A 53,019-nucleotide genomic window follows, 5' to 3' on the forward strand; every position below is an offset into this window, starting at 1 on the left:
TCTCGTCATAGGTCACGTATTTATCGACGATTTCGCGAAGTCTGTTACGGCTAATGGACGTTCCACCGCCGTTTGCGTAGGCATGCAGGTCATGAATTGCAGCGAGTATGTCGTCAGTGAGCAATGCGGCTGCGAAAACCATTTCAAAGTCCATTTCTCAATCTCCACGGGAAAATGCCAACGAATGACGCTACCAAAAATTCACGAGCTGCAATATTTGTATCAGAACCTAAGTTTTTCATGCAATTGGCAGGCGAGCACAAGGCGACGGATCGTGGCGCGTCTGTGGACTCGCACCGCCAGACACGATTCAGTTTTTGGGACCGTTTCGACGGGCGGTGGCTCGCAGCGAAAGTCTATCTATCAAGAATCGGCCGAAGGCTTGCCGGCGCTTCGTGGGCCGATTGATATAGATCGGTTTGGACGACGCCTGATGAAGAGATAAGTTAGTTTGTGAATGAGCGAACGATTACGCCAGTGTCGTGATTTTCTTGTAGGCATGATTGCTCGCATCGCAATGGGGATCCAGCAGAACTTCGTCCTTGCGCCGGCTCATGCCCACCTCAACCTAGTCGGCGGCGTCCTGCTGTTTCTGTTCGGCCTCTGCTACAGGATGATCCGGCCGCAGACAGAACAACGCTGGCCCGGATTCAGGGCTGGCTTCACATTTTCGGCGGCATTCTGCTTCCAGCCGGAATAGCCCTCGTGATTGTGGGGGGCACAGCCTATCAAGCGGCGCCCATCGTTGGTTCGCTTATCATGGTTGCCTGATCGATCATCGTTCCCATGAGCCGATTGCTTCTGGCCACCCTGGCCTTGGCGCGATCGAAAGCCGAGTTCGAGGGTGTTTAGAAAGCGCCCCCCTCTTCAGATACGGCTTCTGAAACGATGCCGCTTACCAAGAGTACCTTAGCACCGCTTTTCCGGCATAACTCTCGACCGTGTTGGCGAACTCGCCTTCAAAGGTGCCGGCGACCGCGAAGCCGTTGGCCCAGCTCATTTCAGCGGCAGCCGTTACCAGTGCAACGTTGGCGGGTTGCGCCGCGCCGTTGACGACAAACGACGCGCCGGGCAGCGACTGGAACGTCGCTGAGATCGAGGGATTGGTGCCGAAATTATGAGCCCAGGCCGCGCGGCCACGCAATGTGAAGATAGCATCGGTGAGCGCGAACAGATTGCCGCCGCCGCCCTGCTCGGCATAGGCCGGCAGATCGTAGCTGGTGAACTGCCCCGCGGCATAGGGCGTGATGCCCGCCAATGGGGTGGCAATGCGGTAGCCGCCTTCGAGGCGCCCTGAGAAAGCATTGGCGTTAAAATTCGCACGCAGCCGCTCGATGCCATTCGCCATCACGATGCGATCCGTGGTGACGTTCTGCCAACCATAGGCCAGCGCGCCGCTGAAATAGGCATTTCCGATACGGTGACGCGCATCGACACCGACCTGGAATAGATCGGAGCGCCCCGTGCCGAACCCGTTGTCGACGCGGAATTGGGTTCCGCCGCCGGCCATTGCAAAGCCAAACATCGTATCCGGCGATACTCGGTAATCGGCGCCGACGACGCCACCATAAACACTGCTGGTCGCGGTGTTAGAGCCGACAACGCTGTTGCCGTCGGTGGTCTGCGAACCTCCAAAGCCCGCCGCCCAAACGCTCCAGCGTTGACCGAAGGTCGGCGCCAACGGAGGCGCCTTGCGGTAAATCGCGGCATAGGCATCGCGCTCCGAAGCGCTGCGCGTCTTCCCGTTGGCGGCATAGCCGAGTGCGGTGGTATCGTCCGCATAGGCCGTCGGAATGAATGATGCGCCATCGCCGCCACGTCCGGCCATGAACGGGTCGGTCATCACGCCCATGAACAGGTTCATCGCGTTGAATGTCGCCTGCTGAGTGCCGGTACCCAGTTCGCCGGAAACCTGCGTCAACCCCTGCGGCGACAGCGCGCCGAACGCCAACGGAGTCTCGCCGGTGCTGTTGAAGAAGTTGGTCAGCGTGGTCGCAACCGCTTGTTGATTGCGATTGAGACCGCTGGGCAGGACAAAATCCAAAGTCAGATCGAGATAGGCATTGTTGCCGTCATGAGCCAGCGAGCTCTTGAAGTTGGTCGGCAGGTTGGTGTTCACCGGGCCTGAAAACGTGCCGCTGACGCCGCCATCGGCGGTGAGAATGGTGTAGCGTTTCGCGACGTATGCGCCGGGAGCGAACTGCGCCGCCACGGTCGCTCCACCCAGCGTCGCCGAACCGGTCACATGAGTGAAGTCTGACGCGGTTGGCGACACTTCGACCATGTAGGTCGACGCCGCAGTCAGCACGAGATTACCAGCTACCGTCAGCGTGCCGATCGAATTGCCCGGCGACAGCGTGCCGCCATTGATTGTGGTGTTGCCGACGATGCCGTTGCCGCCCAGCGTGCCGCCTGCATTCACCGTCGTCAGCGACGACGATACGATCGAACCGTTCACCGAGAGTGTGCCGGCGTTCACTGTCGTCGTGCCGGTATAGGTGTTACTCCCCGACAGGGTTAGCGTATCGGCGTTGTTTTGGATCAATCCGCCATTACTCGTGATAGCATTCGCGACCGTTGTGCCTGCATTGTCTTGTGCATTCAGATCGTCAGGTCTCGCCGAGTACGCTCAATTCTTCGTCTTCATACGAGGTTTCCCGCATTTTCGATCGCTCACTGCACACGGAGCGCACACGTCGTAACCGCCGGGAGAGAGACGGCCGGGCACATCTCTCTCCCTATATATGCGCGTTCGGCGCAGCCGATCGTCCGCGGCCCGCGCGTTAACGCATCAGCCTCGCCGCCTCCACCATGTTGACAAGCGCCGGCCTGACCTCTTCCCACTTGCGGGTCTTCAACCCGCAATCCGGATTGATCCAGATCTGCCTGTCGGAAAGGCGCTGGCGTGCAAGTTTGAGCAGGCCGGTCATCTCATCAACCGCAGGCACCCGCGGTGAGTGAATGTCGTAGACGCCGGGACCGATCTCGTTCGGGTATTTGTAGGTCTTGAAGGCGTCGAGCAGCTCCATCTTGGAGCGCGACGTCTCGATCGAGATGACATCAGCATCCATCGCCGCGATCGCGTCGATGATGTCGTTGAACTCCGAGTAGCACATGTGCGTGTGAACCTGCGTTGCGTCGGCGACGCCGCTCGCACACAGACGGAAACATTCGACAGCCCAGTCGAGATATATCTTCCATTCGGACCGGCGCAGCGGCAGCCCTTCGCGCAGCGCGGCCTCGTCGATCTGGATCATCGACGCTCCGGCTGCCTCCAGGTCCGCGACCTCGTCGCGGATAGCAAGTGCAATCTGCCGGCAGGCGAGACGACGCGGCACGTCATCGCGTACGAACGACCAGTTGAGAATAGTGACGGGACCGGTGAGCATGCCCTTCATCGGCTTCGGCGTCAGGGATTGCGCGTATTTCCACCAGCCGACGGTCATCGGTTTGGGCCGGGACACGTCGCCGAACAGGATCGGCGGACGAACGCAGCGCGAGCCGTAGCTCTGCACCCAGCCATACCTGGTGAAAGCGAATCCGGACAGCTGCTCGCCGAAATACTGCACCATGTCGTTGCGTTCGAACTCGCCGTGCACGAGCACGTCGAGGCCGATGTCTTCCTGCCAGCGGATGGTTCGTGCCGTCTCCTCCCGCAGGAACGTCTCGTAGTCGGCGTCGCTCAATGCCCCCTTGGCGTGCGCCGAACGCGCCTTTCGAACCTCGGCGGTCTGCGGGAACGAACCGATCGTGGTGGTCGGGAACGACGGCAGGCCGAAGCGTTCGCGCTGCAATTTCGCGCGATCTGCAAACACGCGCTTGCGCCGTGCCATGTCCGAGGTGACGGCTGCGATCCGCGCCGCAACTTTCGCGTCGTGAACCTTCGGCGACATTTTGCGGGCCATCGCGGCCTTCGCGGATGCATCCACCGCATCGGCAACCGACGCGCGGCCGCTGGCCAGGGCTTCACCCAGCGTCGCCAGTTCAGCCATCTTTTGCACCGAAAACGCGAGCCAGCTCTTCAACTCGGCATCGAGATCGGCTTCCAGCGCCACGTCGATCGGCACATGCAGGAGCGAGCAGGACGGCGCGATCTGCACGCAATCGATGCCACGTTTGGCGACCATGAATTCCAGACGATCGAGCAATACGGGGAGATTAGCGCGCCAGATATTGCGGCCGTCGATCACGCCGAGGGACAAGACCAGATCCTGCCTCGCCTTTGCCACCACAATGTCGAGTTGTTCCGGAGCGCGAACGAGGTCGAGGTGGAGGCCCGCGACCGGCAGCGACAACGCAGTATCGAGATTATCGCCCAGACCGCCGAAATAGGTCGTCAGCATGATCTTCAGCTTCGGCAGCGCGCTCGCGAGCTGTTCGTATGTCACGCGCAACGCCTTGCGGGTCGCATCGTCGAGATCGAGAACAAGACAGGGTTCGTCGAGTTGCACCCATGCGGCGCCCTCTGCGGCAAGGCGCTTGAGCAGATCGATATAGACCGGCAGCAGGCCGGAGAGCAGCGACAGCGGATCGAAATTCGCGTCCTTGCTCTTGCCGAGCTTCAGATAAGTGACGGGACCGAGCAGCACCGGCCTTGTCTGATAGCCGAGTGCCTTGGCCTCGCGATATTCGTCGACGGCCTTGAGCGACGAGAGTTCAAACCGTTGGCCGCTGGTGAATTCAGGGACCATGTAGTGGTAATTGGTGTCGAACCACTTGGTCATCTCCTGCGCCGGCGCACCATGCGCGTGACCGTCGCCATGATGACCATGCGTGCAGCTCGAATCGTGATCTTCGCCTTGCGCGCCCCGCGCCATCGCGAAGTAGGTTGCAAGCGGCACCGGCCCGCTTTTCCATCCGTAGATGTCCGGGATCGCGCCAACCATCACGCTGGTGTCGAGCACATGATCGTAGAGCGTGAAATCGTTCGACGGGATGACAGTGACGCCGAGCGACTTCTGTCGCGCCCAGTTCGCGGCCCGCAATCCGGCTGCCGCTTCAAGTAACGCGGATTCGTCGGACTTGCCCGACCAGTAGCTTTCAAGCGCGATCTTCAGTTCACGGCGCGGACCGATGCGCGGCGTGCCGAGCGTAGCAACAGGAAGAGAGGAAACTGACACGGCTTACCCCATATGTTGGGGGCTGGGCCTTAGCGACGCGGCATGGGATTCATGGGGTGCTCGCCATGAAAACCGCAAGCGCACCACCGGGACACCCCGCCCGAGGACGACTATGTTGTCGGGGCAGGTCTCCTGGCTCGCGGGTCTCAGCTTTGGTCCGGCCTTCCCGGGATTGCTCCCAGTGACACTGATGGACCACGGCTCACCGCTTACAGTTGCGGGGGCAGCGCCGGCATTACCCAGATCCATGGACGAAGACCCATGGACCAGAGCGCACCGGCTTCCCTCTTAGCTCCGGGCTTGAATTGTCCCGGAGAACCTCGACGCCAACCCTATGGGCCACCGTCCACGGGCCGTCAACCGGCACCGCGCATCTTATGTCGGGTCCGAATCCTCGCCGTGCCGGTAGAATTGCGTCCCGATCACGATCGGCGGACGACCCTGATCCCGGCGGTGCTGATTGGTATCGCGCAGCGAATAGACGCAGCCGCAATACTCCTGTTGATAGAATTGCTCGCGCTTGCTGATATCGATCATTCGCTGCGAGCCGCCGCCCTTGCGCCAGTTGAAATCCCAATACGAGAGACCGTCATAACGTCCGGCCGCGCGATGGCCGCAGTCGTTGATCTGCGCCATGTTCTTCCAGCGGGAGATACCGAGCGACGAGGTCATCACCGGGAAACCATGCTCATGCGCATGGAGCGCGGTGCGCTCGAAGCGCATGTCGAAGCACATGGTGCAGCGCGCCCCGCGTTCAGGTTCCCACTCCATCCCCTTGGCACGGGCAAACCAATTGTCCTTATCGTAATCGGCATCGACGAACGGCACGCCGTGCTTCTCCGCGAAGCGGACGTTTTCGTCCTTGCGCAGCAGGTATTCCTTCAGGGGATGGATGTTCGGATTGTAAAAAAAGATCGTGTAATCGATCCCCGATGCGAGCATCGCTTCCATCACTTCGCCCGAGCAGGGCGCGCAACAGGAATGCAGCAACACCTTTTTTTGCCCGTTCGGGGGCGTCAGGTTCGGTCGGACGAATTCGGTCACGGCGGACTCGGCGGTTGAGCGGCGAAACAAACGCCGCGGCAAATCTGCGCAGATAATGGTCTGTATGATCGAAGCGTCAAGAGTTGGACAGAGCGATGGTTGCACAGCGTTTTTCGCCGAACTGTGAATTACGAGAATTGTGAAGCCGGAGTCGAAACGATCTGTTGACTCGGAATTTGGTGCGGCTACTAGATATGGTGGTCACGGTCTCTCGAGTCGCAACACCGAGAGCTAAAGAGGGAAGCCGGTAGTGCCGGCGCTGCCCCCGCAACTGTTAAGCGGCGAGCCGAAGTCCATTGAGTGTCACTGGGATCGCAAGGCCCTGGGAAGACCGGACGGACGCTGAGACCCCGCAAGCCAGGAAACCTGCCGTGACAGCCGAAACGTTCCCTGGGCGGGGTGTCCCAGCGGGCCGCTTGACGGGAATCGCGGCGTCCGCCGTGGGATTTCCTGCGCGCGTCTCCCGCCTGACCCCGGCTCGCAACAAAACTGGGGTCTTGAGCCGATGTCTCTCGCAACCGAAGCTGCGCGTGCTGTGCGTCCGTCTTTGCCTGCTGCGGCTGCGATGCCGCCCAGCGAACCCGCGTATCAGGTCATTCGGCGCAACGGTTCGGTCTCGCCGTTCGATTCATCGAAGATCGCCGTCGCGCTGACCAAGGCGTTTCTTGCGGTCGAGGGAACCAGCGCCGCCGCCTCGCGCAGGGTCCATGACACCGTCACTGAGTTGACCGGCCAGATCGTCGCCAGCCTGTCGCGGCGGTCCGACGCCGGCCGCACCTTCCACATCGAGGACATCCAGGATCAGGTCGAACTCGCGCTGATGCGGAGCGAGCATCACAAGGTCGCGCGCGCCTATGTGCTCTATCGCGAGGAGCGCGCTCGCGAACGGGCGAAGGCGCAAGGGTCGAAGGCAAAGAAGGGCATCCAGGCAGTGGTGACGCCAGTGCTGCGGATGAAGTTGGCTGACGGATCGATGGTACCTATCGATACCAAACGCCTCGCCGCCGTGGTGGAGGAGGCCTGCGCGGGGCTCGCGGATGTCTCTTCCTCCGCGATTCTGACTGAAACCCATCGCAACCTTTATGACGGCATCAGCGTGGACGAACTGGCGCTGGCGACGATCCTTGCCGCCCGCACGCTGGTCGAAACCGATCCCGATTACGCCAAGGCCAGCGCCCGGCTGCTGCTCGACAAGCTACGCCGCGAGGCTTTGAGCTTTGTCTCGGGACGGTCCGAGCAAGCCACGCAAGCCGAGATGGCAGAGCGCCACGCGGATTACTTCCGCGCTTATGTGCGAACGGGCATCGACAACGAACTGCTCGATCCGGAGATCGGCCGTTTCGACCTCGACCGGCTTGCGGCTGCGATGAAGCCGGAACGCGACCTGCGATTCGACTATCTCGGACTCCAGACGCTCTACGATCGCTACTTCCTGCACGTCCGCGGTGTGCGTTTCGAGCTGCCGCAAGCATTTTTCATGCGCGTCGCCTGCGGCCTCGCGCTGCGCGAGATCGATCGTGAGGAGAAGGCGATCGCGTTCTACGACCTGCTCTCATCGTTCGACTTCATGGCCTCGACGCCGACGCTGTTCAACGCCGGCACGCTGCGCCCGCAGCTCTCGTCCTGCTTTCTCACGACTGTCGCCGACGACCTCGACGGCATCTTCAAGGCGATCAAGGACAATGCGTTGCTTTCCAAGTATGCGGGCGGGCTCGGCAACGACTGGACGCGCGTGCGTGGGCTCGGCGCACATATCAAGGGCACCAACGGCGAAAGCCAGGGCGTGGTGCCGTTCCTGAAAGTCGCGAACGATACCGCGATCGCCGTCAACCAGGGCGGCAAGCGCAAGGGCGCGGTGTGCGCATATCTCGAAACCTGGCACATCGACATCGAGGAATTTCTCGACCTGCGAAAGAACACCGGCGACGACCGTCGCCGCACCCATGACATGAATACGGCGAACTGGGTGCCGGACCTCTTCATGCAGCGCGTCGAAGAAGATGGCGTCTGGACGCTGTTCTCACCCGACGAGACGCCGGACCTGCACGATCTCGCCGGCAAGGCCTTCGCTGAACGCTACGCTCACTATGAAAAGAAGGCTGCGGGCGGCGAGCTACGGGTGACGAAGCAGGTCCGAGCTGTCGACCTGTGGCGGCGTATGCTGACCATGCTGTTCGAGACCGGGCATCCCTGGATCACCTTCAAAGACCCCTGCAACCTGCGCTCACCTCAGCAGCATTGCGGCGTCGTGCATTCCTCAAATCTCTGCACCGAGATCACGCTCAACACCTCAAAAACGGAGATCGCGGTCTGCAATCTCGGCTCCGTCAACCTGATGAACCACCTCAAGGACGGTAAGCTCGACCACGAGCACCTCGCGCGCACGGTCAAGATTGCGATGCGCATGCTCGACAACGTGCTAGACGTGAATTTCTACACCATTCCGGAGGCGCGGACCTCGAACCTGCGGCACAGGCCGGTTGGGCTCGGCGTCATGGGCTTTCAGGATACGCTCAACATCCTGCGCCTGCCTTATGCGTCGGACGACGCCGTGGCCTTCGCAGACGAGAGCATGGAAGCGATCGCCTATTACGCGATTTCCGGGTCGGTCGATCTCGCGGCCGAGCGCGGCCGCTATCCCTCCTATCAAGGATCGCTGTGGTCGAAGGGTATCCTGCCGCTCGATTCCCTCACGCTGGTCGATGAGGCGCGCGGCGTAGCAGTCGAGATCGACCGTTCCAGCCGTCTCGACTGGGCCTCGCTGCGCGAGAGCGTCATGACCATCGGGATGCGCAATTCGAACTGCATGGCGATCGCGCCGACCGCGACGATCTCCAACATCTGCGGGGTGTCGCAGTCGATCGAGCCCGCCTATCAGAACCTCTACGTCAAATCCAACATGTCCGGCGACTTCACGGTAGTGAACGCGCATCTCGTGCGCGATCTCAAGGCACGCGGCCTATGGGACGAGGTGATGATCTCGGATCTCAAGTATTTCGACGGCAGCGTCGGTCAGATCGACCGCGTTCCCGATGATCTCAAGGCACTCTATGCCACCGCCTTCGAGATTGACTCAGGCTGGCTGATCGACGCCGCGTCGCGCCGGCAGAAGTGGATCGACCAGGCGCAGTCGCTCAATCTCTACATTGCCAATCCGAGCGGCAAAAAGCTCGACGCGCTCTATCGCCATGCCTGGAAACGCGGCCTGAAGACGACCTATTACCTGCGCTCGCGGTCGGCGACGCATGTCGAGAAATCCACGCTCAAAGGCACCGACGGCAAGCTCAACGCTGTGTCCGCGGCCGTTTCCGCCGCAGCGCAGGACGGCCATGCGAATGGACACAATCGCTCCGACAACACTGAAGGCTGGAAAGCCTGCCGCATCGAGGATCCCACCTGCGAGGCGTGTCAGTAGCCTCATTTCGTGCTCGCGCGTCGCTTGCACAAAGAAGAAACAATCAGGAACACCCCATGCTCGATTGGTCCGACACCTCTTCTCCCGCACTGGCACGATCCGCTCCGCCGCAGACGCTCGCGCATAACGACGTGACGTCTGATCCATCGCCTTGCGTGACAATGACCGACACCTCTGTCGATGCCACCGGCCTCGGCGAAATCGATCGCGGCGCTGCGCGGGTGCGCGTCGACGACAAGCGGATGATCAACGCCCGCGCCGACGTCAACCAGCTCCTGCCGCTCAAGTACCGATGGGCCTGGGAGAAGTATCTCTCCGGCTGCAATAATCACTGGATGCCGACCGAAGTGTCGATGCAGGCCGACATCGCATTGTGGAAATCGAAGGACGGCCTCACCGATGACGAGCGGCGCATGATCAAGCGCAATCTCGGCTTCTTCGCGGCGTCTGAGTCGCTGGTCGCCAATAACATCGTTCTGGCGATCTACCGCCACCTCACCAATCCCGAATGCCGGCAATATCTGCTTCGCCAGGCCTTCGAGGAAGCCGTCCACACCCACACCTTCCAGTACATCGTCGAAAGTCTTGGTCTCGACGAGGGCGAATTGTTCAACATGTATCGCGAGGTGCCCTCTATCACCGACAAGGCGGCCTGGGCGCTCAAACACACGCAGCATCTCGACGACCCCGGCTTCAAGACCGGCACGCCGGAAGCGGATCAGGCGTTCCTGCGCGACCTCGTCGCGTTCTACGTCGTGTTCGAAGGGATGTGGTTCTATACGGGCTTCGTGCAGATCCTCTCGCTCGGCCGGCGCAACAAGATGGTGGGCATCGCCGAGCAGTATCAATACATCCTGCGCGACGAGTCGATCCACCTGAACTTCGGCATCGACATCATCAACCAGATCAAAATCGAGAACCCGCATCTCTGGAGCAAGCATTTCCAGGAAGAGGTGCGCGCCATGCTGAAGAATGCCGCCGAGCTCGAAGCCGCGTATGGGCGGGACACCATGCCACGCGGGTTCCTTGGCCTGAATGCCGCGCTGTGCGAGACCTACATGCACGTCATCGCCAACCGGCGATGCGCTCAGCTCGGGCTCGCGCCGGTGTTTCCCGAGGCCGACAATCCCTTTCCGTGGATGAGCGAGGCGATGGATCTCAAGAAGGAGAAAAACTTTTTTGAGACCCGCGTCATCGAATACCAGAATGGCGGCGCACTTGCGTGGGATTAACAGGACCGCAGAATGCCGACCGAATAAATCGGAAGCACCACACCTAACTTAAGCCGCCGCCATAGCCTCCCTCCTAGGGAAGAACGGCCGAAAGCTCATCAGGATCAGCATAGCCATCAGGCCCATGCCCCACGAACCGACATACATCAGCGCGTAGCTGCCGAAATGGTCGTAGATCAGCCCGCCCAGCAGCGGGCCGGTCGACATGCCAAGGCTGCCGGCCATCGCGGTGCCGCCGATGATCGTGCCCATCATCTTCAACGGGAAATTCTCCCGGATGATCACGGCATAGAGCGGCATCGTTCCGGCGTAAAGGAAGCCGACCACCACCGCCACGGCGTAGAAACCGCCGAGCTGGTTGACGAAAGCATAGGCGAGTACGCCGAAGGCCTGCGCCATCAGTCCGATCACCAGAACGCGTTGCGCACCGAACCGATCTCCCGCAAGGCCGAACCCGATGCGACCGAACATGCCGGCCAACCCCTCGATGCTGTAGATCGACACCGCAGCAATCATCGGTATGCCGCACGTCACCGCATAGCTCACCGTATGAAAGATCGGGCCTGAGTGAGTGGCGCAGCAGAAGAAGTTCGCCAGCATCAAAATGATGAACTGCGGTGAACTCACCGCTTGCCGGACGGTCATGTTCGATTGCGTCTCACTCATTGTCATCCCGGCCGGTCCGCCCTCCAACGCCGGCGGCCGACGCACGAGCAGTGCGGCGGGAATCATCAGAACCGCGGTGAGAGCAGCGATGATCAGCATCGATGTCCGCCAGTCATGGATCGTGACCAGCCAGGCTGCAAGCGGCGCCATGGTCATCGGCGCCATGCCCATGCCTGCGGAGACCAGCGAGACGGCAAGACCGCGCTGCGTATCGAACCAACCGGTCACGCAAGCCATCATCGGCGCAAGGATGGCGGCGGTTGACGCACCGATCAAAAGACCAAATTGAAATTGAAACGCGATTAGCGATTCCGCCCGGCTGGCGAGCGCCAAGCTCGCCGCCAGCGCGACCGACCCCGTGAGCACCACCGGGCGTGGGCCGAACCTGTCGGAGAGGTTGCCCCACACCATGCTGGCCGCCGCCATGGCGAGGAAACCGATCGTCATCGCCGTGGATATGCCGGTGACGGACCAGCCGGTGTCCTGCGACATCGGCCGCAGGAAGATAGGCAACGAAAACATGGCGCCGATCGCGACGCAGCCCAAGAGGCCGCCCGCCGCAACGATCACCCAGCGATAGTAATGATTCATGGTCCTTGCCCGACGCTCCTGCTCCATCGGGCGGCCTGCCCGCCCGATGTCCCAAGGACGCATCAGCACGGTCGGTGCCGACAGCCGCCTGCTTTTTATTCCTGGTGTTTAGAACCCCGCGCCTGATGGAATCAGACGCGAGGTTCTATAATTTGTTTGACGCGTTTCTTTACGCGAACCGTTATCTGTCCTCGGGGTCAAGCCCGAGAGCATGCTTCGCTCGAAACGCTATAGACATGCGATCAGCCTTGCGGCGGTTTCCAGTCAGCCGATGGAATGACGTTGATCATCCAGGGGATGCCGAACTTGTCGGTCAGCGTGCCGAAGCCGGGCGACCAGAAGGTTTCGGCGAACGGCATGCCTGCTTTGCCGCCTTCGGAGAGCTGATCGAACCAGCGCCGGGCCTCGGCCATGTCATTCGTGTGCAGGGTAACGTCGAAGCCATTCTTGGGTTTGTCGATGTTAGATGCCCATCCGACGTCCATGTCGGCGCCCATCAGCGCCTGATCGCCAACATCGAGCCAGCAATGCATCAGCCAGGTTTTGTACTTCTCGTCCGTGATCGGCATGCCCGGAGGCGCATCGCCGTAGGGCATGGCTGCCTTGATCGTCCCGCCGAGGACTTTGGCGTAGAACTCGAATGCCTCGCGGCACTGGCCCCGGAAGCTAAGGCTGGTCACGATCTTCATGTTGGCTCCTTTCTCACAGGGGTGTTGACTCGCATTATGAAAGATTGAGCTGCCAGGACACGCCGCCGACGCCGATTGACGACCTCCTACATAAGTTGATATCAACGTAATGTAGCCGCGGAGTCAAGCTCCCTGATGCGTACGCTTTCGGATCCTGCTTTTGAAACCACGATTCTGGTGCGCGACACCTGCTTGTGCCTCCATGCCCAGAGGGCAGCGCGAGCGATCGCACGCCGCTTCGATATCGTGTTGAAGCCGGTTGGCCTCACCAGCGGACAGTTCTCCCTGCTCATGTCGCTCAACCGGCCGCAGCCACCGAACCTCAGCAGCGTAGCGGCGCTGCTGGCGATGGACAGGACAACCTTGACTGCCAATCTCAAGCCGCTGGAGCGTCGGCGTCTTGTCAAAACAATGGCCGACCCAAAGGACGGGCGCGCCCGACTGTTGCAGCTGACGCCTCATGGCCGGGCCGTTCTGGCCGTGGCGGTGCCGATCTGGCGACATCTTCATGCGGAAATCGAAAAAGAGCTCTCAGACCCGGATCGTCTGCGCACCGAACTCAACACTTTGTCGACATTTGACAATCGCGGCAGTGTCGCCGGCTGACGCAAAAGACATTCTAGCTAGAACCACTTTCTATTAGGGCTTTCGCTCTGACGGAATCAGAAGCGGGACTCATGATTTTGATCTGACATGTTTTCTTCACGCGAACCGGTCTTCGCTCGAAGCGCTATAAATAACGGCTGCCCCGCTAACTTCTCTTCGTTATATTCCGTCCCCTGAATGGAGTTGGTAAGCAGGGATGACAATGCAGACGAGCATGGAGAAACAAGCACTTTTCGTTTTAATCGCCATTTTGGTTGCGGCCCCTGACGTCCACGCCGCGCCCGATCTTATTGACGACGCAGCCGGCTCTCAGGCCTGCTTCACCCGCAGTTACGATGCTGCTCATCTGGCAAAAAACCCGACTCAGAAGACGACTTCCATGCGGTTCGCGCTGCGGCGCGAAACTTATCCCGATAGTGTTGACACTCCGCTCCAAACATTCGCCCGGCTGGAAATCATGCGGCGTAACGACGCCCGTCCGTGGCGGGCTATCGGGCAATGCGCGTTTGACCAGCAAGCGAACCGCGCCGATGAGCACGCCATCGTCTCAGGCTATCCGCATGCGGACGGCATCGCTTGCCACATGACTGGCGAGAATCTCGATGCGGAAGGCGGCATCTTCATGATTGAAACCACCGATAACGGACTAAAGGTCTACATCGATGATGACATCAACATGCGAACAGAGGCGCGGGTAACGGAGGGGCCGGGCGAGTACATTGCTTTCGGACCGGCAGACAGCCTGTTCATTCTCAATCGCGCTGCGGACGACGCCTGCTCGGACCTTCAGAAAGCAATAAAGGCCGAATGAACGCTGTGACAGTCGTCGACTGTTCGACACGGGCGGTGACCTTCCTTTCTGAGGAATTTTGACGGTTAACGGCCGTCATGGCCCCGGTGCACACGCCCACCGTGACCCGTCAGCCCGCGACCACTGGTCCGCCGGCTTTCTTCCAGGCATCGATCCCGCCCTCGATATGCACCGCGTTGGTCAGGCCAGCGTCCTTCGCCGCGGTAACAGCCATGGCCGAACGCTCGCCGAAGGCGCAGAAGAACACGATGCGGCGCCCGGTCGCGGCGGCTACCTCGCGCAACATTCCGCCTGGTTTCAGACTGTCGGCGATATCAGGATAGGGCGCATGCAGCGCGCCGGTCAGTGTGCCGTGTTTGGCGCGCTCATGGGCTTCGCGAAGATCGACCAGCAGGATATCGGGCTGACCGAGCCGGGCGATCGCCTCGCGCGGCGTCAGCGCCAGTCCCCGCTTCGCCAGATCGTCCTGCCTGAGACCGACATGCATGTTGGCAGGAATCACCACATCCATCAGCTTCGGATTCGGCAATTTCAGATTGTTCATCAGTTCAATGTATTCGTCTATCGAGCGCACCTGAAGCCGCGGATTGTAGCGCCTCTCTTCTCCGATAGTGGAGACCGTATCGCCCTTGTAGTCGTGCGCGGGAAACACCATGGTTTCGTCGGGCAGCTTCAGGAGCCGGTTGAAAATCGAATCGTACTGCGCACGCGCACTGCCGTTCTGGAAATCGGTGCGGCCGGTGCCGCGGATCAGCAACGTGTCGCCGGTGAAGACACGATCGCCCATCAGGTAACTGTAGGAATCGTCGGTGTGGCCCGGCGTGTACATCACGTCGAGGCCGATGCCCTCGATCTTGATCTTATCGCCGTCGCTGACTCGCATCGAAACCACGTCGGCTTTGGTCTGCTCGCCCATCACGGTGACGCATTGGGTGCGATCACGCAGCTCACCTAGTCCGGTGACATGATCGGCATGAAGATGTGTGTCGATGGCCTTCACAAGCTTGAGATCGAGCTCACGCAGCAACTGGCAGTAACGGTCGACCTTTTCCAGCACCGGATCGAGAATCAACGCCTCACCGCCAGCACGGCTCGCCATCAGGTAGCTGTAGGTGCCGGAAACGCTGTCGAACAACTGGCGAAAGATCATAATCGTACGACCCTCCTCCTGTGCAGATTTTCTTACCGTGAGGTATTCCAGCAAATTTATGCTGCTGGCGGGCGATTGCAACCGGTCACAAGTCCAGATCGCTGATCACTCGACCGCCGCTCTGGCGGCTGGCCTCTATCGCCACGGAGTCAACTGGTCTCGATCACAGCGCGGCGGCGAGCATAACGGTTACGCAGCAACCCCAGCAGGCCGAAGCGATCAACAACAGCCGCGAATGCGGTGCTTCAGAGCGTTGGTCAACCGTTGATCACGGCCGCACATAGCTCCAACCCTGTTCCTGCAACTCCAATAGCCGCACCACGCCCAAGGGCACAATCGTTGTTCCGGGCAGCATCTCAAGCAGATGGCCTTCCTTCTTCTCCATACTCTGCTTGGTGTTGTTGCAGGCCGAGAACTGGATCTTACTGGGGGATGCCGTTTCCCGTATCTGCTTGATGCGCTCCTTCACAGGCGACGAATCTATGCGCAGCATGTGGATACCCGGGCCGCACGCCATGATTTCGACGGCCACCGTCTGGTCCAGTCCGCGATAGTGCTCGATCACGTCTGTGGCGTTGTTCAGCGCGAAGTCCATGGTGCGCCGATCGTTCTGGTCGACCTGGATCACAAGGCGATGCTGCGGCTGCGGCTCGGCGGCGAAACCATGCGAGGTGAATGCGATCAACAGCCCTGCTGCGGCGATGATAGGACGCATAAATCGGCGCATAGATACCTCCTGTAGCCGTCGCGATCTTCTGGGCACGGTCGCTGTGTCGGCGCCTGCGTGTTCTCGAACAAATCCTCTCGCGGGATCAGGCTCGGGCAGCACGGAGAACACCGGTAACAGTAGCGTACGTCGCGCACATTGCCTTTGGCAAGCTCAAGGTTGAACACCCGAGCAATTTATCCAATCGACCCGGCATCGATGACGGCGTCGCGCCACTCTGAGCCAGCCCCAAGCTTGAGAGCGGCATCTATGCCGCCGCGCGCGAGTGATGGCATCGGCCCTGCCGGCATCTCGCGCAGTCATCGACCAGCCTTAAAACCAGCTTGCGCGAACCGCCGTGCAGAACCCTGCCAAATTACAGCGGAACGGGGCCGAGTAGCTTCGGCATAATCCCCGACTTGATCTCCGTCTTCACGGCCCGCATGTTAGATCGGATCGCTCAGTACATCCACGATTCCGTCGGCGTTATACTGGATGTCTGGCAAGCTGGAATGATGCCCGGACCAGCGATCCTGCAGGATTCCCTCGGAATGAAAGGTATCCGCCCATGCCCGACTACGGTGAATTTCGCAACGACAGCCGGCGTGGAGCTTCCGATGAACGGCTCGACGCGGCTGCGTTTCACCGCAACCATGTCGCGATCTGGACGGTTCTCGAAAAATTCCTGCGCGGCAAGACAGGTAACGTGCTCGAGGCCGGCAGCGGCACCGGACAGCATGTCGTTTTCTTCGCGCGGCAGTCGCCCGGCATTACCTGGTGGCCGACCGATCTTAACGACCATCATCTCCGGAGCATCGCAGCGTGGACCGCTCACGAGAACCTAGCCAACGTCCGGCAGCCCCAGCGGATCGACCTATCGAATCCATGCCAATTGGCGGAAATGAACGATGGCCACGGCGCGTTGCTCGCGGTGTTCTGCGCCAATGTGATCCATATCGCGCCGTGGCGCGTCGCCGAGGGCCTGATCGCGGGCGCCTCACACTGTCTGCGTCCTGATGGGCGGCTGTTTCTCTATGGACCGTTCAAGCGAAACGGGCGACACACCGCGCCAAGCAACGAGGCGTTCGATGCCAGCCTTCGCAATAACAATCCAGAGTGGGGCGTACGCGACGTTGACGAGGTGGCGACGCTGGCGCAGCAAAACGGCCTGACGCTGACGGACATCACTGAAATGCCCGCCAATAATCTGATCCTTGCGTTCGAACGAAATCAGGGATGAGCGTCGCAGCCGCCTCCCCAGCCTGCGGGATTACCGCAGCGGCGGAGCATACATGATGCCGCCCGCGCTCCAGAGTTGGTTCAAGCCGCGTGGAATCTTCAGCTTTGAATCACTGCCGATATTGCGGTCGTAGATTTCGCCGTAGTTGCCGACGCGGCGGATGATGCGTGCCGCCCAGTCCTTCGTCAATCCGAGACCCTCACCATACTGACCATCGGTACCGACCAGCCGCATCACATCTGGCTTCTTCGACTTCATCGCCTCGTCGATGTTCTTCGAAGTGATGCCGAGTTCTTCGGCATTGATCATCGCATAGAGCGTCCATTTGATGATCATCATCCAGTCGTCGTCACGCTGGCGAACAACAGGCGCCAACGGCTCCTTCGAGATCACATCGGGCAGGATGAAGCTCTCGTTCGGCTTGGTCAGCCGCAGCCGCAACGCATAGAGATGAGAAACATCGGCGGTCAGAACATCGCACTTGGCCTCGTCATAGGCCCTTAGCATGTCCTCCAGCTTACCAAACTTGATCTCCTCGTACTTCAGGTTGTTGCTCTTGAAAAAGTCCGCGAGGTTGAGCTGCGTCGTTGTGCCATCCTGTACACAAATTTTGGTACTATCGAGATCGAGCGCCGAGTCCGCCTTGCGCGAGGTACGGACCATGAAACCCTCGCCGTCATAATATGCGACCGCCGGGAAGTAGAGGTTGTAATTGGTTTCCCGCGACATGCTCCAGGTCGAGTTGCGCGCGAGGATGTCGACCTTGCGGCTTTGCAATTCCTTGAAACGTTCGTCGGCCTCAAGCGCAACCAACTTCACCTTCGCCGGATCGTCGAAGATAGCGGCTGCCACGGCGCGGCAAAAATCAACGTCGAAGCCTGACCAGTTGCCCTTCTCGTCCGAATTCGAAAACCCGGGCAGGCCAGTGTTGACGCCGCACAGCACGGCGTCGCGCCGGAGCGTTCGTTTCAGGGTCTTGGTATCGTAGCGCTCATAGGTGATCGCCATCACCGCGATAGCGGTGGCGATGGCGAGGCCTATCAGGAGGCCGCCTCGAAATGTTCGCATGAATAGCCCCTTTCGCAATATCGAAAAGTATCGGCGCAAATAACGTAATGATGATTAGAGACTGGGTTTCTGCCGCACGATCACACGCGTGCCGACCGGAATGCGACCATAGAGATCGACAACGTCGGCGTTGACCAGACGGAAGCAGCCCGAGGAAATCGCAGTTCCGATGGTATCGGGCCGGTTGGTACCATGGATGCGATATACTGTCGTGCCGAGATACATCGCGCGTGCTCCGAGCGGATTGCCGGGGCCGCCCGCCATGAAGCGCGGCAGGTAAGGCTGGCGCGCGATCATTTCCGGAGGCGGGGTCCAATCCGGCCATTCCGCCTTTCGCGAAATATTGAGAATCCCCTGCCACTGAAAACCCGCGCGGCCAACGCCGATGCCGTAGCGAATCGCGCGGCCGTTGCCCTGAATGAGATAAAGGTGACGCTCTGCGGTCTGGATAATGATGGTGCCAGGCGGCTCGGTCGTGCGATAGAGCACCACCTGCTTGCGAAATTCCGGGTCGAGTTGGAACGAATCATCGGCAACGAGACCGGGCTGATCGCCGTCGACCTGCTGCGTAACCTGCTGCGCAAAACCGAGCGTGGCCGAGAGCATCAGGCTGCCCATAGCAGCAACCGCCAGGGTCAGGTGCCGAAACGCGGTCATCGCTTGTCTCCTTTATTGCACGGCAATAATTTCCGCCTGCGTTCCCGTCAATCACATATGGCATAAAATCCGAGCGGCGGCGCGATGGCAAGCGATCGCGCGGCGCCCCACCGGAAAGCGTAAGATTTTACAGGAAACGCCCCGGCATCGGCTTCAATTTTCGAACCACCTCGGACCCAGTCAGATTCGAATCGACAAGGCGCGGCAAACTGCCCGCTTGGTATGCGCAGGACGTGCGGCTTCGTCCGGATAAAATCGTGTCCGCACGGGATGGTAGGGCGTTTACGAGCGTATAGCCCCCTACAATGACTTCAAACGGAATCCCGTTTTACAGGTCCATGACCCAGGTCTGCCTGCTTATGACCGTCTCGGTTCCACCACCCACCGCCAAGCGCCTGAAACAGCGCGACCGTATTTGCCAGTTGCGCGGCCTGCGCATCGAGACGCGCGAGGGAGGTCTGCAGATACGCCTGCTGCGTGGCTAGTAGGAGCGGCACGCTGATTTGCCCTTGATCGACCTGTTTACGCACTAACGTGATGCTCTCTGTCGCCGATCGTTCCGCGTCCGTCGCCGCACTGATCGCACGCGTGCCCGCCTGAAGGGCTCGCAAGACATCCGCAACGTTCTGAAAAGCCGCGAGAACAACGCTGCGATATTGAGCGAGTGACTGATTCGTTTCCTCTTCCGCCGCACGCTGCTTGTTTGCCAACGTCCCTGCGTCAAAAATGGTCTGCGCAGCATTGCCAGCGATCATCCCGAGGGCCGCTCCTGGAGTGGCCAATTGCGAAAATTTGGCAGCCGCGGCACCGCCACTTGCCATCAAGGTTATCTGCGGAAGGCGATTGGCGATCGCCACTCCGACCATTGCATTGGTCGAATGAAGGTTCGCTTCGGCAGCCTGAATATCAGGGCGCTGTCTTACGAGATCGGCCGGAAGACTGAGTGGCAGACGGCGGGGCATTCGAAATGACCCGAGATCGAATGTTTCCTTTGGAGCGTCACTCGCCAAACGACCGGTCAGGAATGACAACAAATGACGCTGTTGCGCGAGCTGTTTCTCGAGATTCGGCAACAACAGCCGGGTCTGCGCAACCGAGGTCTCTTGCGCCGCGACATCAGTCTGGGCAATCTGCCCCTGCTCCTGTTGCCGTCGCAGCAACTTCAAAACCTCGGTCTGCAAACCAAGGACGCGACGGGTCGCCGCGATCTGTCCCCGTACCCGGCCTTCCTCGATCGCCGCAAGTGCGATGTTGCTGGCCAATGTCAGGTAGACTCCTTCGCGCTGGAATGCGCGCATCTCGGCCTGCGAATCCGTGGACTCGACCAAACGCCGCGTCCCCCCCCACACATCGGCAAGGTACGACACGGTCACTTGGCCAGTGTGCAGACTCAAAAGGTGGGCGTTGGACTCAAGGGGAGACTGCAGATCGACCGGCACCTGCTGGCGCGACGAATTGAAGCCTCCCGTCACATTGGGAAACAGCAAACCGCGCTGGGCGAGCGCGTTGGCTTCCGCCATCCTGACCGCAGCCTCCGCAGCGGCGAGGTCCGCATTGTGCGTGATACCATCCTCCACCAGTTGGTTCAGCGCAGGCGAACGAAACAACTCCCACCATTGGGGAGGAACCTCTGCGGTGCGCACGATCGGATGTCCAGGCACACGATCTCCGGCGGGATCGGACAAGTACCTGGAAGTTTCCGGAGGCGCCTGAGGTTTGTAGTCAGGTCCAACCGCACAGCCTGAAAGCGCAGGCGACGCGGCAGTCAAAAACGCCACGATGCAACATCGCACACGGGAAAACGCCAACCCCCATCCTGTTTTCGGTGAATGAACCACCGATCCATTCTGTTGGCTTGACCGCACGAGATGCCCCTTCAACCACGGTTTCACACGAACCGACTTTCTATTCTGCCGGATCGAACGCCGATTCGGGAGCAGCCGCCACCGTTTTTCGTTGGGAAAACAGCGCGATGAGAGCTGGCAGCGCGACGAGGATCACAAGTGGAGCCACCATCATTCCACCGACCACGACGACAGCCAGCGGCTTCTGCACCTGCGATCCGATTCCGGTCGACATGGCGGCGGGCAACAAGCCGATTCCCGCAATGACGCACGTCATCAGGACAGGGCGCATTTGAGCCTCTCCGGCTCTTATGATCGCATCGATCCGCTGCAGGCCCGACTCGATGAGCTGATTGTATTGCGACAGGATCAGAATCCCGTTCATCACCGAGATGCCGAACAGCGCGATAAAGCCGATGGCGGCCGAGACGCTGAAAGGAATGCCCGTCGCGAACAACGCAAAGACACCACCGATCACCGCCATCGGAATGACGCTCAACGCCAGCAACGTGTCCCGTATAGATGTGAAATTGATCCATAGCAGCAGCCCAATAACGGCAAGGCTGAGCGGCACGACAATCTCCAGACGCGCGATCGCTTCCTGCAGATTGCGGAATTCGCCGACCCATTGAAGCTGGTTTCCGGCAGGCAATTGCACGTCCTGCGCAATTCGCTGTTCGGCTTCCTTGATGGTGCTACCGAGATCGCGATCACGAACACTGAACTTAATCGGCAGGTAACGCTGCTGTTGTTCCCGGTAAATATATGAAGCTCCGGTGACGAGTCGGATGTGCGCGACCTCGCCCAACGGGATCTGCGTTATTCCTTTAGCCCCTGATACGCCGATCGTCAGCTTGCTGATAGCTTCCGCGCTCTGACGATACTCGGGAGCCAGCCGCACGACGATCGGAAAATGGCGATCACTTCCGTGCTCGTAAACGTCGCCCGCTGACTCTCCGCCGACAGCCGTCCGGATCATCGAATTGATATCACCCGGCGAGAGTCCATAGCGTGCGGCACGCTCACGATCGATATCGATCTGTATCGTCGGCTGGCCAAGCGACGTGAAAACGCCAAGGTCTGTCACACCCGGAACCTTCTCGAGCACGGCCTTGATCTTGTCGGCTGTGTCCGTCAGCTCCTGCAAATCATTGCCGAACATTTTGATCGAGTTCTCGCCCTTAACACCCGATACCTGCTCGGCCACATTGTCCTGCAGATACTGCGAGAAATTGAACTCGACTCCCGGAAATTCTATCTTAAGCCGTCCCTGGATTTCTTCGGTCAGCTTTTCCTTATCCACGCCATGGCGCCACTGACTGATCGGCTTTAGCGGAGTGAAGAACTCGACATTGAAAAAACCGGCGGCGTCCGTGCCGTCGTCGGGACGGCCATGCTGCGTCACGACTGTCTCTACCTCGGGAAAGCTGCGGATCAGCTTGCGCATCCGGTTGGCATAGCCGTTCCCCTCCTGAAGGGAAATCGTTGCCGGCATGGTGGCGCGTATCCACAGATTGCCCTCCTCCAGCTTGGGAAGAAATTCCAACCCCAGAAATCGTATCGCGATCCCCGCCAGGATGAACACCGCCAACGTCACGGCGACCGTCAACCTTCTGTTCGCGACAGTGACTCGCAAAGCCGGACTGTAGAAGCGGTGAAGGGTGCGCACCAGCCATGTTTCCGTCTCCCGAACATGCTCCGGCAGCAGAAGTGCGCTGAGCGCCGGTGTCACCGTAAAGGTTGCGAGCAGGCCTCCCGCAATGGCGTAGGCGTAAGTCTTGGCCATGGGGCCAAAGATGTGCCCTTCAACGCCGCTCATGGTGAAAAGCGGAATGAACCCCGCAATGATAATGCCGGTCGCAAACAGGATTGAGCGGTTGACGCTGATGCCCGCAATATAAATCGCGAGAAGCTTTCCGCGCAATCCGGACGCGTTGTCGTCCTCAGGCAAAGTCTTTTCGCCGCTATGCCCAAGTTCCCGGAATATTCGTTCGACCATGATTACAGTGGCATCGACGATCAAACCGAAATCGATTGCACCGACCGATAGCAGGTTGGCGGATTCGCCGCGCAGAATCATGATCCCGATGGCGAAGCACAACGCGAAGGGAATCGTCGCGCCCACGATCAACGCGCTGCGAAGATTCCCGAGAAACACCCACTGCAATACAAAGATCAGCAGAATGCCGACTGTCATGTTGTGCAAGACAGTGTGCGTCGTGGTGTCGATCAGATCCTGACGATCATAAATGCGCTCAATTCGTACGCCGGGCGGCAAAATCCCGGAAATATTGATACGCTCGACTTCGGCCTTCAACCGCTCGATGGTCGGAGTGCTCTGCTGGCCGCGGCGCATCAGGACGATGCCTTCGACGATATCGTCGTCGTTGTCCTGGCCGGCAATGCCGAGGCGGGGCTGATGCCCGATGATAACCGTCGCAACGTCTCGAACCAGAACAGGATTGCCTTCGGCTTGCGTCAACATGGTATTGTTGATGTCATCGCTCGACCGTATCAGCCCGACACCCCGCACGACTGCCGACTGCGTGCCCAGATTGACGATATTTCCGCCGACATTCAGGTTGCTTCCGCGCAGCGTCTGCAGCAATTGCGGCAGGGTCAGCCTGTAGGCGACGAGCTTATCGAGGTCGACCTGCAGTTCAAATGTCTTGGTTTTCCCACCCCAGCCAATGACGTCCACGATCCCGGGCACGGCGCGAAAGCGGCGTTGCAGAACCCAATCCTGAAGAGTCTTCAGATCGAGCACGCTATAGCCGGGCGGGCCGACTAGTCTGTAACGATAAATTTCGCCGACGGGACTGACGGGACTGATGGTGGGCTGAGCGCCATCCGGCAATCCGTTGAGCTGCGCCAAACGGTTGAGAACCTGCTGGAGCGCCTCATCGTAGGTATAGGCATAGGTGAACTGCAGTTTGACGTCCGACAGTCCGTAAAGAGAAATGGTTCTCATTACCCGGAGGTTCGGCACGCCGGACAGCTGCGTCTCGATCGGAATCGTGATGTAACGTTCGATCTCTTCGGCCGAAAGTCCGGCGCTCTGAGTGATGACGTCCACCATAGGCGGAACGGGATCGGGATAGGCTTCGATATTCAGGACCCTGAACGCGGCGATCCCACCGGCCAGGGTCATAATGAAGAGGACCAGGATCAGAACGCGCTGCTTCAATGCAAACGCGATGATCGGATTGATCATGACGAGCTACCGTGTTCGTCAGGTCTGTTTGGCGACTGCCATCCGGTCGATGAACAGACTGCCGCGGGTGACGATTTTTTCGCCCGGACGGAGCCCATCCAGCACCTGGATCAGCCGAGCGCTTGATTGACCTAACTTGATCTGACGCAATTCGACGCCTTGATCGTCACCAACGACCCAGACATGCGCATTGCTTCCTTCATAGATCACTGACTCAAGAGGCACCGCCGGCATTAGCTCTCCGTCGCTGTCAACGATCGTAACGCTCGCAAACATCTCGGGTTTGAGCAGTCCGTCCGCGTTATCGACGGTGGCGCGGACCAGAAGCCGCCTATTGTCCGGGTCGATTCCCGGTGCGACGTAGTCGATCCGGGTCTCAAACATACGGTCGGGCTGCGTCAGGACCTTGAACATCAGGCGTTCGCCGATCTGCACCTTGGCAACATCGGTCTCGCGAACATAGGCCACGATCCAGACTTTCGACGTGTCTCCGATCAGGAACACCGGATCGCTCTCGCTTGCCCCGGCATTGACATACTGTCCCATCCCGACCTTGCGTTGCAGAACGGTTCCGGCCAGCGGCGCGTAGACGGGAGCGTCGGGCGTGAGCGCGCCCGTCTTCTCGAACGCTTCAATCTCCGCGTCGGTTTTCCCAACGAGCCGCAACCGGTTGCGCGCGGCCTCAAGCGCAACTTCTGCTGATCGGGAATCGTTCTCCGAAGAAGTGAGATTGGCCTGAGCTTCCTGCCATTCTCTCTGCGACGCGGCCCTATCCTTCGCCAGGCTCGACATTCTTCGCTCGACGATCTGCGCGAGGTTGACCTGGGAAACCGCCTTGTTCCGGGTGGTCAGGGCGACGACGAAATCTTTCTGGGCATCCACGGAATCGGCCGCCGCGATCACAAAAAGAAGCTGGCCTTTCTCGACGTGATCGCCGGACGCGACCATCAATTCTGTCACCCGGCCCGCATAGGGTGCGAAGATGCGGGTCGACAGGTTCTGATCGAGCGCGATCTTCCCCTCGGTACGGAATTCGGAACGGAACACGTGTTCCTCGACCGGCTGCACCGACACGGTGTCCCATTGCGATGCCGTCAAACGCAGCTTTCCGTCAGACCCTTTGATTTCGCTGTCCAGCACTGAATTGCGGGCGGCGCTGCCGCGATCGACTCTCAGGACGGTTGCAGCCGTCCCGACAAGGGCCAATGCGATCGTGAGACCGATGACAATCCGAGGGATTGTCATCGCACGCCAGAGTGACGTCAGATTACGCATGATCCCGTATCCCCTTGCCCCGCCGATTGGTGAGGCAAGCCTGTCCCCTCAAAAACCAATGATTTTTATGCTGGCTCAAGGCCTTGCCTGTCCCAGCGCTTGTCGCCGATGAGGGCGATGAATCCTCATCACGCGACCGTATATAATATAGATTTAACATCTTACGGCAGCCTTACAACGGCAATATGATGACGCTTACACAGAGCTTACAGTCGGGCTTCGGCGCGGCCGGAAAGACACCAGTACCCGCTCGCCCCCTGCAAGTCACGGCCGCAGAAGGGGGAAGGGAGCGTTCGCGCCCATGAGAATCTTGGTCGTCGAGGACAGCGAAGAACTGGCCGACCTTCTGGCGAAGGGAATGCAAGCGGCCGGGTACGGGGTCGATCTTCTCACCAATGTCGCCGATGCCTCCAGCGCACTGGAAACCAATCGTTACGCGGCATTGATCCTGGATCTCGGCCTGCCCGATGGCGATGGACTTTCGATCCTGCGTGAACTGCGGCGCCGCAAGGATCCGATCCCTGTCCTTATACTCACGGCACGTGGGGGCGTGGAGGATCGAGTCAGCGGGCTCCGAAGCGGAGCAGACGACTATCTTGTCAAACCTTTTTCCTTTGACGAGCTGGTAGCGCGGCTCGAAGCGCTGCTCAGGCGGCCGGGGCAGTTGCTCGGCAGCTCATTGCGGCTTGCTAACGTGACCTTCGACAGCGAAGGCCGGCAAGCTTTTGTCGACATGAAGCCTCAGAGCCTATCCGCCCGAGAGATCGCGGTGCTTGAGTTGCTTTTGCGCCGCAAGGGCAACGTCGTTTCCAAGAAGCTTCTCGAAGATCAGATCTTCGGCCTGACCGGAGATGTCGCCTCCAATGCCGTCGAGGTTTATGTCCATCGTCTGCGCAAACAGCTCCTGGACATTGGTGCAAAGGTCAAGATCAGCACCATTCGCGGCGTCGGCTATGTGATGATGGAGAGCGACTAGTGTGGTGGTTCAGAAGTTCGCTTTCAGCGTCCAACGAGTCTGCCAGGCGAACTTCTGAGCCTAAACCACACTAGAATTATAAGGTTGCTAGTGTCCCTTTGATTCCGAAGTTCGCATCAAAGGTTGCTGCAAGGGTATGCGAACTTCGGAATCGGGACCTAGATGCCGCGGCGAAGATCAATTCTGTCCCGCATTGTCGTCCTTCATGTTGTCGCGATCATCATTGCGGCGCTTGTATTGCGGTCCATCTTGCACTGGTCGCTGGCAACGGACGTCGCCAAATTCCAGCTGAACAAGATGACGGCCCAAATCGAGATGTTTGCCCGAAATCTAAAGCCTTCGTCGGCGGGAGGATGGTCGCTTAGCCTGCCTGATGGCGCACGCGATCAGTATTCGGAAACCTATGGCCGCTACAAATATGCAATCATTGACGATACGGGTTCGGTGATCTTCTCATCGAGTCCCAGCAAGAATCCGTTGTTTACCATCGATTTGAACGCGAACGGCATTATTCCGCACAACGCCTTGACCCGGGGCGAAGCCAAAACGATCGCCGGTGCCAGCGCGCGCAAGGATATTGGCGACCATCCCGTCTGGATACAAGTTGCAGAAGAGCTGTCGCATAGCGACGTGGTCGTCGACGATATCCTGGTCAACTTCCTCCGGCAGGTTGTCTGGATCATCGTTCCAGTTCTTCTTCTCCTGCTTGCTGCTGACATCATCATCTTCCGTCTGGCGATTAGACCGCTACATCGCGCGTCCAGCCGAGCGAGGCATATCAGTCCCACACGTCTTGACGTCCGTTTACCGACCGACGACATGCCTCCCGAAATTCTGCCGCTCGTGGAAGCCGTCAATCAGGCCCTCGATCGGCTTGAGCATGGCTTCCTCGCTCAGCGCGAGTTTGCCGCCAATGCAGCACATGAGATACGAACGCCACTTGCCATCCTTCGCACGAGGATCGAGACCCTACCGCATGGAGAGGCAAGCCATGCCTTAGGACGGGACGTTGACAACATGAGCCGTGTTGTTGGCCAGTTGCTCGACGCGACGGAGCTCGAGACAGCCGTGGTCGATCCGGATGCGGTCGCGGATATTCACGAGGTTTGCGTCGAAGTTGCGGAATTCATCGCGCCATTGGCTCTGAAGCAAGGAAAGAGCATTGAATTGATGTGCGCCGATGAGCCCGTTCTCGTCAAAGGAAACGCGGAGATGATCCGGCGCGCAACACGAAATCTCGTTGAGAACGCTCTTCATCACACTCCCCAGGGTACGATCATCGAGATCATCGTTACCGCGGATGGCTCGATCAGCGTGATCGACAATGGCGATGGCGTGCCGTTGGCGGACCGCGAATCGATTTTCCAGCGATTCTGGCGGCGATCCCCGCGCACTGCCGGAGGCGCGGGTCTGGGACTATCGATCGTCGAAAAAATTGTAAAAGCGCACCAGGGGAGTGTCTCTGTCGAGGACGCGCCCGGCGGTGGCGCCAAATTCACGATGCACTTCCGGCCGGATGGAAGGACGCTGTGACGGCACTATGCGACCCTCGATTGCCTTTTCAAAAGTCATGGCTGCGCTCCCGTAGCTATTGTCCAATGACAAATTTCCCGAAACCCGCGACTGGGGTGTCAAAATTCCGGTTTTCGCCGCCGGCGCCGGTACTGCTATCATTGCCAAATGATACCATAGGCATATGCTCGCCGGATTGGAGGCAGTGCTCGGCAAGGAGATCGAGGATGAAGATACTGACCGTCGCGTTCGCTCTCGTATCGGCTTTGTTGCTGTGTTGCTCGGGGGCATTCATTACCGCAGCCGATGCGAAGCCCAGGCGGGTTATCATCGTCACGCCTCCAACTCCGCAACCCTATTGGGACTCCTATATCGTTCCGCGATATCGCTATCGACCCGAGGACGATCGAGTAGATCCGTGTGGCGGACCGGTCGTGCCGGTCATGCGATATGGGGCTCAGGAGACAACGATTCCCGTGTGGCTGGCGAATGATTTGGGTCTTGGCCGTGTGCATGGTCGAGACTGGCCGTGCCGGGGTCGAGGCTACCGTTAGGCAAAAGCAAGCCCGAGAATGAAGCGTGTCTCTCCGCTCCAGGGTGAAGAAACCAAGCCGCGTGGCCTTTTGTCGGATCGCGACCGTCCGGCACTTGCCCGACGCCGCAGGAAATGTAGGCCGCTGCAAAGCACTTTTCGGTGTTGGATGAAGGAGAGTCCGGGGCACCATGCTGTTGAGCGGCAGGTTCGCGTCAAGAAACGGGCCGCCGCGTTTAGCTGCGCAGCCCCGGCGCTTCCTGGCCCGTGCGTGCGACGTACTCGGTGTAGCCACCGCCATACTGGTGGATGCCATCGGGCGTCAGTTCCAGCACGCGATTGGAGAGGACGCTGAGGAAATGTCGGTCGTGCGAGACGAACAGCATAGTGCCCTCGAAATCCGACAGTGCTGAGATCAGCATCTCCTTGGTCGCAAGATCGAGATGGTTGGTCGGCTCATCTAGAACCAGAAAATTCGGCGGATCGAACAGCATCTTCGCCATCCCCAGCCGTGCTTTCTCTCCGCCCGACAAAACCCGGCACCGTTTCTCAACGTCGTCGCCGGAAAAGCCGAAGCATCCGGCGAGTGCGCGCAGGCTACCCTGCCCCGCAGTCGGAAACGCATCTTCCAGTGACTGGAATACCGTGCGGTCGCCATTGAGCAGATCCATGGCGTGCTGGGCAAAATAGCCCATCTTGACGCTTCCCCCCACGGCTACCGTGCCGGCGTCGGGCTCGCTCGCGCCGGCTACCAACTTGAGCAGCGTCGACTTGCCGGCTCCGTTGACGCCCATCACGCACCAGCGCTCGCGCCGGCGGATCATGAAATCGAACCCGCCATAGATCCGCTTGCCACCATACCCCTTGTGGATATTCTTCAAGGCGACAACATCCTCGCCGGAGCGCGGCGCTGGCGGAAAATCGAATGCGATCGTCTGACGGCGCCGGGGCGGCTCCACCCGCTCGATCTTGTCGAGCTTCTTCACCCGGCTTTGGACCTGCGCAGCGTGCGAGGCACGCGCCTTAAAGCGCTCGATGAACTTAATCTCCTTGGCGAGCATGGCCTGCTGGCGCTCGAACTGAGCCTGCTGCTGCTTCTGGTTCAGTGCACGCTGCTGCTCATAGAACTCGTAGTTGCCGGAATAAGTCGTCAGCGAACCAGAGTCGATCTCGACGACCTTGGCGATCACGCGGTTGAGAAACTCGCGATCGTGCGAAGTCATCAACAGCGTGCCTTCATAATCTCGGAGGAAGCGTTCGAGCCAGATCAGGCTTTCGAGATCGAGATGGTTGCTCGGCTCGTCCAGCAGCATGACATCGGGGCGCATCAGAAGGATACGCGCCAGCGCCACGCGCATTTTCCAGCCTCCAGAGAGCGCGCCGACATCGCCCTCCATCATCTCCTGGCTAAACCCCAGGCCTGAGAGCGCCTCGCGCGCTCGGCCATCAAGTGCATAGCCGTCGAGCTCCTCGAAACGATGCTGCACCTCTCCATAGCGCGCAATGATCGTCTCCATCTCGTCGGCGCTATCCGGGGCGGCCATCGCGGCCTCGAGTTTGCGGAGTTCGGCGGCGACCACGCTGACGGGTCCCGCTCCATCCATCACCTCCGTTACGGCACTGCGGCCGGACATTTCGCCGACATCCTGGCTGAAATAACCGATGCTGATGCCGCGATCGATCGAGACCTGCCCTTCGTCGGGCAGTTCCTGGCCTGTGATCATCCGGAACAGCGTGGTCTTACCGGCCCCGTTCGGACCGACGAGGCCGATTTTCTCGCCCTTGTTGAGCGCCGCCGAGGCTTCGATGAAAAGGATCTGGTGGCCAGCTTGCTTGCTGACGTTGTCGAGACGGATCATGCGATCTTTTTTGCGCGAAAGAAGTATCGCGGTCTCTTAGTCCATGTGGGCAGTAAGTGGAAGCCCGGCCGCAGTCGAGGCGTGAAGCCGAGCGCCAAGCGCGGCCGGCCGAAGATGCGCCTGGGCCGTCCTCCTATTACACACGCCGCGCGACCGTTTACGTTCCGCGCTGGAAGAAGCCGCAATACAACGCCACAGGAACGGCCAGAACGATCCACGAAACGCCGTCCCAGATGCCATCGCCGAGTAACGCTGACATCAATCCAACCGTACTCAGGACAGCAATGATGGCCGGCCATGCAAAAATCTCGCGAAGGGTCCGATGTCGGGTACGTGCTGGCATCATGGCGACAGCATCGGCCGCTTGAAGGCGGCGCCTGCGGGTTCGCGCACGCTGCTCTCGCCAGGCTTGCGCCGCCTCATCCAGAGATAGACGCCCGTTCCGAGGACGATAATGGTCATGACATCCAGCAGCGCCCAGATGATCTTTAGCGGCATCCCGCCATAGTCGCCGAAATGCAGCGGCTGCGAGATGAACAGTGCAGTGACGTACCAGGGCATATCGCGGCTGTCGGTGAGCTTGCCGGTCTCTGCATCGATCAGCGCCGGCTTAAGCAGCCGTGAGGTCAGCGGCGTATCGCCGCGCATGAAGACCGTATAGTGGCTCTTGCTTGAGAAAATCGTGCCGGGAAACGCGATGAACGACGGCGTCATGCCGGGCACGGCCTTCGCAGCCACATCCGTCGCCGCCTGAACCGGGGTCGGGTGCGCGGGCAAAGTGCGGTCGCTATATTGTGCCGTCATCTCGGCGAGCTGGCCGTACTGCCACATCTTGAGCACGAGGTCGGCCCAGGTGTTGATGACGCCGGTGAATCCCACAACCAGCGTCCACATCACCAGCAGGATGCCGGCGAGGTTATGCAGATCGAGCCAGCGCACCACGCGCGGACGCTCAGAACGATAGACCCCGAAGCTCTGCTTGCGCATCGACGGCGCGTAGACGACGACACCTGATATGATTGCAACGCAGAACAGAATGCCCATTAGCCCGAGAAACAGCTTCCCGGGCAGGCCGGCGAACATATCGGTGTGCAGCTTGAGCATGATGAACGTAAAGCGCCCGGTGACGTCAGGCGCGTCGAGATAGGCGCCGGTGTGGGCATCGACCCGGACGATGCGGTTGTCGGCCGGATCGGCATCGATGCTCTTGCCGACACTGACCAGCATCGCGTTCGGGTCGTCGTGATCCCAGATCAGGAAATGCGGCACCTGCCCGGGCATCGCCGCCACGGCGCTCGCCACCACGCGATCGAGACTCGCCGGCGGCGTGCCTTGGGGGACGACGGCCGCCTCGACCTGGCCGTGCAGCAGCTCGTCAATCTGTTCGTGGAAGATCAACGGCAGGCCGGTGATGCACAGCATCAGCATGAACAAGGTGCAGATGATGCTGGACCACTTGTGGGTCCAGCTCCATTTGCGCAACGCTTTTGGTGTCATCCTTTAGCTCACTCACTTCGAGATCAGCGCGGGATGCGGGTCATCCGCATTCCAGCTATACCTCAGGGTGCCAAGCACGGTGCGGCTCGTGCCCATCGCGCAGTATGCCAATCCAGTCAGGCAGGACTGGACATAGAAACGATCCGCGAGATTGGTTGCGTTGACCTGCATTTTCCAGCCCCTCATATCCGGTCGCAGATAAGCGAGATCGTAGCTCACGGTTGCATCGAACAGGGTGTAGGGCGGAATGACGAAGGTGTTCCTGGCATCGCCATAGCTGTCGCCAACATAGCGCACACCCGCGCCGACGCCAAATCCGGCCAGCGGCCCGTTGTACCAAGTGTATTTGGCCCAGAGCGATGCCTGATCGAGCGCCGTGCCCTGCAAGTACTTGCCGGTATTGCCCGCAAGGCTTTTGGTCACCCGAGGATCGATGTGGCTGTACCCCGCGATCACCTCAAACTCCCGGGTTACGTTGCCCCGCGCCTCGAACTCGAACCCGCGCACCCGCGCCGCATCGGTCTGGATGCTGAAAAAGGGATTGACCGGGTCGCCGGTGAGGATGTTGTTCTCGTTGATATCGAACAGGGCAGCTGTCAGCATGAGGTTCATATCATTCGGCTTGAACTTGACGCCGATCTCTTTGCCCCTCGCCCGTGGTTGGCCTGAATACATTGCCGAAGCGATCCGCGCCGAGGTTCGGCGTGAACGAGGTCGAATAGCTGACGTAGGGGGCCAGCCCGAAATCGAACAGATAGTTCAGGCCGACGCGGCCGGTCTGCGCGGAATTGAAAGACGTATAGGTACCCGCCGGCGGAAAGAACGCTTTGCTGGTGAAGCCGGTACTAACCCAGTCCTGACGACCGCTGAGCGCGAGGGTCCAGCGATCCCACTTGATCTGGTCCTGCAAATAGAGACCGGCCTGACTCTGGCTGTCCGAGCGCAGGATGAATGGCGATAGTGAGGCAAACGACGGAACTGCCGCACCATAGACCGGGGCATAGGCGTCGATCGGCGCGATCCCAGCGCTACGGTAGTCGGTGTTTGCCGACAGATTGAAGTCGTCGAACCCGGCCAGAACCTTGTGTACCAGGTCGCCGGTTCTGAAATCCGCCTGCAACTGGTTGTCGAGTGTGTAATTGCTCGTACTAGCTAAGACGTAGTTATAGGTGCGCGCGACAAGTCGATCGCTCAGCATTCCTTCGCTGCGAGTCGAGGTCTATTTTCTGATCAAATTTTAAAGATGGAGACATTCGTGACTTCATCGATCAGAGCCTGTCTCAAATTGGCTGTTGTTGGATTTTCAATCTCAACATCAATTCCGGGGCGTCTCCTGCAATCGCATCGTGATCCAGCGCCCTCGATCTTCGTCACAGGATTATCCAGTATCCGCTCGACTTTGCGCGGCAGGAAAGCGGCAGGGGACCAACTTTTAAGGAGCCCGATGGAAGCGGCAGCATCGAACCGGCAATCAAACTCATTGCCGAGATTCATGCCGCTGGAATGAAGCGGCACCAATTGCCAAGACCGCCAAGGCCTGTGTTGCGCTGGGTATCGTTGTTACCCACCTTCAAGGCTTCGCCGAATCCACCCTCTTCCAGGTCTGATCGGGATCGAACAAACTGATGCGACTGGCGAGTACTTCCGTGTTTTTACCAAGATCCTTTTGATAGACAGTGCCGGCATGATTGACCATGAAGGTCATGACACCAGAGTTTCCGTATTCGGCAGGATAGGCAATCAGCGCGAAACCACCGATCATCTTGCGCTTGACGACGTAGTCAAGTGCGCCTCCCGGTGCATCTGGCCCCTGCCCCCTCAATATTCGAAAGACGTAACCGTGATACGGGGCGCCTTGCCCATCAACCTTATAGCCCTCTGATGATGCTCGCGCCGCCAACTCACCAAGCGGGCTTGGATCGCCATCGTCGCGCCAGAAAAGGCCATCCTTCTTGCCCGGGGTACTGACAATGCGTTGCGCGTAAACGCCAGCACCTTCGCCTGTACGATCCTTCTCGGCATATTCGTTCTGGGCATCCACAAAGGCGAGAGAGGCCTGAATCGCATCCAACTCATTGCGCCCAATGCGGCGATAAAGAATCTCAAGACGTCCAGCGGAGGTGTCGAATTCCCAGCCGCTCTTGCTGTTGACAAGTGGAATTGGGAACGGAAATTCATCGGCGCCCAAAATGAGCGTGGCTTTCTTGTTTCCCTCAGCCTTGATCGAGTGCTTGGCATCGTAAGCGGAAAGAAAACGCTCACGAGTCTCTTTGTCAGCAACGCTATCACCGGATTCGACCACGTCTTCGGCACGACTGCCAAGGACTTTCAGAATGGCGCTTGTCGTGCCGGTCTTGACCGCCGCCGCCAATCCCGCCGCCGCATCTTCCGGCGAAGAAAAAGCCTGCTGAGCCTGACTCACGCCGATCGACAGCGCGACAACGATTGCTATCGCGCCGGTCGAAGCGGCGCGGGACATCCACATTGATGCGATCATGGCGACACCTCCCGCAGCGCAGGAATTTTTGCGCCTCCAGCAAGCCAGTCGCTGTAGGTTCGCAGCTTCAATCCAAGCTTCTCATAGTAGACTCTGAGGTAACCGTCGCTACCACGGGTCACGGCTTGCGGCATCAGATTCTGCACTTCCTGCGCGATCACACCAACATATGACTTGCTGCTACCGAGATAGCTGAAGCGGTAGTAACCAAGGCCGTTGGTAAGATAACCCAGCAGTACGAGGTGGTGTTTCAGTTGGACATCGGACCGCCGTCCACCGCCGCCACGGAAGCCGCCGCCGCCACGTCCGGCGAAGCTGGCAGCACCTCCTCCTCGCCCGCCCAGGCTTGCATGACCGCGAGCCGAAGCCGCGGAAGCAGCCCTGCCCGACGATATGTTCATGGCACCGCCACGATTGCCGCCACCGCGCGCCGCGCCGCCAGCACGGTTAGCAGCCCTGTTACCTGCTTTGGCACGGTCGCCACCGCCCCTGGCGCGATCGGCTGTGCCCGGTCGATTTCCACGATCGCCGCCCGGCCGGTCGCGTGAGGCCGCACGGTCGCCTGCGCGATCTCCGCCGCCAGGTCGATCCTGCCCTGGACGAAGCACCTGCTGCCCACCGCGGCCCCGAAAATCCATGCGGTTCGATGCGCCGGCCCTCAGATTGTTGTTGCCGAAGCGCTGCTGAACATTCGCGTTATTGTACCGCACACCCTGACGATGCGCCGAATTGTGCTGCCAGCTGTTTCCAACGTTATTTATCCGATTGTAGTGGTTGACGTAGAGATTGCGGTTACCCCAATTGAATCCGCCACCCCAGTAGTTACCCCAGCGTCCGATAGCCCAGCCCGCACCGAACGCGAGCCCCGTCGCGATCACTCCCGCACCGATGTAGGACGGATACCCGAAGTAATAGGGTGGATACGCTGCATAGGGCCAGGTTCCGTAAACCGCGGCGGGATCGTAGTACGGCACGTACATCGTATCGGGGCTGGTCGACTCGATGACAATCGCCTGCTTGCTTTCCTGCGCTTGAACGCTCACCTTTTGCTGCTTGGTGGTAACCAGCTTCTTGTTGTCGTAGGCTTTGGAACGAAGGCGCTGGATTGCATCCATGACATCGGCTTGCTGCGCGAGAATGGCATCGCCGAGACTCTTGGTCCAGTCGATCTTGTCGCTCATCATTGAAATGACATCTGGAGTGCTTGAAAGCGCTTTGACGCTGTTGTCCCACGATTGCTTTTCAACCTCCTTCTTCAACGCATCACCTTTCAGGGTTTTGCGTTCCTTGAGCCAGCGATCGGCCTGCACGACCTCCAGCGGATAGGTTGATGCCGCCAGTACATTCGCCAGCAGTTCATCGGGATAGAGCGCAATCGGGGCAGTCAGCGCCTCGAGTTGCTCGGGTTTCAACAGCTCTGCATCGGGCACAGATTTGGTGGCTTGCTGTGGCGTACCGTTTGGATCCGGCGGATTATCGGCCGTTTGTGCCACGATGGCGATAGGATCCGCCATTAGCAATGCGAGCGCGATCAGGGCCTTGCCGCAGCGAAACATCACACCTCTCCTCGGGTTCATCGCTACAAAAATGGAGCAAAGCCGAGCTCGTTCTTTGATAAAGATCAACGAAACGAACGGCACCGTTCTTCTGCGGGGCGAGGGTCTGACTGCAAGTCTCAGACCGAAGTAGCTTGATCCCGAAGAATCGGAAGCCTGAGCGTGAAAAGTGCACCGCCGGGTGACTGATTTGCCGCAGAAATCTGTCCGTGGTGCGCTTCGACAATGGAACGGACGATTGCAAGTCCCATACCCATGCCCTGCGGTTTCGTCGTGAAAAACGGATCGAAAACCTTCGCAAGATCGGCGATCGCGATACCGGGGCCGGTGTCGCTGATACTGACTTCCGCCCAGGCGCCCGAGCGCCTTGTGGTTACGCTGACTTCTCGCTCTATTGCCTCCGCTTCGGATATTGCATCCATCGCGTTGATCATCAAGTTCAGAAAGACTTGTTGTAAGTGAACAACGTCTCCCATGATCTTCAGGTCGATCGATTCCGTACTACATTTCAATGCGATATTCCGCTCGCTGCCGACGGTCGCGATAAACCCCATCACTTGCCGTACCGTCTCGTTCAAGTCGATACAGGTAATCTCAAATGGTGTTTTCTTCAGCACGCTGCGTAGCCGACGTATCACCTCGCTGGCGCGCTGATCGTCACGCCTGATGTCAGCAAGAATTTCCTTCACCTCATCGAGATTCGGTGAGGGACTCTTCAGCATGAGCTCGGCTGTCTCGGTGTTGGTGAGAATCGAACCAAGCGGCTGGTTCAACTCATGCGCGATAGAAATCGTCAGTTCTCCGACAGTCGAACTGCGGTTGATATGGGCAAGATCAGTCAAGCGTTGGCGCGATTCGACTTCGGCAAGACGGCGGCGACGACGCTCATGCAGCAGTCCGCTGATCAACGCTCCCTGAATCAGGATTACGGTCGCAATCAACAACAACTGCCAATGATTGACCTCCCATATGCGGGGCTCGCGAAACAAGACTTCGCTTCCTGGAGGCAGGTTTCTCTCGCTGATATCCCAGCGCTGCATTTCGCGCCAATCGAACTTCGGATTGGAATATTTGATCGCAACCAGCCTTATATCGCGAGGTTTTTCTCCGTTCAGAATACGGATCGCCACAGCGGCTGTGAGCCTGCTAATTTCGAGAACGGAATACATCGGCCCGCCGACAGTCTCATTGCCAAAAAAGCCATCGTCGTAAGAAAAAAGCGGAGCATTGGACACTGCGTGAAGTTGCTGAAGCGCGGTATTCCCCTCGTAGGAGACTCCAATTGCGTCGACGTTCATCAGATGCCAGAAAATAGCTGTTTTCGGCGGCAACGTTTCGCTTTTCTTCAGAAAATCCTGGAACGAAATATCATTGGGCCGGATGAACTCAACCTTCTTCTGGACAGATGCAGCGTCCTTGCGGAGTTCGCCGAGCCAGAATTTCTCGTTGGGCGACGTTCCGTTCAAAACGACAATTCGCTCCGTGCCGGGAAGAACACGAAGGATCGTCTCGAAAGAAAGGCGAAAATCGTGAGAAACAGCAATGACGGTGTCACTATCCGGCAAATCCGAGAACTGGATACGACGCTGCTCGACCGCTGTCAGTATCAGGGGAATTTGAGTGAACAAATGTCGGCGGTGTTGCTGAACAAAATTCGAGGCAGGAGCGCCGATGGCAATGACAATATCCGGAGGGCGTTCGGAATAGAGCGCATTCAGGTAGGCAATAAACGGTGGCCCAGGATTTTCATCGCCAGAGCGTGCGGAAACCATCGAGTGGTCCTGAATATCAATCTGCCACGGCGACAACTGCTCCAAATTCTCCCGAATGGCTTTTGCATACGTCCCCCATGGTCTGAAATCTCGTCCAAAGGAATGCAGGATCAATACCCGTTTGATCTCGCGAGTCTGACCGCTGCGCGCAAACTCGGACGGGATGATCGTCCAAACCAGCAGACAGACACATAGACGGGTAACAAGACCCAGCCAGGATGGGTTAGTCGCTGCCATCGGGGCGCGTCCATTCATCCTCGTACCCGGCGGCCCGAACGACTGTCTTGCAGCACGTTTCAGTGCGGGCGCACGACCTTCAACGGTCTCAGCCGAGCCGGACGAGACCGTCAACCAAGCGTCGCGACCCGACCGTGGGCTTCCACGACCTTTACGCAAGTGGCATCATAATATGCGCCTGTAGCACTGACCGCAACGGTCCAGGGACATTGCCATTGTTGCAGAGTAGCTTTGCAGCGAACGCTACGGTGACGGCCGGCTCATTCTTTGCCTGATACAATTGCCCATCACCGCTAACAAACACCGGTTGCGCTCGCGGTGGCAAGATAGAAAAGCACATGGTGCGGCGCCATGGAATGTATCGCCTCGTTCAACTCTCCTCTCCCCGACTTTGGCCTCAGACTTTAGCGTGCCCGGTAACCATGGATGCGAATTTGTTGATTTGAATCAAGGTAACGACGTCGACCCGACCTAGCCTCGTCATGACAATACATTCGTCAGGAGTTTCTCGTCATGCCAGGCAGCATTGATGACCTCATCCCGAGCGCGCAACAGATCCGGAAAGAAGCGGCCCTCAAGGAAGCCGAAAAGGCGGATCAATATGCCCGCCTGGCAGCGGCCGCCCAAGCCGAGAAACATGCACTGATCGAGCGGCTCAGTCGTTCATCCGGCAAGTCCGAGGAGGAAAAAATCCAGCTCGCCTCGACCGTCATCCAGCGAGCAGTCCGAAACGGGCTAACCGAAGTGCAGGTGTATCGGTTCCCCAACTCGCTATGCACGGATAAAGGCCGAGCCATCAATCAGCAGGAGGCCGGCTGGGAGAACACACTGACGGGGATTCCGAAAGAAATATTCGAGCTCTGGCGCGACTATCTGAAACCGCGGGGTTATCGCATCAGTTACCAGATTATTGATTACCCCGGAGGTGTCCCTGGCGACATCGCCGTCACTATCTCCTGGGGAGATTAGGAACGGTTGGTGGAGTCTGGTCTGAAGCAGCGGAAGGTAGACATGTCAGCCGACGCGGACACGCCACGGATGAAGCGCAAGGTCTATGAGAAAGAGCTGGAAAAGCTCCAGGTCGAGCTTTGCTATCTTCAGGAATGGGTGAAGGCGAACAAGATTCGAGTCATCGTCCTGTTCGAGGGCCGGGATGCCGCCGGGAAGGGCGGCACGATCAAGGCGATTACGGAGAAGGTCAGTCCGCGCGTGTTTCGCGTTGCCGCCTTGCCAGCTCCGTCCGACCGGGAGAAGACGCAATTATTTCTTCAACGTTACATGCAGAATTTTCCGGCTGCAGGTGAAATTGTGATCTTCGACCGGAGTTGGTACAATCGCGCCGGCGTGGAATATGTGATGGGCTTTTGTACGCCCGCCGAGCACAAACGATTCCTTTCTCTCTGCCCCCAGATGGAGAAATATATCATCGAAGGGGGCATCATCCTGATCAAACTCTGGCTTGAGGTCGGGATGGACGAGCAGGAGCGTCGCTTCAAGGCGAGAATCGACGATCCGCTGCGGCAGTGGAAGTTGAGTCCGATGGATACTGCATCTTACCAACGATGGTACGACTACTCAGAAGCTCGGGACCTGATGCTGAAGGCAACCAGCACGAAGCAATCGCCATGGTACATCGTTCGCTCCGACGACAAGCGTCGAGCTCGACTGAACTGCATCGCGCATCTGCTGGAGTTGATTCCGTATAAACGGATACATAAAAACAAGGTCAAGCTGCCAAAGCGCTCCGCGAAGGAGCGCTTTGACGACCAGGCGGGCCTGCGTGGGATGACGTTCGTGGCTGAACGTTACTGAGTGGACCAGGTCGCCTACTGCGTGGTCCGACTGGTTCGCATCTGTTTCAAGCTTATCGATACCCCACCGACAGCGACCGACATTTCGGCGCCTACCCTCGGGCCACTCAGTTGCAAGATCACGCCGTTGGCGTTTTGCAGTTGAACTCCGCCGGCTCCAGCCACGACAGCGCCGCCGGCTCCGACAGCGGTGTACCTGCCTTCGATCGAAGCCGGCCCTTTTAGATTAAGGGCTCGTCCAACAAGCTTGGTCGTCGAGGCTCCGATCGTGAAGCCGACACTCATGCCCGAGACAGTGAATGGATAGTGAGTGCCCCGGAGCGTCAGTACGCCCTCGCCGCCACCGACTCCTACAACAAACCCGCCTTTGGTGAAGATCACCGCGACGCGCCCTGTTTCAGCGCGAGCGGGCGTACTGATGGCAGCCGCTCCCACGAGGAAGACTAACAAGGCAGAGCTCACGCTAAATTTCTTCATGATATCTTTTTCCTTTTCCCTCTGATGACTCACACTCTGATGAACCAGCAGCTTCGAACCAAACCGGGAGAAAATTGATCGACACATTTTGTGCGGGCTGGTGTCGTTGGAGATTTTACTTTTTGCCTTCCGCCACCTTGATCCAAGTCAATATCTTAATCTCGTGACACGACTGGCCAAGCTGCGGCAAATGCCAAACTGCATCATGCAACTTGGTGTCAGACACATCCAGCCGGAGATCCTTGGCTGCAGGAGTCACCCGGTGCTGGAGTCATCGGGTTCGATCACCGTCAAACTCGGGAGAGCTTACTATCCAGGCGGCCGTTCGTCCCGGAGACCGGATCGTTCGCTAACATTGTCCTCGCTCAACACGCTGTCGAGCGTACGGAGCCATTCGCTACTGTCCGTCTTCTCCGCCAACCCTTCTGCTCGCAGCAACTCACGCAACTGCGCGTGAGCGCCGACAATGCAGAACGTTATTTGACGCGACGCCAGCTCATCATAAAGATCAAGTAACATCCGCGCACCCGCCAGATCGATGTAGGGAGATGCGGATAGATCGCAGGCAACCAGCCTGACGTCAGAGACCATTCGCAGTTTTTCCAAAACGGCCTCCAGAATCGTCTCGGCATTGATGTAGAGCAACGAGGCTTCAGGGCGGAACGCAACAACGCCAACCAGCGGCGTCACGCCCTCATGCCTGATGCTGTCGGAATAGCGGCCCGATTCAGGAAGCCGTCCGAGAAACGCTATGTTGGGCCGTGACGCCCGGATAAGCAGCAGGAGGATGGATGCGAGAGCTGCAAGCAGGACACCTTGGAGAATCCCAAGCAGCAACACGGATACGAGGGCAATGGCCGCGGCATAAAAGTCGATACGACTCACTTCCCACATGCGAAGCAGCGCGCGGACGTCGACCAGTCTGTAAACTGCAGTAATGACAACTCCAGCCAATACTGCCCGCGGAAGGTTGGTCAGCAACTCCGTAAAGAAAAGCAGGCAGAGCGCGAGGGTTAGCGAGCAAAATAACAATGCCAGGGGCGTTCGCGCACCAGCCGTGTCATTGACGGCGGACTGCGATAATCCGCCTGCGACGGGATAGCCGTGACCGAATGCAACTGCGAGGTTGGCAGCCCCAAATCCCAGAAATTCTTGTCGGACGTCAATACTATATCCATGCTTCGCCGCAAAACTCCGCGCCGCCGAAACGCCTTCTATATAGGCCAGCAGCAGACACCCGGCTGCTATTGGAAATAAGTCCTGGAAATCCAGCATTCCGAAAGTTGGCACCTCGAAGGCAGGCAATCCGGGCGGTATCTTCCCGGTGACAGGGACACCCATTGCCGGAAGCCCTAACAAAGTTGCCATAAGAATCGACAATGCCAACACCATGAGTCCGACGGGCCTGCCCGTCAGGAATCGCTCGCCAAGGAGCAGGAGCACGACCGCCGCAATTCCTATTGCCAATACAAGTGGATTGATGTTGCCGATCTGACCTGCAAGCCGAATTGCACGGTCAACGAAGTTGTGCCCGCCACCAGCTACGCCGAACAGGTTCGGTAACTGACTCATTATAATTGTAAGCCCCGCCCCCGCCTTGAAGCCGACAAGAATGCTGTCGCTAACCAGCCGCACAAGAACGCTCAGCTTGAAAAGCCAGGCAATCAGGCAAAGCAACGCCACAGCGAATGCCGCAAGACTCGCGATCTGAGCGAAACGCATCGCGTCTCCCCCTGCCAGGGCCCCGACACTGCTGGCGATCATGAGCGAGATTGCGGAGGTCGGGCCGACAGCAAGCTGGCGGGATGACCCCATGAGAGCATAACCTAAACCGCCAAGCAGATAGCCATAGATGCCCACCTGCGGCGGCAACCCGGCAAGGCCCGCATAGGCCAGTGACACCGGGATCGCGTAGGCGGCGAGGGTCACTCCGGCGATGGCATCATAACGCAACCAGGACAATCTGTATTCGGCAAGCCACGTCAACGGCGGGAAAACCCCTATCCAACCCGCTCGCTGAAACGCGCGCAACGTCATAGGTGTTCCTTGTTGGGATGTATCTCGCAGCGAAACAAGACGATCAGCAAGGCACCCGCCGGGAGACCAGGAACGAGATTGGGTACGCCCTTCGTTGCACAGACGTCCACGGCCGCCCTACACGAGTTGCAGCAGATCCTGACGGCATAGGCGGCGCGTCGAGCCCGACGCGGATTGATCTGGATCAAGCTCTCGACGAATTTCCTGAATACCCGCGATGATCAAGGAAATGGCTCCTGGAAGGAGCTGTGGCTGGAATTACGACGTCGCTGCCACTCGATCGTTTCGCTTCCATCGATAAGGGCGCGGCGAGCAGGCATTCGAGCAGGACGCCAACAACCGATCGCGCTAGAATGACGCTTCTCGCACTTTTTCGACCGGCTCGGTTAGCGATCTTGCCGAAAATGGCTTGGTTGGGTACGCGATACATCCCGATTCGATTGCGGCTGAGCGTTTTGCGTCACTGTCGTTTCCGGTAATGAAGATCACTGGCAGCTCGACACCTCTGCCGGCGAGTTGGCGACGCAAGTCTATGCCTGATTCTTTGTACAGATCGATGTCAAGGATCACGCAAAAGGCGTCGTCGAAATCCGCATGACGCAGCAGCGCAGCGCCGGATCCGAACAGTGTTACGTTAAAACCATGCTCTCTCAACAACCGCTTCATGCCTTTGAGCATTGACGGATTATCGTCGACGACAAGAATTGACTTGGATTTCGGTATCATCGGCCTCCCAGAAACCTGATGAAGGCCCATCGCGCGTTCATTCAGATGCCTTGTCTGCTAATATTTATATTGTCCTTTCGTACATGGTACGCGACGTAAATGTTTTCTGCGAACAAAGGCTATCTGCCTGAATTTTCGTTCGGATCGATCAACCCAAGCCGCTCCGCGATCAAAACCAGTTCTGCGAGCGAGTGCACTCGCATCTTTTCCATCACTTCATGGCGATGCGCTTTCACGGTGCGTTCAGTTGTTCCAAGTTCTCTGGCAACTTGCTTGTTGATCTTTCCGCGCACGATCAAATCGAAGACCTGTCGTTCGCGGGGCGTCAATCTCGCAAGAAGTGCGAGACTCGCATCAAGCTTGCTTCGTTGGCTGCGGACCGACTCATGGCGCGCCAAGGCGCGCTCGATCGCCCCTATCAGCTGCTCTGATGATACCGGCTTGATCAGGAGATCTTCGGCACCTGCCCTGATCGCTCGTACGGTCGTCGGAATGTCCGCATAGCCGGTGACGAAGATGACAGGCAACATCGAATGAAGCTCGATGAGGCGGCTTTGCAATTCCAGCCCGTTCAGTCCGGGCATTCGAACGTCGAGCAAGACGCAACCAGGTCCTTCAGAGCCCTGCAGACGATCCAGCAGTGTCTGAGCCGACGAATGCTTCTCAACTTCATAGCCAGCAAGCTTCAGGCGGCGTTCGACTGCTGTACGAAACGAAGCATCGTCGTCCACAATGTAAACAAGGCTAGACAAGTCCGCCTCCCAGCCGCCACCCTGGCCGATATCGGGCTTCCAGAATCACCCAGGGCATTTGCGGCCAAGGGGTCCGGTTTTCATTTTTTCGGACATCCTATTGCAGACCTGTCCCTAGGTACAATGTCCCTTCAGACAATGGTCAAGAAACATGTCTTAGCGGAAGCTCCACGGCCACGGCAAAGAGCCTTCCTCCCACGGAAACATATTCTTAGAGGCAGACCATATCCAACAACCAGTTACACAGGAGTTGGCCATGTTTGTCCGCATCACCAACGATTTGGCGTATCGTGCCATCTCTTTCGGCGAGCTCGGAATAGCGGGTGATTCAAATCAAAAAGTAAGTTTAAACGAATTTACCTACAAGAAAGGCTCTGAAATCTATGGGGAAAAGGAGCCTGCGGACTATGTCTATCAGGTCAAGGCGGGCTCGGTGCGAAGCTACAAATTGCTTCCAGACGGTCGCCGCCAGATCGGTGCGTTTCACCTCGTCGGCGACATCTTCGGACTGGAAAACGGAAGCGAGCATCGGTTTACGGCAGAGGCGATCGTGAACACCACGGTTCGCTTGATCAAACGGCGGAGCCTTGAGATGATGGCAGAGAGCGATGCCATGGTCTCGCGGAATCTGCTCGGCATGACCACGGAAAATCTGGAGCATGCCGAAAATCACATGCTCCTGCTCGGCCGAAAGACCTCTCTGGAGCGGGTCGCGGCCTTCCTGGTCGAGATGGATCGGCGACTTGCAGCAGCCGGCGTCATGCCACTGCCGATGTCGCGGCGCGACATTGCCGACTACCTCGGGCTGACGCTGGAAACGGTATCGCGTGCCCTATCGCGACTACATGAACTCGGTATCATCGGTTTCATAGGCACCAATCGACGTCAGATCACCCTTCTGAATCGAAGGCAGCTCGCTACCCTCGATCTGCAAAACTGACTCCTTGAGCGCCGATCGACGCGAGGTAGTCGAGGATCTTGCGATATACGGAAATGGGCGGGACGATGGACCTCATGAGTGGCGCGAAGCGCGTTATCGTCGCCATGCAGCACGCCGCGAAGGTCATTCGACGATCGTCAACGGATGCATCCTGCCGCGACTTCACCCCGTGAGTTGGCACCGTCGGGTTCCAGAAATGCTTGCGTTCCGACGTCCCCGATGCTGACGAGATTGCGCGCGGTACTTCGATTGCCTGGCATCCGAAAAAACAGAAATCATGATGCTCTCTCATGCCTAACACCCGGCGACGGCCTCTCCAGCAACAGCGACAACGTGTGCTGCGCAATCATCAACTCTTCGTCGGTCGGTATGACGTAAACCGGGATGCAGCTGTCGGAACCGGATATCAGACGCATGTGACGGGAATTCCCGATGGGATTAAGCGTAGCGCCAAGCCACCTCAATTGATCGACGATGCGCGCCCGTATCCGGATCGAGTTTTCGCCGATACCGGCGGTAAAGACAAAGGCGTCGAGACCCTGCAGCGCGGCTGCGAGCATGCCAGCATGGAGGCCGACCCGATAAACGAAATAATCAATCGCGAGTTTCACCTTAGGGTCTTCGCTCGCCTCCAGTTCGCGCATGTCGTTGCTGACGCCCGAGAGTCCTTTCAATCCGCTATCCCGGTAAAGGAAGTCTTGTACTTTAGCAGGCGACATTCCCTTCTCCGAGATCAGATAGAGCACGACACCGGGATCGATTTGGCCTGGACGCGTTCCCATAGGTAGCCCGTCGAGCGCCGTGAATCCCATCGTGCTCTCGATGCTACGTCCCCCCTTCAACGCGCACATCGAGGCTCCGCTACCGAGATGCGCGACAATCACCCGCCCCTTGGCGATTTCGGGCGCGACGTGCGGCAAAGTCTTCGCGACATATTCATATGAGAGACCGTGGAATCCGTAACGCCGCACACCCTCGGCATATAATTGGTGAGGAATTGCATAGTGGTCAGAGACAGCGTCACGCGTGCGGTGAAACGCAGTATCGAAACAAGCCACCTGTGGGAGTGTTGGAAAATTAGCGAGAAGTGACCGGACGAGAGCCAAATTATGCGGCTGATGAAGCGGGGCCAGCGCTACAAACCGCTCCAGCTGGGCTACGATGCCATGATCGATCAGCACCGGCCCGACGAAGTCCGGACCGCCGTGGACCACGCGATGGCCGACTGCCATCGGGCTAATGCGGAGTTCATCCCGCAGCCATCCGCTGGCAACGCCCATCGCGGCTGAGACGTCCGAAACCGATTCGATCGGATAGGCGCGGTGGGCCAGTGGTACGCCACGCACGCCGCTCGCCCGCAGGCGAGGACGACTGCCAATGCCATCGATCTGGCCCTTGATCTGGCGTCGCAGATCTCCCTCACCCTCGACCGAAAAGATCTGGAACTTGACGCTTGAGGAGCCTGCATTGACGACGAGGATAGTATCCATAGCGATCACGCGGCAACTGTTGAGGTTTTCTAACGTCTAGCACTCGCACCGAGAGCCGCAGCGAGTCGGCCTGGTAGCTTCGATCACACATGGCTTGCCGGCGGCTTGCGGGTAACGGCTGATGACACTCTCGATCAACATGCTTCGGCGCGCGATACGCCTGATCGTTTGTCCAAGTATCAGCTCGGGCAGGAAGCCGATCAGATAGCCGAGATGACCTACTTTCATCGCAACGCCAATTTCGTTGTCTGCCCTGATGTCTCGACCTCGCTATCGTGCAATTCATTCAAGGAGCATCGAGGTATCGAGCGTTGATTTAGGTCAACGTTCGATATTCAGCCCGACAATGGCGCTGTGTCGGCGCGATCGCTACGTATCCAGGCCACCGTCAATTCCCAGGCCAGAGAAAGAATGATCGGTCCGACAAAGAGGCCGACAATTCCATGCGCGAGCGTTCCTCCGATCACCCCGACAAAGATGACGAGTGTCGGGGTGGTCAGGCCACGCTTCATTACCAGCGGTTTCAAGATGTTGTCGATTACGCCGACGAGACCCAGGAATACCGTCAGCAGAAGCGCTGTGGTGAAATCCTTGTCCGTCCATATCCAAATGACTACCGGAACCAGGACGATTGCCGCGCCGACTTGAATGATCGACAGGATCATAACTGCGAAGGCCAACAAACCGGCGCTTGGAATACCTGCCAGCTTGAAGCCAATGCCGGCCAATAAGGACTGGATGACTGCGACACCGATGACACCCTGGGATACCGCGCGGATGGTCGCACCCGCTAGTTCGAGGAAATGTTCGCTCTGCTCAGGCACGATGCGATAGAGGAAGCTCTTGCCTGCCTCTACAAGCTGCGAGCCATAAGGGAAGAGAAACCCGGCCAGCGCTACAGACAGAATAAATTTCAGCAAGCCCACGCCGGCATTGCCGGCAAGAGCTAATAAAACGCCTGCCAGTGGCTTCAGATAAGGAGCCACCTCACGCAAAGCAGCTCGAATGTTGCTGGATGCCTGATTCCAGAACTCGTAAAGACTCGGGCCGATGAGCGGCCAGTTATTAATGCTTTCCGGCGGTGATGGAATCACGAGGTTACCAGCACCCAGATTTCCAGCGAACTCCTTCACTCCGTCCAAGGCACTCAAGCCAAGCCAGGTTGCTGGTCCGATGACAATTCCGAGATTGATGAGGGTGAGAATTGCCGCTGCGAGCTTTGGACGACCGCCAAGAAGCTTGGAAAGAAAATTGAAGACAGGATAGAGCGCAACAGCAAGCACGATGCTCCAGGCCAAGACAGGCACAAAAGGCCGGATCAGAAGGATCGTCCAGTAGATCAGGAAAGCAAGCAACCCGAGGCGGATCACAAGCTGAATGACGTCGTCTCCGGGCAAGTACTGGCGAAAGGTTTTCAAGGACAACCTCTTTTTGAGGGCAGACATACCGTCGCCAAGCTATCGGCCGCAGGCTAGCCTGACGTCAGCAATCGCGACCTTGCAGGTCAAGCCGCGCAGCACGCTTGTCTGGTTTGCATCTGTCCCCGCCTGCAAGCGGGCCGCGATGGGCGCGGTGGCCGGCTGCGCCGTTGTCGCAACGGCACATGTTAGGGAAGGAATCGCATCGCCGGCTTTGATCTAGATCAACTGTCAGTCGACGGCCGTTCTCAAGCGTACCCACCGCCCTGCTACACTCTGGATTGGCCTAACGTTCCAGATGTCGCGGCAGTACTCCCGGATCGAGCGGTCGGATGAGAAGCGACCGACTCGCGCGCAGTTCAGAATGGACATGCGCGTCCATGCGCTCTGATCGGAGTACGCTCGACTGACGCTTTGTTGGCATTCCACGTAGGCCTGATAGTCGGCTAGCAGCATGTAGTCGTCGCGGGTGATCAGCGATTCGACGAGGGGCTGGAAGAGTGCGCGATCACCGTTCGAAAAGAACCCCGAACTGATGAGATCGATCGCTTCGCGCAACTCCGGATTTGACTCGTAGAATTCGCGCGGCGCGTAGCCCCCAGCCTTCAATCGCTCGACCTCTGCGGCCGTCAGACCGAACAGGAAGAAATTCTCGGCAGCCCCGACTGGACTGCCCAACCTTATGACGGCAGCCGACGTGTGCTTTTCGATTTCCTTCGCGCGCTCGGGCGCCGAGACTTCTTTGGTTTCTACCTGAGGTTTGAAAGCTGCCCCACTTGCCAACCTGAGTCAGTTGGCAGATTGTGGATATCTGGTCAGCCGTAGATCAAGGTCTGTCGGATTCGAATAAAAAGACGCTATCCGATCGGCAGCCGGGGGGTTCATATGGCGGCTCGCGCGAAGATCTGGTTTTCCTGCCTGTTTCTCATTTCATCCGCCGCTCTGGCGCAGCAGCCACCCACTATTCAAGTAAGCGTCGTGCCGGCGGAAAAGACCGCATTGGCCGACACAACCCGCTTCGTGGGCAGGATTGAAGCCATTGAGCACGTCGACGTGCGTGCGCGCATCACCGGCTTTCTAGAGAAGGTCGAGTTCAAGGACGGCGACCGGGTGAAACAGGGCGCACCTCTCTATCAAATCGAGAAGGGGCCGTTCGAGGCCGCGGTCCAACAGGCAAGGGCGGCCGTCGAGAAAATGCGGGCTCTTCTGGAAAATGCAAACATCCAGAAGCGACGTGCTGATGAATTGATAAAGACCAGCGCGATTTCCCAGGCCACGCGCGACGACCGCACTGCATCCGCGCGGGAGGCCGAAGGGAATTTTGCTGCCGCCGAAGCTGATCTCAAGACGGCAGAGATCAACCTCGCCTACACCGACATTACGTCGCCGATCGATGGGCGGATCGGTCGAACTGCTGTCACGCGCGGCAATGTCGTCGGGCCAAATTCGGGCGTGCTGACCACAATCGTCAGCTCTGATCCGATGTATGTCGTCTTTCCGGTCAGCCAGCGCGAATTTCTGCGGCTAAAAGAGGAAGGTCGCGGCACCAGGAAGCAATCGGCGAAGGACTTCAACGTCAACATTCAGTTTTCAAACGGCGCGGCCTATGGCGAGAAAGGGCAGATCGACTTCGTCGACGTCAAGGTCGACCGGGCGACCGACGCGGTGACGGTGCGCGCCAAGATCGCTAACCCGAATGACGAACTTGTCGATGGCCAACTCGTTCACGTCGCCGTCGAGAGCGGCAAACCCGAGGAGCGTGTTGTTGTCCCACAGGCCGCCCTGATCGCCGATCAGCTTGGCACCTATGTATTCGTCATCGAGGACAGCAAGGCCGTGGTCAAACGGGTCAGACTCGGACCTACGAAGGGTGGCTCGGTCGTCGTCCTCGAAGGATTGACCGGTGGCGAGATGGTTGTCGTTCAGGGCGTGCAGGGCCTGAGACAGGGCGCCGCCGTCACCGCTTCGCCGGCCCAGCCCCCTGTTCGCGGGCTCTAGCCATGCTGTCATCCATCTTCGTCGAGCGTCCGCGTCTGGCCGTTGTCATTGCCGTTGTCACCGCCATCGCCGGGCTGGTGTCGCTGCTTGTGATTCCGATCGCGCAGCTTCCAAACATCGTTCCGCCGCAAGTCTCGGTGACCGCCGTCTACCCAGGCGCATCCTCGCTGGTCGTCGATTCCACGGTCGCCCAGGTGATCGAATCCCAGGTCGTCGGCGTCGACAAGATGATCTACATGAAGAGCATCTCCGGCAACGACGGCAGCTATTCGTTGTTGGCTTCGTTCGAACTCGGCACCGATCCCGATATCAACACGGTCAATGTCAATAACCGTGTTCAGATCGCACTCGCCAAGATGCCGGAAGAAGTTAAGCGATCGGGCATTACGGTGAAGAAGAAGTCGTCCGCGCTTCTCGCCGTTGTCGCGGTGTATTCGCCGACGCAGGCCTACGACGAACTGTTCCTGTCCAACTACGTCACGATCAATCTGCTGGACCAGATCCGGAGCACACCCGGTGTCGGCGATGCCCAATTGTTCGGTCCGCAGGACTATTCGATGCGAATCTGGCTCAAGACGGATCAATTGACCGGCCTTGGGCTGACCGCCGGCGACGTGATCTCGGCCATCCAAACGCAGAACGTGCAGGCGGCCGTCGGACGAATCGGTGCGCGTCCGGTGTCCGACGACCAGCAGCTCCAGCTCAACATCCAGACCAAGGGAAGACTCTCCTCGACGAAGGAGTTCGAAAGAGTCATCATCCGGAGCAATCCCGACGGATCGGTCCTGCGCCTCGGCGATATCGCCCGCCTGGAACTCGGCGCCGCAAATCTGGACAGGTCGACGCGCCTGAACGGCGCTGCGGCGACGCTGATCGGAATCTATCAGACTCCCGGCGCGAACGCCCTCCGGAGCGTCGACGCGCTCAACAAGCTATTGACGGACAATGCCAAGTCGTTTCCGGAAGGCGTGGCTTGGAAGGTCACCTATGATCCAACTGTCTTCGTCAGGGCGACGATCGAGAAGGTAAAACACACCCTCCTCGAAGCCGCCCTGCTGGTGCTGCTGGTGGTCTTCATCTTCCTGGGAAACATCCGCGCCACCTTGATTCCAATGATCGCCGTTCCCGTCAGCCTGATTGGCACCTTCATCGTGCTCAACGCCATCGGGTACTCCGCCAATACCGTGTCGCTTCTCGCGATGATCCTGGCGATCGGCATCGTGGTGGACGATGCCATCGTGGTGGTCGAGGCCGTCGAACAAACGATGGAGGCGCATCCCGAGCTGTCGGCAGGAGAAGCAACCAAACTCGCGATGCAGAGTATCTTCGCACCCATCATCGCAATCACACTGGTGCTACTCGCGGTGTTCGTGCCGGTTGCCTTCATTTCCGGGATTTCCGGCGAATTGTTCCGGCAGTTTGCCGTCACGGTCGCGGTCTCCATGTTCCTGTCGGCTATCAACGCGCTGACGCTATCGCCGGCTCTCTGCGCAGTTCTGCTGAAGCCTCATCACGGACCGAAACGCGGCTTGATGGGGAGGTTGAGCCGGGGAATCGACGTCGTCCGCGATGGCTACGGTTTGGCCGTTGCGCGGCTGGTTCGGCTTGCAGTTGTGGGGATCGTCGTCGTTGTGGCAGCGTTTGCCGGCATTGGGCTGCTTGCGAGGGTAACCCCGACCGGCTTCATCCCGTCCGATGATCAGGGCGCATTCTTCGTTGTCGTCCAATTGCCCGACGGCGCCTCGATCGGGCGCACATCGGAGGTGGTGCGGCAAGCCGAGGACATCCTCAAGAAGGAAAGCTCGATCGCCGATGTAAACTCTATCATCGGATTGAACTTCGTCGACAATTACTCCCAGCCCAACTCCGGCTTCATGGTCGTCACGCTCAAGGATTTTGAGGAGCGTACAGGAGCTACCGAAACGTCAGATGCAATCATCGCACGGCTCGCATCCGCGCTGCGCAGCGTAAGGGGAGGCAGCGCCGTTCCATTGGCGCCGCCGCCGATCATCGGCCTCGGTACCGGCGGCGGTTTCAGCTACGTGCTGCAGGATTTGCAGGGCGGCGAACCTGCCAACATGGCTCAGGCGCTGCGTGGGCTGGTGATCGCGGCGAACCAGGACCCGCAGCTCTCGCGGGTGTTCACGACCTTCTCTGCGACCAATCCATCGGTGTTCCTGGAGATCGATCGCGACAAGGCGCGCATCCTCGGGATTGAAATCAACTCGATATTCCAGGCGCTGCAGACCTCGCTCGGAGGCTTCTACGTCAATGACATCAACCTGTTCGGGCGTACCTGGCAGGTCCAGGTGCAGGCGGAAAGCGAGGACCGTTCCTCCGTTGAGGATATCTATCGCATCAATGTACGCAGCAAGGACGGACAAATGGTTTCACTGCGCAGCCTCGTTGAGGTGCGCATCGCGCTCGGCCCGCAGGGGCTGATCCGCTACAATAATACACGTGCCGCGACCGTTCTGGGCGGGCCGGCTCCGGGCGTGTCCTCGGGGCAAGCGCTCGCCGCGATGGACGCTGTGGCGGCGAAGACATTGCCATCCGGATATCGGGGGTCGTGGACCGACATCTCGTTCCAGGAAAAGCGGGCGGAGGGGCAGACTCCGGTCATCCTCGCGTTCGCGTTGTTGTTTGCATATCTCTTCCTTGTCGGGCTCTATGAGAGTTGGACCATACCGGTACCGGTTTTGCTGTCGGTCTCGGTCGGAGTGGCGGGTGCCTATCTTTCCATCGTACTCGCGGGGCTGACGCTCGATCTCTACGCGCAGATCGGAATGATCGTTCTGATCGGCTTGGCAGCGAAGAACGGCATTCTGATCGTTGAATTCGCCAAGGCGCGGCGCGAGCAAGGTCACCCCCTGCATGAGGCGGCGGTCGAAGGTGCACGGTTACGATTTCGGCCGGTCATGATGACGTCGTTTGCCTTCATTCTAGGACTCGTTCCCCTCGTCATCGCGTCCGGCGCCTCCAAACTTGCGTTTCGCAACGTCGCCACTCCCGTCTTCGGCGGTATGCTGGCGGCATCGTTGATCGGCGTCTTCGCTATCCCTCCGCTGTACGTTCTCTTCCAGGACCTTCGCGAACGGATCAAGGCGAGGTTTGGGACCAAGCCAGGTTCTCACACAACCGCCGCAGACCATTGAGTCTTGTCGTTGTCGTTGAGTTTCGAAGAAGGGCGCGCCATGAGCGACCTAGGCGCATTAGCGCTTTTCTGCTCCATGGAGCCTCATCTCAATGACGTTGACAGAAAGCCGATCAATATAATGGCGTTCGGCCGCTTCAATAAATTGCGCGGCAAAAGAGACGCCTTCAACTTTCGAGACAGCTTGGGTGGCTTGTTTCTTTTCAGCATGACACGCTAAAGCCGCCAAACGCGCGACCCCCTGAGCACTTTCGCTACTCTCCGTCCCCAATTCACGGCGAGATCCCCCCGCGCATTAACATGCTACGGTCGCTTCCAGGCTGAGTGTCTCAATGCGCGTGGTTTCTGCCCCCGCCTTATCCTTTGCCTTTGACGCGGAAGACGACGGGCAGGGTGAAGCTCAATCCCTCGTCCGCTATCAGCGGTGGCGGCGGCGGCACCGGATCGGAC

At 58.8% G+C, this 53,019-nt stretch carries 44 protein-coding genes, 2 pseudogenes and 2 riboswitches (1 of these 48 only partly in view); of the genes and pseudogenes, 14 read left to right on the plus strand and 32 right to left on the minus strand.

The annotated features are described in order from the left end of the window. Positions 1-154, minus strand: partial view of a hypothetical protein gene (locus B2M20_RS16320; protein WP_079448081.1) — the 5' portion only. The gene continues 116 nt to the left of window position 1, outside the view; 154 of the gene's 270 nt are visible here — the first part of the coding sequence; its start codon is at positions 152-154; its stop codon lies off the left edge, out of view. A gap of 303 nt (positions 155-457) precedes the next feature. On the opposite strand from B2M20_RS16320, the gene B2M20_RS16325 reads away from it, so the two are divergent. Beyond that, positions 458-700, plus strand: a complete 243-nt coding sequence (locus tag B2M20_RS16325) for a hypothetical protein (protein WP_244553563.1) — start codon at positions 458-460, stop codon at positions 698-700. Positions 701-895: 195 nt separating this feature from the next. Here B2M20_RS16325 and B2M20_RS16330 read toward each other — a convergent pair whose 3' ends face one another. The 3 genes from B2M20_RS16330 to B2M20_RS16340 form a co-directional block, all read right to left on the minus strand. After that, positions 896-2,545: an autotransporter family protein gene (locus B2M20_RS16330; RefSeq protein WP_338013179.1), complete on the minus strand. Its 1,650-nt coding sequence runs from the start codon at positions 2,543-2,545 to the stop codon at positions 896-898. A 238-nt stretch (positions 2,546-2,783) separates the two neighbouring features. Continuing rightward, positions 2,784-5,120 (minus strand): 5-methyltetrahydropteroyltriglutamate--homocysteine S-methyltransferase, encoded by a 2,337-nt coding sequence (metE, locus tag B2M20_RS16335; RefSeq protein WP_079448083.1) that lies wholly within the window; start codon positions 5,118-5,120, stop codon positions 2,784-2,786. Positions 5,121-5,225: 105 nt separating this feature from the next. Then, positions 5,226-5,458, minus strand: a riboswitch (cobalamin riboswitch). A 37-nt stretch (positions 5,459-5,495) separates the two neighbouring features. Continuing rightward, a complete protein-coding gene (locus tag B2M20_RS16340) occupies positions 5,496-6,164 on the minus strand; it encodes an epoxyqueuosine reductase QueH (RefSeq protein WP_079448140.1) in 669 nt (222 codons plus the stop codon). Between the two features lie 187 nt (positions 6,165-6,351). Beyond that, a riboswitch (cobalamin riboswitch) is annotated at positions 6,352-6,552 on the plus strand. A 117-nt stretch (positions 6,553-6,669) separates the two neighbouring features. Here B2M20_RS16340 and B2M20_RS16345 point away from each other — a divergent pair. Both B2M20_RS16345 and B2M20_RS16350 read left to right on the plus strand, forming a co-directional pair. After that, positions 6,670-9,579 (plus strand): ribonucleoside-diphosphate reductase subunit alpha, encoded by a 2,910-nt coding sequence (locus B2M20_RS16345; RefSeq protein WP_079448084.1) that lies wholly within the window; start codon positions 6,670-6,672, stop codon positions 9,577-9,579. Between the two features lie 56 nt (positions 9,580-9,635). Further along, the gene (locus B2M20_RS16350; RefSeq protein WP_079448085.1) at positions 9,636-10,811 is read left to right on the plus strand and encodes a ribonucleotide-diphosphate reductase subunit beta; all 1,176 of its coding nucleotides are present in this window, start codon (positions 9,636-9,638) and stop codon (positions 10,809-10,811) included. Between the two features lie 48 nt (positions 10,812-10,859). Here B2M20_RS16350 and B2M20_RS16355 read toward each other — a convergent pair whose 3' ends face one another. Together B2M20_RS16355 and B2M20_RS16360 are read right to left on the minus strand one after the other, a co-directional pair. After that, positions 10,860-12,068, minus strand: a complete 1,209-nt coding sequence (locus B2M20_RS16355; protein ID WP_079448141.1) for an MFS transporter — start codon at positions 12,066-12,068, stop codon at positions 10,860-10,862. A 242-nt stretch (positions 12,069-12,310) separates the two neighbouring features. Next, positions 12,311-12,757, minus strand: a complete 447-nt coding sequence (locus B2M20_RS16360) for a VOC family protein (protein WP_079448086.1) — start codon at positions 12,755-12,757, stop codon at positions 12,311-12,313. 135 nt (positions 12,758-12,892) lie between these two features. On the opposite strand from B2M20_RS16360, the gene B2M20_RS16365 reads away from it, so the two are divergent. Both B2M20_RS16365 and B2M20_RS16370 read left to right on the plus strand, forming a co-directional pair. Beyond that, positions 12,893-13,363: a MarR family winged helix-turn-helix transcriptional regulator gene (locus B2M20_RS16365; RefSeq protein ID WP_079448087.1), complete on the plus strand. Its 471-nt coding sequence runs from the start codon at positions 12,893-12,895 to the stop codon at positions 13,361-13,363. Between the two features lie 214 nt (positions 13,364-13,577). Then, positions 13,578-14,174: a hypothetical protein gene (locus tag B2M20_RS16370; RefSeq protein WP_210189130.1), complete on the plus strand. Its 597-nt coding sequence runs from the start codon at positions 13,578-13,580 to the stop codon at positions 14,172-14,174. Between the two features lie 109 nt (positions 14,175-14,283). On the opposite strand, the gene B2M20_RS16375 is transcribed toward B2M20_RS16370, so the two are convergent. Continuing rightward, positions 14,284-15,324 (minus strand): MBL fold metallo-hydrolase, encoded by a 1,041-nt coding sequence (locus B2M20_RS16375; RefSeq protein ID WP_079448089.1) that lies wholly within the window; start codon positions 15,322-15,324, stop codon positions 14,284-14,286. 268 nt (positions 15,325-15,592) lie between these two features. Beyond that, on the minus strand, positions 15,593-16,051 hold the full coding sequence (locus tag B2M20_RS16385; RefSeq protein WP_079448091.1) for a DsrE family protein: 459 nt from the start codon (positions 16,049-16,051) through the stop codon (positions 15,593-15,595). Positions 16,052-16,598: 547 nt separating this feature from the next. On the opposite strand from B2M20_RS16385, the gene B2M20_RS16390 reads away from it, so the two are divergent. Further along, positions 16,599-17,270 carry a DUF938 domain-containing protein gene (locus B2M20_RS16390; protein WP_079448092.1) on the plus strand — a complete coding sequence of 224 codons (672 nt, stop codon included), beginning with the start codon at positions 16,599-16,601 and terminating at the stop codon, positions 17,268-17,270. A 30-nt stretch (positions 17,271-17,300) separates the two neighbouring features. On the opposite strand, the gene B2M20_RS16395 is transcribed toward B2M20_RS16390, so the two are convergent. The 5 genes from B2M20_RS16395 to B2M20_RS16415 all read right to left on the minus strand — a co-directional run bounded on the left by B2M20_RS16395 (position 17,301) and on the right by B2M20_RS16415 (position 25,328). Then, positions 17,301-18,338 carry an amino acid ABC transporter substrate-binding protein gene (locus tag B2M20_RS16395; RefSeq protein ID WP_079448093.1) on the minus strand — a complete coding sequence of 346 codons (1,038 nt, stop codon included), beginning with the start codon at positions 18,336-18,338 and terminating at the stop codon, positions 17,301-17,303. 54 nt (positions 18,339-18,392) lie between these two features. After that, positions 18,393-18,995: a L,D-transpeptidase gene (locus B2M20_RS16400; protein WP_079448094.1), complete on the minus strand. Its 603-nt coding sequence runs from the start codon at positions 18,993-18,995 to the stop codon at positions 18,393-18,395. A gap of 311 nt (positions 18,996-19,306) precedes the next feature. Beyond that, complete coding sequence (locus tag B2M20_RS16405) at positions 19,307-20,887, minus strand: efflux transporter outer membrane subunit (RefSeq protein ID WP_338013180.1); 1,581 nt, start codon at positions 20,885-20,887, stop codon at positions 19,307-19,309. 13 nt (positions 20,888-20,900) lie between these two features. Further along, entirely contained in the window at positions 20,901-24,053 is a 3,153-nt protein-coding gene (locus B2M20_RS16410) for an efflux RND transporter permease subunit (RefSeq protein ID WP_079448096.1), read from the minus strand. A gap of 18 nt (positions 24,054-24,071) precedes the next feature. Next, positions 24,072-25,328, minus strand: a complete 1,257-nt coding sequence (locus B2M20_RS16415; protein ID WP_079448097.1) for an efflux RND transporter periplasmic adaptor subunit — start codon at positions 25,326-25,328, stop codon at positions 24,072-24,074. A gap of 301 nt (positions 25,329-25,629) precedes the next feature. Here B2M20_RS16415 and B2M20_RS16420 point away from each other — a divergent pair, with 301 nt between their 5' ends. Together B2M20_RS16420 and B2M20_RS16425 are read left to right on the plus strand one after the other, a co-directional pair. Then, on the plus strand, positions 25,630-26,304 hold the full coding sequence (locus B2M20_RS16420; RefSeq protein WP_079448098.1) for a response regulator: 675 nt from the start codon (positions 25,630-25,632) through the stop codon (positions 26,302-26,304). A gap of 162 nt (positions 26,305-26,466) precedes the next feature. After that, the gene (locus B2M20_RS16425) at positions 26,467-27,837 is read left to right on the plus strand and encodes a sensor histidine kinase (protein ID WP_079448099.1); all 1,371 of its coding nucleotides are present in this window, start codon (positions 26,467-26,469) and stop codon (positions 27,835-27,837) included. Between the two features lie 55 nt (positions 27,838-27,892). Here B2M20_RS16425 and B2M20_RS19640 read toward each other — a convergent pair whose 3' ends face one another. The 9 genes from B2M20_RS19640 to B2M20_RS16470 form a co-directional block, all read right to left on the minus strand. Beyond that, entirely contained in the window at positions 27,893-28,147 is a 255-nt protein-coding gene (locus tag B2M20_RS19640) for a hypothetical protein (protein WP_158081554.1), read from the minus strand. A 437-nt stretch (positions 28,148-28,584) separates the two neighbouring features. Next, complete coding sequence (locus B2M20_RS16435) at positions 28,585-30,207, minus strand: ABC-F family ATP-binding cassette domain-containing protein (protein WP_079448101.1); 1,623 nt, start codon at positions 30,205-30,207, stop codon at positions 28,585-28,587. Between the two features lie 342 nt (positions 30,208-30,549). Further along, on the minus strand, positions 30,550-31,704 hold the full coding sequence (locus tag B2M20_RS16445) for a PepSY-associated TM helix domain-containing protein (protein ID WP_079448102.1): 1,155 nt from the start codon (positions 31,702-31,704) through the stop codon (positions 30,550-30,552). Positions 31,705-31,716: 12 nt separating this feature from the next. Next, a complete protein-coding gene (locus B2M20_RS20610; protein ID WP_274533974.1) occupies positions 31,717-32,307 on the minus strand; it encodes a TonB-dependent siderophore receptor in 591 nt (196 codons plus the stop codon). 10 nt (positions 32,308-32,317) lie between these two features. Continuing rightward, on the minus strand, positions 32,318-32,902 hold the full coding sequence (locus B2M20_RS20615; protein WP_274533975.1) for a TonB-dependent receptor domain-containing protein: 585 nt from the start codon (positions 32,900-32,902) through the stop codon (positions 32,318-32,320). Between the two features lie 32 nt (positions 32,903-32,934). Continuing rightward, entirely contained in the window at positions 32,935-33,198 is a 264-nt protein-coding gene (locus B2M20_RS16455; RefSeq protein ID WP_079448103.1) for a hypothetical protein, read from the minus strand. A gap of 76 nt (positions 33,199-33,274) precedes the next feature. Then, on the minus strand, positions 33,275-34,201 hold the full coding sequence (locus B2M20_RS16460; protein WP_079448104.1) for a DUF2950 domain-containing protein: 927 nt from the start codon (positions 34,199-34,201) through the stop codon (positions 33,275-33,277). Continuing rightward, complete coding sequence (locus tag B2M20_RS16465; protein ID WP_079448105.1) at positions 34,198-35,757, minus strand: DUF3300 domain-containing protein; 1,560 nt, start codon at positions 35,755-35,757, stop codon at positions 34,198-34,200. Before B2M20_RS16465 ends, B2M20_RS16460 begins: the two co-directional genes overlap by 4 nt. Before the next feature lie 119 nt (positions 35,758-35,876). Continuing rightward, positions 35,877-37,766, minus strand: a complete 1,890-nt coding sequence (locus B2M20_RS16470; RefSeq protein ID WP_244553565.1) for a sensor histidine kinase — start codon at positions 37,764-37,766, stop codon at positions 35,877-35,879. Positions 37,767-38,279: 513 nt separating this feature from the next. On the opposite strand from B2M20_RS16470, the gene B2M20_RS16475 reads away from it, so the two are divergent. Both B2M20_RS16475 and ppk2 read left to right on the plus strand, forming a co-directional pair. Next, positions 38,280-38,735, plus strand: coding sequence for a hypothetical protein (locus B2M20_RS16475; RefSeq protein WP_079448107.1), 456 nt, complete (start codon positions 38,280-38,282; stop codon positions 38,733-38,735). 42 nt (positions 38,736-38,777) lie between these two features. Further along, positions 38,778-39,578, plus strand: a complete 801-nt coding sequence (gene ppk2, locus B2M20_RS16480) for a polyphosphate kinase 2 (RefSeq protein WP_079448108.1) — start codon at positions 38,778-38,780, stop codon at positions 39,576-39,578. Positions 39,579-39,592: 14 nt separating this feature from the next. Here ppk2 and B2M20_RS16485 read toward each other — a convergent pair whose 3' ends face one another. From B2M20_RS16485 to B2M20_RS16500, 4 genes are all read right to left on the minus strand, one after another. Beyond that, on the minus strand, positions 39,593-40,054 hold the full coding sequence (locus B2M20_RS16485) for a DUF1134 domain-containing protein (RefSeq protein ID WP_079448143.1): 462 nt from the start codon (positions 40,052-40,054) through the stop codon (positions 39,593-39,595). A gap of 309 nt (positions 40,055-40,363) precedes the next feature. Continuing rightward, positions 40,364-42,091: a SulP family inorganic anion transporter gene (locus tag B2M20_RS16490; protein ID WP_079448109.1), complete on the minus strand. Its 1,728-nt coding sequence runs from the start codon at positions 42,089-42,091 to the stop codon at positions 40,364-40,366. Between the two features lie 348 nt (positions 42,092-42,439). Next, on the minus strand, positions 42,440-42,847 hold the full coding sequence (locus B2M20_RS16495; RefSeq protein WP_079448110.1) for a response regulator: 408 nt from the start codon (positions 42,845-42,847) through the stop codon (positions 42,440-42,442). Positions 42,848-42,936: 89 nt separating this feature from the next. Beyond that, a complete protein-coding gene (locus B2M20_RS16500; RefSeq protein WP_079448111.1) occupies positions 42,937-43,569 on the minus strand; it encodes a response regulator transcription factor in 633 nt (210 codons plus the stop codon). Between the two features lie 256 nt (positions 43,570-43,825). On the opposite strand from B2M20_RS16500, the gene B2M20_RS16505 reads away from it, so the two are divergent. Further along, positions 43,826-44,509, plus strand: a complete 684-nt coding sequence (locus tag B2M20_RS16505) for a helix-turn-helix domain-containing protein (protein WP_079448112.1) — start codon at positions 43,826-43,828, stop codon at positions 44,507-44,509. 53 nt (positions 44,510-44,562) lie between these two features. Further along, positions 44,563-44,667, plus strand: a pseudogene (locus tag B2M20_RS20815) (succinyl-CoA--3-ketoacid-CoA transferase); the annotation flags it as partial. Positions 44,668-44,784: 117 nt separating this feature from the next. Here the strand turns inward: B2M20_RS20815 and B2M20_RS16510 are convergent. From B2M20_RS16510 to B2M20_RS16525, 4 genes are all read right to left on the minus strand, one after another. After that, the gene (locus B2M20_RS16510) at positions 44,785-45,999 is read right to left on the minus strand and encodes an acetate/propionate family kinase (RefSeq protein WP_079448113.1); all 1,215 of its coding nucleotides are present in this window, start codon (positions 45,997-45,999) and stop codon (positions 44,785-44,787) included. A 36-nt stretch (positions 46,000-46,035) separates the two neighbouring features. Beyond that, a complete protein-coding gene (locus tag B2M20_RS19235; RefSeq protein ID WP_420799321.1) occupies positions 46,036-46,257 on the minus strand; it encodes a DUF3141 domain-containing protein in 222 nt (73 codons plus the stop codon). Positions 46,258-46,334: 77 nt separating this feature from the next. Next, complete coding sequence (locus tag B2M20_RS16520; protein WP_079448144.1) at positions 46,335-47,417, minus strand: AI-2E family transporter; 1,083 nt, start codon at positions 47,415-47,417, stop codon at positions 46,335-46,337. Between the two features lie 231 nt (positions 47,418-47,648). Next, positions 47,649-48,200 (minus strand): glycogen/starch/alpha-glucan phosphorylase, encoded by a 552-nt coding sequence (locus B2M20_RS16525; protein ID WP_079448115.1) that lies wholly within the window; start codon positions 48,198-48,200, stop codon positions 47,649-47,651. Positions 48,201-48,302: 102 nt separating this feature from the next. On the opposite strand from B2M20_RS16525, the gene B2M20_RS16530 reads away from it, so the two are divergent. Together B2M20_RS16530 and B2M20_RS16535 are read left to right on the plus strand one after the other, a co-directional pair. Next, entirely contained in the window at positions 48,303-49,415 is a 1,113-nt protein-coding gene (locus B2M20_RS16530) for an efflux RND transporter periplasmic adaptor subunit (protein ID WP_079448116.1), read from the plus strand. A 2-nt stretch (positions 49,416-49,417) separates the two neighbouring features. Beyond that, entirely contained in the window at positions 49,418-52,570 is a 3,153-nt protein-coding gene (locus tag B2M20_RS16535; protein WP_079448117.1) for an efflux RND transporter permease subunit, read from the plus strand. A gap of 57 nt (positions 52,571-52,627) precedes the next feature. On the opposite strand, the gene B2M20_RS19645 is transcribed toward B2M20_RS16535, so the two are convergent. After that, positions 52,628-52,798 carry a hypothetical protein gene (locus tag B2M20_RS19645; RefSeq protein ID WP_158081555.1) on the minus strand — a complete coding sequence of 57 codons (171 nt, stop codon included), beginning with the start codon at positions 52,796-52,798 and terminating at the stop codon, positions 52,628-52,630. A 127-nt stretch (positions 52,799-52,925) separates the two neighbouring features. Next, positions 52,926-53,019 (minus strand): annotated as a pseudogene (locus tag B2M20_RS20410) (energy transducer TonB); the annotation flags it as partial.

Source organism: Nitrobacter vulgaris, assembly GCF_002028545.1.
Taxonomy (GTDB): Bacteria; Pseudomonadota; Alphaproteobacteria; order Rhizobiales; family Xanthobacteraceae; genus Nitrobacter; species Nitrobacter vulgaris.

Coding starts and splice junctions, on each gene's coding strand:
- B2M20_RS16475 (WP_079448107.1), top strand. CDS start 38,280: ATGCCAGGCAGCATTGATGACCTCATCCCGAGCGCGCAACAGATCCGG.
- B2M20_RS16325 (WP_244553563.1), top strand. CDS start 458: ATGAGCGAACGATTACGCCAGTGTCGTGATTTTCTTGTAGGCATGATT.
- B2M20_RS16410 (WP_079448096.1), bottom strand. CDS start 24,053: ATGATCAATCCGATCATCGCGTTTGCATTGAAGCAGCGCGTTCTGATC.
- B2M20_RS16535 (WP_079448117.1), top strand. CDS start 49,418: ATGCTGTCATCCATCTTCGTCGAGCGTCCGCGTCTGGCCGTTGTCATT.
- B2M20_RS20610 (WP_274533974.1), bottom strand. CDS start 32,307: ATGCTGACAGCTGCCCTGTTCGATATCAACGAGAACAACATCCTCACC.
- B2M20_RS16365 (WP_079448087.1), top strand. CDS start 12,893: ATGCGTACGCTTTCGGATCCTGCTTTTGAAACCACGATTCTGGTGCGC.
- B2M20_RS19640 (WP_158081554.1), bottom strand. CDS start 28,147: ATGATAACCCGCCTGGGCTTCGCATCGGCTGCGGTAATGAATGCCCCC.
- B2M20_RS16360 (WP_079448086.1), bottom strand. CDS start 12,757: ATGAAGATCGTGACCAGCCTTAGCTTCCGGGGCCAGTGCCGCGAGGCA.
- B2M20_RS16490 (WP_079448109.1), bottom strand. CDS start 42,091: ATGACGTTGCGCGCGTTTCAGCGAGCGGGTTGGATAGGGGTTTTCCCG.
- ppk2 (WP_079448108.1), top strand. CDS start 38,778: ATGTCAGCCGACGCGGACACGCCACGGATGAAGCGCAAGGTCTATGAG.
- B2M20_RS16455 (WP_079448103.1), bottom strand. CDS start 33,198: ATGAATCTCGGCAATGAGTTTGATTGCCGGTTCGATGCTGCCGCTTCC.
- B2M20_RS16425 (WP_079448099.1), top strand. CDS start 26,467: ATGCCGCGGCGAAGATCAATTCTGTCCCGCATTGTCGTCCTTCATGTT.
- B2M20_RS16420 (WP_079448098.1), top strand. CDS start 25,630: ATGAGAATCTTGGTCGTCGAGGACAGCGAAGAACTGGCCGACCTTCTG.
- B2M20_RS16400 (WP_079448094.1), bottom strand. CDS start 18,995: ATGACCGCGTTTCGGCACCTGACCCTGGCGGTTGCTGCTATGGGCAGC.
- B2M20_RS16465 (WP_079448105.1), bottom strand. CDS start 35,757: ATGTTTCGCTGCGGCAAGGCCCTGATCGCGCTCGCATTGCTAATGGCG.
- B2M20_RS16460 (WP_079448104.1), bottom strand. CDS start 34,201: ATGATCGCATCAATGTGGATGTCCCGCGCCGCTTCGACCGGCGCGATA.
- B2M20_RS16415 (WP_079448097.1), bottom strand. CDS start 25,328: ATGCGTAATCTGACGTCACTCTGGCGTGCGATGACAATCCCTCGGATT.
- B2M20_RS16510 (WP_079448113.1), bottom strand. CDS start 45,999: ATGGATACTATCCTCGTCGTCAATGCAGGCTCCTCAAGCGTCAAGTTC.
- B2M20_RS16505 (WP_079448112.1), top strand. CDS start 43,826: ATGTTTGTCCGCATCACCAACGATTTGGCGTATCGTGCCATCTCTTTC.
- B2M20_RS16390 (WP_079448092.1), top strand. CDS start 16,599: ATGCCCGACTACGGTGAATTTCGCAACGACAGCCGGCGTGGAGCTTCC.
- B2M20_RS16370 (WP_210189130.1), top strand. CDS start 13,578: ATGGAGAAACAAGCACTTTTCGTTTTAATCGCCATTTTGGTTGCGGCC.
- B2M20_RS16530 (WP_079448116.1), top strand. CDS start 48,303: ATGGCGGCTCGCGCGAAGATCTGGTTTTCCTGCCTGTTTCTCATTTCA.
- B2M20_RS16385 (WP_079448091.1), bottom strand. CDS start 16,051: ATGCGCCGATTTATGCGTCCTATCATCGCCGCAGCAGGGCTGTTGATC.
- B2M20_RS16395 (WP_079448093.1), bottom strand. CDS start 18,338: ATGCGAACATTTCGAGGCGGCCTCCTGATAGGCCTCGCCATCGCCACC.
- B2M20_RS16375 (WP_079448089.1), bottom strand. CDS start 15,324: ATGATCTTTCGCCAGTTGTTCGACAGCGTTTCCGGCACCTACAGCTAC.
- B2M20_RS20615 (WP_274533975.1), bottom strand. CDS start 32,902: ATGCTGAGCGATCGACTTGTCGCGCGCACCTATAACTACGTCTTAGCT.
- B2M20_RS16435 (WP_079448101.1), bottom strand. CDS start 30,207: ATGATCCGTCTCGACAACGTCAGCAAGCAAGCTGGCCACCAGATCCTT.
- B2M20_RS16445 (WP_079448102.1), bottom strand. CDS start 31,704: ATGACACCAAAAGCGTTGCGCAAATGGAGCTGGACCCACAAGTGGTCC.
- B2M20_RS16355 (WP_079448141.1), bottom strand. CDS start 12,068: ATGAATCATTACTATCGCTGGGTGATCGTTGCGGCGGGCGGCCTCTTG.
- B2M20_RS16485 (WP_079448143.1), bottom strand. CDS start 40,054: ATGAAGAAATTTAGCGTGAGCTCTGCCTTGTTAGTCTTCCTCGTGGGA.
- B2M20_RS16495 (WP_079448110.1), bottom strand. CDS start 42,847: ATGGGCCTTCATCAGGTTTCTGGGAGGCCGATGATACCGAAATCCAAG.
- B2M20_RS16350 (WP_079448085.1), top strand. CDS start 9,636: ATGCTCGATTGGTCCGACACCTCTTCTCCCGCACTGGCACGATCCGCT.
- B2M20_RS16345 (WP_079448084.1), top strand. CDS start 6,670: ATGTCTCTCGCAACCGAAGCTGCGCGTGCTGTGCGTCCGTCTTTGCCT.
- B2M20_RS16470 (WP_244553565.1), bottom strand. CDS start 37,766: ATGGCAGCGACTAACCCATCCTGGCTGGGTCTTGTTACCCGTCTATGT.